At 72.9% G+C, this 55579-nt stretch carries 52 protein-coding genes and 2 pseudogenes (2 of these 54 only partly in view); 19 read left to right on the top strand and 35 right to left on the bottom strand.

Translation table 11 applies throughout. The features are described 5' to 3' along the window. From ACIBG6_RS33280 to ACIBG6_RS33260, 5 genes are all read right to left on the bottom strand, one after another. On the bottom strand, positions 1-609 hold the 5' portion of the coding sequence (locus tag ACIBG6_RS33280) for a methyltransferase (protein ID WP_399226445.1). Its footprint begins 573 nt before the window's first position; 609 of the gene's 1182 nt are visible here — the first part of the coding sequence; it begins with the start codon at positions 607-609; the stop codon falls past the left edge of the window. 12 nt (positions 610-621) lie between these two features. Beyond that, positions 622-795, bottom strand: coding sequence for a hypothetical protein (locus ACIBG6_RS33275; RefSeq protein ID WP_399226444.1), 174 nt, complete (start codon positions 793-795; stop codon positions 622-624). A 74-nt stretch (positions 796-869) separates the two neighbouring features. After that, a complete protein-coding gene (locus tag ACIBG6_RS33270) occupies positions 870-1445 on the bottom strand; it encodes a histidine phosphatase family protein (protein ID WP_399226443.1) in 576 nt (191 codons plus the stop codon). A 69-nt stretch (positions 1446-1514) separates the two neighbouring features. Then, a complete protein-coding gene (locus ACIBG6_RS33265) occupies positions 1515-1976 on the bottom strand; it encodes a GNAT family N-acetyltransferase (protein WP_399226442.1) in 462 nt (153 codons plus the stop codon). Between the two features lie 104 nt (positions 1977-2080). Continuing rightward, the gene (locus ACIBG6_RS33260; protein ID WP_399226441.1) at positions 2081-3514 is read right to left on the bottom strand and encodes a PLP-dependent aminotransferase family protein; all 1434 of its coding nucleotides are present in this window, start codon (positions 3512-3514) and stop codon (positions 2081-2083) included. On the opposite strand from ACIBG6_RS33260, the gene ACIBG6_RS33255 reads away from it, so the two are divergent. After that, on the top strand, positions 3513-4502 hold the full coding sequence (locus ACIBG6_RS33255; RefSeq protein WP_399226440.1) for a DMT family transporter: 990 nt from the start codon (positions 3513-3515) through the stop codon (positions 4500-4502). The genes ACIBG6_RS33260 and ACIBG6_RS33255 overlap by 2 nt on opposite strands. Before the next feature lie 82 nt (positions 4503-4584). Continuing rightward, entirely contained in the window at positions 4585-4788 is a 204-nt protein-coding gene (locus ACIBG6_RS33250) for a DUF1918 domain-containing protein (protein ID WP_399226439.1), read from the top strand. On the opposite strand, the gene ACIBG6_RS33245 is transcribed toward ACIBG6_RS33250, so the two are convergent. Then, on the bottom strand, positions 4785-6035 hold the full coding sequence (locus ACIBG6_RS33245; protein WP_399226438.1) for a glycoside hydrolase family 10 protein: 1251 nt from the start codon (positions 6033-6035) through the stop codon (positions 4785-4787). The two genes, ACIBG6_RS33250 and ACIBG6_RS33245, sit on opposite strands and share 4 nt — an antisense overlap. Before the next feature lie 197 nt (positions 6036-6232). Between ACIBG6_RS33245 and ACIBG6_RS33240 the strand changes: the two genes are divergently transcribed. Further along, complete coding sequence (locus tag ACIBG6_RS33240; RefSeq protein WP_399226437.1) at positions 6233-7093, top strand: 3-hydroxybutyryl-CoA dehydrogenase; 861 nt, start codon at positions 6233-6235, stop codon at positions 7091-7093. Positions 7094-7160: 67 nt separating this feature from the next. Here ACIBG6_RS33240 and ACIBG6_RS33235 read toward each other — a convergent pair whose 3' ends face one another. The 3 genes from ACIBG6_RS33235 to ACIBG6_RS33225 form a co-directional block, all read right to left on the bottom strand. Continuing rightward, entirely contained in the window at positions 7161-7691 is a 531-nt protein-coding gene (locus ACIBG6_RS33235; RefSeq protein ID WP_399226436.1) for an NUDIX hydrolase, read from the bottom strand. 70 nt (positions 7692-7761) lie between these two features. Continuing rightward, positions 7762-9105 (bottom strand): transcriptional regulator, encoded by a 1344-nt coding sequence (locus tag ACIBG6_RS33230; protein WP_399226435.1) that lies wholly within the window; start codon positions 9103-9105, stop codon positions 7762-7764. 290 nt (positions 9106-9395) lie between these two features. Next, positions 9396-10463 (bottom strand): PP2C family protein-serine/threonine phosphatase, encoded by a 1068-nt coding sequence (locus ACIBG6_RS33225; protein WP_399226434.1) that lies wholly within the window; start codon positions 10461-10463, stop codon positions 9396-9398. Between the two features lie 339 nt (positions 10464-10802). On the opposite strand from ACIBG6_RS33225, the gene ACIBG6_RS33220 reads away from it, so the two are divergent. Both ACIBG6_RS33220 and ACIBG6_RS33215 read left to right on the top strand, forming a co-directional pair. After that, entirely contained in the window at positions 10803-11357 is a 555-nt protein-coding gene (locus ACIBG6_RS33220) for a hypothetical protein (protein ID WP_399226433.1), read from the top strand. Between the two features lie 41 nt (positions 11358-11398). Continuing rightward, entirely contained in the window at positions 11399-12151 is a 753-nt protein-coding gene (locus tag ACIBG6_RS33215) for a hypothetical protein (protein ID WP_399226432.1), read from the top strand. Between the two features lie 115 nt (positions 12152-12266). Here the strand turns inward: ACIBG6_RS33215 and ACIBG6_RS33210 are convergent, their stop codons facing one another. Beyond that, positions 12267-12599: a type II toxin-antitoxin system PemK/MazF family toxin gene (locus ACIBG6_RS33210; RefSeq protein WP_399226431.1), complete on the bottom strand. Its 333-nt coding sequence runs from the start codon at positions 12597-12599 to the stop codon at positions 12267-12269. A 250-nt stretch (positions 12600-12849) separates the two neighbouring features. Here ACIBG6_RS33210 and ACIBG6_RS33205 point away from each other — a divergent pair. After that, positions 12850-13065: pseudogene (locus ACIBG6_RS33205) on the top strand (IS701 family transposase); the annotation flags it as partial. A gap of 226 nt (positions 13066-13291) precedes the next feature. On the opposite strand, the gene pheT reads toward ACIBG6_RS33205, so the two are convergent. The 7 genes from pheT to infC form a co-directional block, all read right to left on the bottom strand. After that, positions 13292-15820, bottom strand: a complete 2529-nt coding sequence (pheT, locus tag ACIBG6_RS33200; RefSeq protein ID WP_399226430.1) for a phenylalanine--tRNA ligase subunit beta — start codon at positions 15818-15820, stop codon at positions 13292-13294. Then, the gene (pheS, locus tag ACIBG6_RS33195; protein ID WP_317593859.1) at positions 15820-16947 is read right to left on the bottom strand and encodes a phenylalanine--tRNA ligase subunit alpha; all 1128 of its coding nucleotides are present in this window, start codon (positions 16945-16947) and stop codon (positions 15820-15822) included. The genes pheT and pheS overlap by 1 nt, the downstream gene beginning before the upstream one ends. 169 nt (positions 16948-17116) lie before the next feature. Next, complete coding sequence (locus ACIBG6_RS33190; RefSeq protein WP_399226429.1) at positions 17117-18295, bottom strand: ATP-binding protein; 1179 nt, start codon at positions 18293-18295, stop codon at positions 17117-17119. Between the two features lie 81 nt (positions 18296-18376). Beyond that, positions 18377-19216 carry a TrmH family RNA methyltransferase gene (locus ACIBG6_RS33185; protein WP_399226428.1) on the bottom strand — a complete coding sequence of 280 codons (840 nt, stop codon included), beginning with the start codon at positions 19214-19216 and terminating at the stop codon, positions 18377-18379. Positions 19217-19328: 112 nt separating this feature from the next. After that, positions 19329-19715: a 50S ribosomal protein L20 gene (rplT, locus tag ACIBG6_RS33180; protein ID WP_024760684.1), complete on the bottom strand. Its 387-nt coding sequence runs from the start codon at positions 19713-19715 to the stop codon at positions 19329-19331. A 106-nt stretch (positions 19716-19821) separates the two neighbouring features. After that, complete coding sequence (gene rpmI / locus ACIBG6_RS33175) at positions 19822-20016, bottom strand: 50S ribosomal protein L35 (protein WP_024760685.1); 195 nt, start codon at positions 20014-20016, stop codon at positions 19822-19824. A gap of 122 nt (positions 20017-20138) precedes the next feature. Further along, positions 20139-20834: a translation initiation factor IF-3 gene (gene infC, locus ACIBG6_RS33170; RefSeq protein WP_399226609.1), complete on the bottom strand. Its 696-nt coding sequence runs from the start codon at positions 20832-20834 to the stop codon at positions 20139-20141. A gap of 354 nt (positions 20835-21188) precedes the next feature. On the opposite strand from infC, the gene ACIBG6_RS33165 reads away from it, so the two are divergent. Beyond that, entirely contained in the window at positions 21189-21566 is a 378-nt protein-coding gene (locus ACIBG6_RS33165) for a DUF1844 domain-containing protein (RefSeq protein ID WP_055644482.1), read from the top strand. 15 nt (positions 21567-21581) lie between these two features. Here ACIBG6_RS33165 and ACIBG6_RS33160 read toward each other — a convergent pair whose 3' ends face one another. From ACIBG6_RS33160 to ACIBG6_RS33150, 3 genes are read right to left on the bottom strand one after another with little or no spacing between them, the layout of a single operon-like run. Continuing rightward, complete coding sequence (locus ACIBG6_RS33160) at positions 21582-22313, bottom strand: SseB family protein (protein WP_399226427.1); 732 nt, start codon at positions 22311-22313, stop codon at positions 21582-21584. A gap of 46 nt (positions 22314-22359) precedes the next feature. Continuing rightward, positions 22360-23607 (bottom strand): type VII secretion-associated serine protease mycosin, encoded by a 1248-nt coding sequence (gene mycP, locus ACIBG6_RS33155; RefSeq protein WP_399226426.1) that lies wholly within the window; start codon positions 23605-23607, stop codon positions 22360-22362. Beyond that, entirely contained in the window at positions 23604-25496 is a 1893-nt protein-coding gene (locus ACIBG6_RS33150) for a hypothetical protein (protein WP_399226425.1), read from the bottom strand. Before ACIBG6_RS33150 ends, mycP begins: the two co-directional genes overlap by 4 nt. A 123-nt stretch (positions 25497-25619) precedes the next feature. On the opposite strand from ACIBG6_RS33150, the gene ACIBG6_RS33145 reads away from it, so the two are divergent. Continuing rightward, positions 25620-26822: an amino acid deaminase/aldolase gene (locus ACIBG6_RS33145; RefSeq protein ID WP_399226424.1), complete on the top strand. Its 1203-nt coding sequence runs from the start codon at positions 25620-25622 to the stop codon at positions 26820-26822. Positions 26823-26828: 6 nt separating this feature from the next. Here the strand turns inward: ACIBG6_RS33145 and ACIBG6_RS33140 are convergent, their stop codons facing one another. From ACIBG6_RS33140 to ACIBG6_RS33125, 4 genes are all read right to left on the bottom strand, one after another. Further along, positions 26829-28082 carry an HAD family hydrolase gene (locus ACIBG6_RS33140; RefSeq protein ID WP_399226423.1) on the bottom strand — a complete coding sequence of 418 codons (1254 nt, stop codon included), beginning with the start codon at positions 28080-28082 and terminating at the stop codon, positions 26829-26831. 119 nt (positions 28083-28201) lie between these two features. Continuing rightward, a complete protein-coding gene (locus ACIBG6_RS33135) occupies positions 28202-29023 on the bottom strand; it encodes a 3-oxoacyl-ACP reductase (protein WP_399226422.1) in 822 nt (273 codons plus the stop codon). 6 nt (positions 29024-29029) lie between these two features. Continuing rightward, entirely contained in the window at positions 29030-30385 is a 1356-nt protein-coding gene (locus tag ACIBG6_RS33130) for an aldehyde dehydrogenase family protein (RefSeq protein WP_399226421.1), read from the bottom strand. Positions 30386-30431: 46 nt separating this feature from the next. After that, positions 30432-31802, bottom strand: a complete 1371-nt coding sequence (locus ACIBG6_RS33125) for a glutamine synthetase family protein (protein ID WP_399226420.1) — start codon at positions 31800-31802, stop codon at positions 30432-30434. A 90-nt stretch (positions 31803-31892) separates the two neighbouring features. Here ACIBG6_RS33125 and ACIBG6_RS33120 point away from each other — a divergent pair, with 90 nt between their 5' ends. The 3 genes from ACIBG6_RS33120 to ACIBG6_RS33110 all read left to right on the top strand — a co-directional run bounded on the left by ACIBG6_RS33120 (position 31893) and on the right by ACIBG6_RS33110 (position 34958). After that, positions 31893-32621, top strand: a complete 729-nt coding sequence (locus ACIBG6_RS33120; RefSeq protein ID WP_399226419.1) for a FadR/GntR family transcriptional regulator — start codon at positions 31893-31895, stop codon at positions 32619-32621. Between the two features lie 111 nt (positions 32622-32732). Then, entirely contained in the window at positions 32733-34190 is a 1458-nt protein-coding gene (gene eat / locus ACIBG6_RS33115; protein ID WP_399226418.1) for an ethanolamine permease, read from the top strand. A 60-nt stretch (positions 34191-34250) separates the two neighbouring features. Then, a complete protein-coding gene (locus tag ACIBG6_RS33110; protein ID WP_399226417.1) occupies positions 34251-34958 on the top strand; it encodes a gamma-glutamyl-gamma-aminobutyrate hydrolase family protein in 708 nt (235 codons plus the stop codon). A gap of 13 nt (positions 34959-34971) precedes the next feature. Here the strand turns inward: ACIBG6_RS33110 and ACIBG6_RS33105 are convergent, their stop codons facing one another. Beyond that, entirely contained in the window at positions 34972-36096 is a 1125-nt protein-coding gene (locus ACIBG6_RS33105; RefSeq protein ID WP_399226416.1) for a C45 family autoproteolytic acyltransferase/hydolase, read from the bottom strand. Beyond that, positions 36093-37550, bottom strand: a complete 1458-nt coding sequence (locus tag ACIBG6_RS33100) for a purine-cytosine permease family protein (RefSeq protein WP_399226414.1) — start codon at positions 37548-37550, stop codon at positions 36093-36095. Before ACIBG6_RS33100 ends, ACIBG6_RS33105 begins: the two co-directional genes overlap by 4 nt. 101 nt (positions 37551-37651) lie before the next feature. Here ACIBG6_RS33100 and ACIBG6_RS33095 point away from each other — a divergent pair. Continuing rightward, positions 37652-38272, top strand: a pseudogene (locus ACIBG6_RS33095) (TetR/AcrR family transcriptional regulator); the annotation flags it as partial. 289 nt (positions 38273-38561) lie between these two features. Beyond that, positions 38562-40193, top strand: a complete 1632-nt coding sequence (locus tag ACIBG6_RS33090; protein WP_399226413.1) for an amidohydrolase — start codon at positions 38562-38564, stop codon at positions 40191-40193. A gap of 17 nt (positions 40194-40210) precedes the next feature. On the opposite strand, the gene ACIBG6_RS33085 is transcribed toward ACIBG6_RS33090, so the two are convergent. Next, positions 40211-41176 carry a LysR family transcriptional regulator gene (locus ACIBG6_RS33085; protein WP_399226412.1) on the bottom strand — a complete coding sequence of 322 codons (966 nt, stop codon included), beginning with the start codon at positions 41174-41176 and terminating at the stop codon, positions 40211-40213. A 70-nt stretch (positions 41177-41246) separates the two neighbouring features. Here ACIBG6_RS33085 and ACIBG6_RS33080 point away from each other — a divergent pair, with 70 nt between their 5' ends. Continuing rightward, the gene (locus ACIBG6_RS33080; protein WP_399226411.1) at positions 41247-42524 is read left to right on the top strand and encodes a TDT family transporter; all 1278 of its coding nucleotides are present in this window, start codon (positions 41247-41249) and stop codon (positions 42522-42524) included. On the opposite strand, the gene ACIBG6_RS33075 is transcribed toward ACIBG6_RS33080, so the two are convergent. The 4 genes from ACIBG6_RS33075 to ACIBG6_RS33060 all read right to left on the bottom strand — a co-directional run bounded on the left by ACIBG6_RS33075 (position 42439) and on the right by ACIBG6_RS33060 (position 46796). Further along, positions 42439-43212 carry a helical backbone metal receptor gene (locus ACIBG6_RS33075; RefSeq protein ID WP_399226410.1) on the bottom strand — a complete coding sequence of 258 codons (774 nt, stop codon included), beginning with the start codon at positions 43210-43212 and terminating at the stop codon, positions 42439-42441. The genes ACIBG6_RS33080 and ACIBG6_RS33075 overlap by 86 nt on opposite strands. After that, positions 43209-43760: an XRE family transcriptional regulator gene (locus ACIBG6_RS33070; RefSeq protein WP_329624418.1), complete on the bottom strand. Its 552-nt coding sequence runs from the start codon at positions 43758-43760 to the stop codon at positions 43209-43211. The genes ACIBG6_RS33075 and ACIBG6_RS33070 overlap by 4 nt, the downstream gene beginning before the upstream one ends. 164 nt (positions 43761-43924) lie before the next feature. Then, complete coding sequence (locus tag ACIBG6_RS33065) at positions 43925-45736, bottom strand: ABC transporter permease/substrate binding protein (protein WP_399226409.1); 1812 nt, start codon at positions 45734-45736, stop codon at positions 43925-43927. Continuing rightward, positions 45729-46796 (bottom strand): glycine betaine/L-proline ABC transporter ATP-binding protein, encoded by a 1068-nt coding sequence (locus ACIBG6_RS33060; protein WP_399226408.1) that lies wholly within the window; start codon positions 46794-46796, stop codon positions 45729-45731. Before ACIBG6_RS33060 ends, ACIBG6_RS33065 begins: the two co-directional genes overlap by 8 nt. A gap of 448 nt (positions 46797-47244) precedes the next feature. Between ACIBG6_RS33060 and ACIBG6_RS33055 the strand changes: the two genes are divergently transcribed. Then, a complete protein-coding gene (locus tag ACIBG6_RS33055) occupies positions 47245-48150 on the top strand; it encodes a 5'-3' exonuclease H3TH domain-containing protein (protein WP_399226608.1) in 906 nt (301 codons plus the stop codon). A gap of 82 nt (positions 48151-48232) precedes the next feature. Then, the gene (locus ACIBG6_RS33050; protein ID WP_399226407.1) at positions 48233-49069 is read left to right on the top strand and encodes a siderophore-interacting protein; all 837 of its coding nucleotides are present in this window, start codon (positions 48233-48235) and stop codon (positions 49067-49069) included. Positions 49070-49123: 54 nt separating this feature from the next. Here ACIBG6_RS33050 and ACIBG6_RS33045 read toward each other — a convergent pair whose 3' ends face one another. After that, positions 49124-49756, bottom strand: coding sequence for a MerR family transcriptional regulator (locus ACIBG6_RS33045; RefSeq protein ID WP_399226406.1), 633 nt, complete (start codon positions 49754-49756; stop codon positions 49124-49126). 209 nt (positions 49757-49965) lie between these two features. On the opposite strand from ACIBG6_RS33045, the gene ACIBG6_RS33040 reads away from it, so the two are divergent. From ACIBG6_RS33040 to ACIBG6_RS33030, 3 genes are read left to right on the top strand one after another with little or no spacing between them, the layout of a single operon-like run. Continuing rightward, on the top strand, positions 49966-50904 hold the full coding sequence (locus ACIBG6_RS33040) for a hypothetical protein (protein ID WP_399226607.1): 939 nt from the start codon (positions 49966-49968) through the stop codon (positions 50902-50904). Beyond that, complete coding sequence (locus ACIBG6_RS33035; RefSeq protein WP_399226405.1) at positions 50901-51326, top strand: ABA4-like family protein; 426 nt, start codon at positions 50901-50903, stop codon at positions 51324-51326. The genes ACIBG6_RS33040 and ACIBG6_RS33035 overlap by 4 nt, the downstream gene beginning before the upstream one ends. 9 nt (positions 51327-51335) lie before the next feature. Next, positions 51336-52301, top strand: a complete 966-nt coding sequence (locus ACIBG6_RS33030; protein ID WP_399226404.1) for an ADP-ribosylglycohydrolase family protein — start codon at positions 51336-51338, stop codon at positions 52299-52301. 39 nt (positions 52302-52340) lie between these two features. On the opposite strand, the gene ACIBG6_RS33025 is transcribed toward ACIBG6_RS33030, so the two are convergent. From ACIBG6_RS33025 to ACIBG6_RS33015, 3 genes are all read right to left on the bottom strand, one after another. Beyond that, positions 52341-53141 carry a class I SAM-dependent methyltransferase gene (locus tag ACIBG6_RS33025; protein WP_399226403.1) on the bottom strand — a complete coding sequence of 267 codons (801 nt, stop codon included), beginning with the start codon at positions 53139-53141 and terminating at the stop codon, positions 52341-52343. Between the two features lie 22 nt (positions 53142-53163). After that, positions 53164-54573 (bottom strand): cytochrome P450, encoded by a 1410-nt coding sequence (locus tag ACIBG6_RS33020; protein WP_399226402.1) that lies wholly within the window; start codon positions 54571-54573, stop codon positions 53164-53166. Positions 54574-54748: 175 nt separating this feature from the next. Continuing rightward, a protein-coding gene (locus ACIBG6_RS33015; RefSeq protein WP_399226401.1) for a DEAD/DEAH box helicase crosses the window boundary here: on the bottom strand, positions 54749-55579 show its final stretch. It continues 1995 nt past the right edge of the window; the window shows 831 of its 2826 coding nt (coding positions 1996-2826); the start codon falls outside the window, past its right edge; it ends in the stop codon at positions 54749-54751.

The raw sequence follows: 55579 nt of genomic DNA, 5'->3' as shown, positions 1-55579 counted from the left end.
GGTGTCCGCCGGGAGGGCGTACCGGTGCGGCCAGGGGTTCGGGCGCGGGACGATGCCGGGCTCGGGCGTGGTGTGGATCAGCCGGGCCTTCTTCACCGCGAGCGAGGTGCGGGTGGTCCCCAGGATCCGCTCGAAGAGGCGGAGTGTGGAGGTGTGGATGTCCTTGACCATGCCGGTGCCGACGATCACGGTGCCCTCGTGCACGGCGGGTGCCAGCCGGTGCAGCTGGTCCTCCAGGAGCGCGAGGCTCTTGGGGACGCGGACGAGGAGGACGTCGATCCGCTCGGGCGGCGGGTCCTGCGTGGTCAGCAGCCGGACGGCGTCCGGAGCGGCCCCGGCGCGCGCGAGGTTGGCCCGCGTGGCCTGCCGGCCGAGGTAGGAGTCGGAGATCTGGACGAGCTCGCCGGGCCCGGCAGCCTGGAGTGCGGTGACGAGTGCTCCCCAGCGGTCGCCGAGGACGGCGACGGCGCCGGACAGATCGGTACCGCTCTCGGCCAGGTGGCCCAGGAGGTACTCGTCGGACGCGTCCCAGGCCCGCAGCGGATCGCGCGGGTCCTCGGGGTGGCGGGTCAGCGTGAAGGCGCCCCATGACGTGGTCAAACGGTTCATCGTGCTCTCAGGCTAGCCGGTCGCGGCCTTCCGCTCTCCCTCCGCGTGCTCGCCGGCGGCGGCGAGGAGCCTTTCCCAGAGCGTGGCGAAGAGGCTCCGGGCGTCCGGGGCCCCGGGAAACGCGGGCCCGGTGGCGAGGGCGGCCGTCACCGGGGTGCGCTCGACCGCACTGCGTACCGTCGGCATGTCCGTACCCCCGGCCTCACCCTCGGCCTCACCCCCGGCCTCGACGACGCTCCGCAGGGCGCACGACGCGTCGTTCAGCGCAGGGCGGCGTCGAGGTGGAGGTGCCAGAGGCCGGGGCGGCCGGTGAGCGTGACGGTGGAGAGCGGGCGGACGTCGACGTTCCAGTACGTGGAGGGCGGCGCCTTCAGGGCGTACACGAGGGCCGCCCGGACGACGGAGGGTTCGGCGACGGCGACGATGGAGCAGTCCTCGGCCGGGCGGGTGTCGAGCCAGTTCCCTATCCGGGTGATGAAGGCGAGGAGCGGTTCACCGCCGTGCGGGGCGGTGCGGGCGTCGGTGAGCCAGGCGTCGACGGCGGCCGGTTCGAGGGCGGCGACCTCGGCGAGGGTGAGGCCGCGCCAGCGGCCCATGTCGCACTCGCGCAGCGCGGGCTGGGCGAGGGGCGCGTAGCCGAGGGCGGTGCCGGTGGCGCGGCTGCGCGGGGTCGGGGAGCAGTAGCGCAGCTCGGCCGCGCCGAGCGGGATGAGCGCGGGCGCGGCGACCTGCACCTCGTACCAGCCGGCCTCGTCGAGCGGCCGGTCGTCGTCGAAGCGTTCGGCGAGCAGGGAGGAGCTGCGTGCCGCCGCGACGAGCGTGACCCGAAGACTCATGGCCGCGATCGTGAGGCCGGTGGCCTCCCAGGTCAAGGGGTCATTTCCCGGGACCGGAGGGGCGTCGGGTCACTGCTGCCCGAGAGTCATCCACTTGTCCGGAATTTGCAGTGGCGCGAAACCGACCTTCTCGTACACGCCGTGCGCGTCGGCGGTGGCGAGCAGGATGCGGCGCAGTCCGTACGGTTCGAGGTGGTCGCGGACGGCGGTGACGAGCGCGGTGCCGAGGCCGGTGCCGCGGACCTGCGGGTCGACGTAGACGTCGCAGAGCCAGGCGAAGGTGGCGTAGTCGGTGACGATGCGCGCGTACGCGGCCATCTCGCCGGTCTCGCCGTGGTAGGCGCCGAAGTTGAGCGAGCCCGAGATGGCCGCGTCCTGCTTCTCCCGAGGTCGGCCGAGGGCCCAGTAGGCGTCTGTGGAGAGCCAGTGGTGGACGCGGGCCGCGTCGATCCGTGCGGGATCGGCTGAGATCTCGTACGCCCCGTGCATGACGGCGGTGCCGGAGGGGGCGGCGGTGGTGCTGGAGTCCATGGGCGCAGGGTTCCAGGGGCGCGGGCTCTTGTCAGGTGAATTTGCCACGCCCGGGAACCGCCGTGCGGTCCGGTCCGGGCCCCTCGCCCGGACCGGACCGCCGCTCAGACGGCGATCTCGTCGACCGCCGCCCGCAGGCGGCGCACCCCTTCCGCGATCTCGGTGGGGCCCGCCACACCCGCGAAACTCAGCCGGATGTGCCCGGCAGGGGGTTCGGCGCAGAAGTAGGGGCGGCCCGGAGCGACGGCGACGCCGGTGCGCAGGGCCGTGGCGAGGAGCGAGGCCTCGGGCAGCGAGTCGGGGAGGCGGAGCCAGAGGTGGTAGCCGCCGGAGGGGACGCGCGGCAGGGCGAGCTCGGGGAGGTGGAGGGCGACGGCCGCGGTCATGGCCTGCCGGCGGCTCCTGAGCTCCTGGGAGACGGCCCGGAGGTGTCGGTGCCAGGCCGGGGCGCCGACGAGTTCGAGGGCGGCCTCCTGGAGGGGCCGGGGGACGAAGAAGCTGTCGACGACCTGGATGGCGCGCAGGCGTTCCAGGACGGGGCCGCGGGCGGCGAGGGCGCCGACGCGAAGACTGGGCGAGGTGGGCTTGGTGAGCGAGCAGACGTGGACGACGACGCCGTCGGGGTCGTCGGCGGCGAGCGTCGCGGGGAGCGGCCCCGCGTCCTCGTGGACGAGGCGGCGGGCGAAGTCGTCCTCGACGACGAAGGCGCCGGCGGCGCGGGCGATGCGAACGATCTCCCGGCGCCGTTCCGGGGTGAGTGCGGTGCCTGTGGGGTTCTGGAAGAGCGGCTGGCAGACGAAGACGCGCGCCCCGGTGGCCCGGAAGGCGGCTTCGAGGAGCTCGGGGCGGACCCCGTCGGCGTCGCCCGGTACGGGGACGGGCCGGAGTCCGGCGGCGCGGGCGACGGCGAGCATGCCCGGGTAGGTGGGCGACTCGACGAGCACGGGGGTGCCGGGCGGGGCGAGGGCGCGCAGGGCGGTGGAGATGGCGGACTGGCCGCCCGCGGTGATCAGCACCTCGGCGGCGGTGACGCTGCCGCCGATCTCGCGGGCGAACCACTCGCGCAGTTCGGGCAGGCCGTCCGTGGGCGGTCGTCCCCAGGCGCCGGGGCGGCGTCCGGCGCGGGCCAGGGCGGCGGCGAGGGCCCGCTCGGGCTGGAGGGAGTGGTGGAGGTAGCCGCCGTTGAACTCGATCACTCCCGGCGGCGGCACGGAGAGGGTGACGAGGACACCGGAGGCGTCGACGGCCCGGGGGACGAGCTCGGTGGCGGTGTCCGCGCTGAGCGCGAGTTCCTGCCAGGAGGTGTCCCCGGCGACGGGGGTGGCACGCGGCTCGGCGCGGAAGACGCCGGCGCCGGGACGGGTGACGACGAGGCCTTCGGCGGCGAGCTGGGCGAGGGCTCGGGTCACGGTGACCGGGGAGACGCGGTAGCGCTCGACGAGTGCGCGACTCGACGGCAGTTTTCCACCTGGAGAGTAGCGGTTGAGCTCCGCTCTCAGGGATCCCGCCAGTTCCGCGACACTGCTACGCTCATGCATGAGACCAGAGGATAGCGCTACTGCCACCACGACGATAGCGGTCGCCGCCGCCGAGGGAAGCACTCCGTCCGCCTCCGCGGGGACGGGCTCGCGCCGGGCCGGCAGGCCCTCCGGAGCTGAGGCGCCCGCCCCCCTGACGCGCGGCACCCTGCTCGCCCTCCTCGGCGTGGTCTCCTTCTCGCTGACCTTCCCGTCGACGGTGTGGGGCCTGGAGAGCTTCGGGCCCTGGTCCCTGGTGGCCGTTCGCTCCACGCTCGCCGCGCTCATCGCGGGCGCCTTCCTCCTCGCCGGCCGGGTGCCGCTGCCGGAGCGCCGCCACTGGGCCGGCCTCGCCGTCGTCGCCGGCGGTGTCGTCATCGGCTTCCCGCTCCTGACGACGCTGGCCCTGCAGACCTCCACCACCTCGCACGCCGCCGTCGTCGTGGGCCTGCTGCCGCTCACCACGGCGACGCTCGCCGCGATCCGGACCGGGCGGCGGCCGTCCCGGACCTTCTGGTTCGCCGCCGTCGCCGGAGCCGTCGTGGTGCTCGGCTTCACGGTCCAGCAGAGCGGCGGCGCGGTGTCCACGGGCGACGTGTACCTCTTCGGGGCGCTGCTCGTGTGCGCCGCCGGCTACACGGAGGGCGGCCGGCTCGCGGCGCTCATGCCGGGCTGGCAGGTCATCGGCTGGGCCCTGGTCCTCTGCCTGCCGCTGATGGCGGTCGCCTCGGCGGTCGCGCTGTCGATCGAGCCGGTCCACCTCACCGCCCACGGCGTCATCGGCCTGGCGTGGGTGGCCGCCGGTTCCACCTTCTTCGGCCTGTACGTCTGGTACCGGGGCATGGCCGAGATCGGCATCCCCAAGGCCAGCCAGCTCCAGCTCTCGCAGCCGCTCCTCACCCTGATCTGGTCGGTGTTCCTGCTCGGCGAGTCGCTGCCTCTCGCCGCCCCGCTCGCCGCCGTGGGGGTCCTCGTCTGCATCGCGGTCACCCAGCGGGCGAAGAGCTGACGCGACGAATCGGGGTGGCGCGGGTCACAATGGCAGACAGAGACTCCGAGTAGGACTGGCGCGTCGCGAGGAGGTCACCCCGATGCACGCGAGCGTGGGCGACAAGCTGCTGGTGCACGGCCGAACCGTCGGTCACCACGACCGTACGGCCGAGGTTCTGCAGGTACTGGGGGAGAACGGCACTCCCCCGTACCGCGTGAAATTCGACGACGACGGCCACGAGGCCCTGATGTCACCCGGCCCCGACACCGTCGTACGCCATCGCCCGGAGGCGGAGGCCCGCTAGGGCCTGTCCTTCGGCGGACGGACCCTGGTCGGGTAGTGATCGGCCACCACGGTGGCCATCGCCCCGGCCCGGTCCGCGGCGACCTCTTTCGCCGCGAAGAAGCAGTGCCCGCCGACCGACCGGTACGTGGCGGCGAGCTCCAGATGGCGTGACAGCTCCTTCGGGTCCTGCCAGGCCGCCGGCTGGGCGGGATCGCCCGCCTTGTAGAGGGCCTCGCCGATGTACAGGCCGACGCCGGTCCCCCGGACGACCGCGTCCCACCAGGGCAGCAGCTTCGCGTAGTCCGCGGCGGGCAGGCCGATGTTCCAGTACAGCTGCGGGACGACGTGGTCGATCCAGCCCTCCCGGATCCACTTGCGCGTGTCGGCGTACAGGTCGTCGTACGTCTGGACTCCGGCGCGGGTGTCCGAGCCCTCGGGGTCGGTGGCGATGTTCCGCCACACACCGAAGGGGCTTATCCCGAATGCCACCTGCTTCTTCGTGTCCTTGATGCGGGCGGCCATCTCGGAGACCAGCAGGTCGGTGTTGTTCCGCCGCCAGGACGCCTTGTCGGGGAAGTCCGCCCCGTACCGCGCGTACGCCTCGTCGTCGGCGAAGACCTGCCCGGCCACCGGATACGGATAGAAGTAGTCGTCCCAGTGCACGGCGTCGATGTCGTAGCGGCGCAGCGCGTCCAGCATCGCGTCCTGGACGAAGCCGCGGACCTCGGGCAGGCCGGGGTTGTAGTACAGCTTTCCGCCGTAGGGCAGGACCCACTCGGGATGGAGCCGGGCCGGGTGGTCGGCGACGAGCCGGGTCGGATCCGTGTGATTCGCCACTCGGTACGGGTTGAACCAGGCGTGCAGTTCGAGCCCGCGCGCGTGGGCCTCCTCGACGGCCGTGCCCAGCGGGTCCCAGCCCGGGTCGCGGCCCTGCGTACCGGTCAGGCACTGGGCCCACGGCTCGTACGGCGAGGGCCACAGGGCGTCGGCGGTCGGCCGGACCTGGAGGACCACCGCGTTGAGGTTGCGCTCGACGGCCGTGTCGAGATGCGCGAGGAGTTCGGCGCGCTGCTCCTCGGCGGTCAGGCCGGACCGGGAGGGCCAGTCGCGGTTGGCGACCGTGGCCACCCACATGCCCCGGAACTCGCGCTTGCGGTGTGGCCCTTTCCCCCGGTCCGGGGACGCGGTGACGGCGGCCGGCGTCCCCCCTGCCGGTCCCGTTGTCGCTCCCGTCACCATGAGCGCCGCCCCGGTGGCGCCGGCCACGAACCCTCTTCTGCCGATAGGCCGCACTTGTACCCCTCTTCTGTCGGATACGTCACACCCACCCGGACAGCATGCCCGCCCCGGACGATCGATCATCGGTTAATGAGCGGTAACGTCGTGGGGGTCGAGGCGGACGCACCGGAATCACACGGGGCCCGCCGCCAGAGAAGAGCGAAAGGCACGAGGTGACGGACTCCATGGCCGACATTGAGCGCGTCGGAGTGGTGGGTTGCGGCCAGATGGGCGCGGGCATCGCGGAGGTGTGTGCCCGGAGCGGCCTTGAGGTGAAGGTCGCCGAGACCACCGGCGAGGCGCTGGAATTCGGCCGCACGCGGCTCTACAACTCGCTGGCGAAGGCCGCCGAACGCGGCAAGATCAGCGAGGAGGAGCGGGACGCGACGCTCGCCCGCCTCAGCTTCACCACGGACCTGGGCGAGTTCGCCGACCGCGACCTCGTGATCGAGGCGGTCGTGGAGAACGAGCAGGTCAAGACCGAGATCTTCCAGGTGCTCGACCAGGTGATGACCCGGCCCGACGCCATCCTGGCCTCGAACACCTCCTCCATCCCGCTCGTCAAGCTGGCCGTGGCGACCTCCCGCCCCGACCAGGTCATCGGCATCCACTTCTTCAACCCGGCCCCGGTGCAGAAGCTCGTCGAGCTGATCCCGGCCCTCACCACCTCCGAGGGCACGATCAGCCGGGCCCAGGCCTTCGCGGAGAAGACCCTCGGCAAGCACGCGATCCGCGCGCAGGACCGCTCCGGCTTCGTCGTCAACGCGCTGCTCGTGCCGTACCTGCTCTCCGCGATCCGGATGTTCGAGTCGGGCATCGCGAGCCGCGACGACATCGACAACGGCATGGAGTACGGCTGCGCCCACCCGATGGGCCCGCTGAAGCTCTCCGACCTCATCGGTCTGGACACGATCGCCTCGATCGCCGACTCGATGTACGCCGAGTTCAAGGAGCCGCTGTACGCCGCTCCCCCGCTGCTCCAGCGCATGGTGGACGCGGGCCGGCTCGGCCGGAAGACGGGCTCGGGCTTCTACCCGTACTCCTGACCTCCCCTGAACACCGGACGGCCCGTACTCACGCACAGGTACGGGCCGTCCGGCATATCCCCGTGTCTCAGCCGAGACGCAGGTGGTGGAGCATGAGCAGCCCGGCGGCCATGTTGGCGGCCGGGATCTCACCGCGGGCGATCATGTCGGGGACCTGTTTGAGCGGGATCCAGGCCCGCCGTGAGGACTCGAACGCGTCCTCGGGCGGACCGGTGTACGTGGCCTGTTCCGCCCAGTAGAGGTGATGGCGGGCGTCGGTGAGACCGTTCGACGGCTCGACGGTGAGGAGATGGCGCAGCGGCCCCGGCCGCCAGCCGGTCTCCTCCTCCATCTCGCGCGCGGCGGCGGTCTCGACGTCCTCCCCGTCCTCGACGACACCGGCAGCCAGTTCCCAGCCCCAGCTGTCGGTGATGAAGCGGTGGCGCCAGAGCATCAGGACTTCGTCGGCCTCGTTGACGGCGGTCGCGACGGCGACCGGGCGGAGCCGGATCAGATAGTGGTCGAGGTGGCGGCCGTCCGGGAGTTCGACGTCCGCGAGGTTCACCTGGAACCAGCGATTCTCATAGACAGAGCGTTCGCTCAGTTTCGTCCACTGCACGTTCTTGCCACCTTCCGACTGGTCGGTGCTTGTTTGGTGGCAATATCGCAGCAGTTGGAGGCCTACGGGGCTACAGGGGAACGCGCAGAGCCCCGTCGATGAGATCCGCCGCCTCCCGGGCGTCCACTCCACCGCTCGCGAGGAGATGCTCCCGCACCTGCCGCAGGCGGTCCCGCAGCCGCCGCGACTCCATCCCCCGGGCCCGCTCGGTCATCTCCATCGCCGTGCGCGCCGCCCCGTCGACCTCGCCCCGCCGCAGCTCGATCTGGCACAGCATGGCCAGCCGGTGCACCCGCCCCCGGTCGTGCGAGGGAGTCCGGACCGCCGCCGAGGCGTGCTCGTGGGCCGCGGGGAGATCACCCAGACTGAGCAGGGCCTCCGCCACCTGCACGTTGACGAACCCCGGCTGGACGTACCCCGTCTCCGCCGGTTCCGCGCCCGGACTGATCCGCTCCGCCTCCGCCTCCGCCCGCCGGATGCAGGCCAGCGCGGCCGCCCCGTCGCCCAGATGCGCGTACGCCTTCGCCTGCATCGCCGTCAGATCGGCGGCGAGCGCCGGGGTGATCTGGCGCCCGGCGGCCCGCAGCGCCGCCTCCGCGAACGCCACCGCCTGCCGGTACTCCCCCATGAACAGCGACTGGTTGACCAGGAGCGCGATGACATAGGCGCCGAGGCCCCGGTCGCCACTGGCCTTCGCGAGCCGCAGCGCCTGATGGAAGTAGCGCTGGGCGAGACCGTGCGCGTCCGCGTCGTAGGCGCAGATTCCGGCCACCGCCACCAGGCCGCCGGTGGCCCGGTGCAGCCTCCTGCCGAGCGCGTCGCTGTACGCGCCGCGGAGCAGCGGCGCGGTCTCGGTGGTGAGGAAGCCGACGATGCGGGCGCGGGTCGCGATGCCCCCCGCCTTGCGGTACATCTGCTCGTAGTGGGACCGGGCGGCGCTCAGTACGGCGATGTCGGCCGCGGACACCGTCGTCCCCCGGCCGTCACGGGAGACGTCCACGTCCTCCGGCGGGTTCTCCCACTCCCACACCGGCATCACCGCGGGGGTGCCCGTCACGGCCTGCGCACCGACTATGTGCGGGCGCTGCTGCTCGTCGGAGCGCCACAGGGCCGCCGCGCGCTCGACGAAGCCGGAGAGCGGCGTGCCGAAGGCGGGCGGCGGTCCGCCCGGCACGCCGAGGCCGATGTCGTCCAGGGTCACCTGCCGGTGCAGCCGGGCGGCGAGCACCTCGCAGATCAGGTCGGGCACCTGGCCGCGCGGCCGCTGGCCCTTCAACCAGCGGGCCACGGCGGTGTGTTCGTAGCGCAGGGGAATCCCCCTGGCCCGGCCGGCCCGGTTCACGCGGGCGGCGAGCCCGGCGTGGGAGACGCCCGCTTCGTCGAGCAGGGCGTCGAGCAGGGTGTTGGGCTGCATGCCCCCTCCGGTCGCTCGGTGAACTCAGCCTAGGGGTGTCGGACGCGGCCCGTGGCCGAATCCCGACGGGTGATTTCGCACGGGGTGTGAACGAAGTACCCGTTCTTCCGGTCCGCGTACTCTGCCCGGCCCGGCCCCGCACCGCTTGACTGTGCTTCTCGCCGCAAGGCGACGACCGGGCCGCCGGCTCCCCCCTCTTACAGTGCGGCCGCCCGGTCCGCGTCGCCCGCCCCGCTGATCTGCCCGACACTCCGTGGCGGGGCGGGCGACGCCGGCGCCGGCCCCTCCGCTCAACAGTGGGAGGAGGGGGCGGGCCGGGGGCGGCGCAGCCCGGGTTCGGCGGGCTGCGCCGGCACCCGGACACGGTCGTTGCGGACGACGAGGAGCGCGATGTCGTCGGCGAGCCGGCCGCCCGTGTGGTCGAGGACTGCCGCGTGGACCCGGCGGACCAGCATCGCGGGCGCCTCACCGGCCATCCTGGCCAGGGCGTCGTCGAGGGCGAAGAACCGGCCGCGGTGATCACGGGCCTCCTCCGCCCCGTCGGTGTACAGGACCAGCGTCTCGCCGGGAAGCAGCCGGGAGCCGGCGTACGGCGCGAGCACGGCGGGCAGCGGAAGGACGCCGAGCGGCGGAAGCGGATCGCCGAGCGGCAGCCGCTCCACCCTCCGTCCGATGCGGTACGGGCCGGGGTGACCGCAGTTGAGCACCGAAAGCCGCCCGTCGGCCGCGACCTCCAGAAGCAGCAGGGTCACGAACTCCTCGGCCGCCGGATGCCCCGGCTCCACCCCGCTCCGCGCCGGGTGCTCGTCGCGCGCCCGCTCCCGCAGATGCCGTTCGAGGGCCCGCTCCAACCGCCGCAGGACCCCGCCCAGTTCGGCCTCGTCATGGGCGGCCTCGCGAAAACTCCCCAGCACGGCCACCACGGCGCCGAGCGCGGCGAGCCCGTGCCCCCGCACGTCCCCGACGACGATCCGCACGCCGTACGGGGTGGCCACCGCCTCGTACAGGTCCCCGCCGACGGAGGCGCCCCACGAGGCCGACAACTGCCCCGCGGCGAGCGCCAGTCCGTCGAGCCGGGCGGGCGGCGGCCGCAACAGCACCTGCTGCGTGGCGTCGGCGACGGCCCGGACCCGGGCCAGCTCGCGGGCGAGCCCCCTTCGCACACCGAGAACGAGCCCGGTGCCGACCGTCAGGAAGACGACGCTGGTGGCGATCCGCATGGGCAGCCCCGGCTGCCGGGCCAGCGGACAGCCGAACTTCCACACCACGGCCACCGCGCCCCAGGCGGTGGGAAGAGCGAGCGGGGCCAGCCGGCGGAGCCGGGAGCCAGCGGAGAGCAACGACCTGGAACGGATCATGCACGGCCCTTCCCGAGCCCCGACAGCGCCCGAAGGCCCTGCGGCCCACAGGTCCGCCCCTGCGGCCGCGTCGATTCTGCCGACCGTACGGGCCACGGGGGAACACCCCTCGGCGATCTCACCCGAAGGAGTGAGCACCCCCGGCGCGCTGCCTTTCGCCAGGCCTCCGCCACGCGCACGCGCGGCCGAATAGCGCTCCGGCGTACGACCCGAGGGTCGCTGAACTGCCGAGCGAGCGAGATGAGGAGCGCGGGCATAACCTGAAGGAAGAAGTCTTGAAGAGGCCCCGTGATCGTCACATGTGAGGCCACTCAGATGAAGTTCCTCAACTCCCCCCGTGTGCTGGCCACCTCGGTCGCGCTCACCGCCGCGTTCGTGTTCGGATCGCTGGGCACCGCGGCTCCGGCCTCGGCCTATGCCCCCGGTGCGACGACCGGGCAACCCGGTCAGGTGGTACTGCCCCAGGTCCAGGTGTCCGACGTCGGCACCACCGCGCAGGATCAGCGACTCACGTTCCACGCCGGCACCGTGCCCCGGGTGTTCCGCTCTGCCGCCGTTCCGGCCGCGGACGCGCAGAACGTCGTGGCCGCCTATGACCTCCAGCGGTGGAACGGCTCTCAATGGGTCAATGTCGCCCACGAGATGTTCGAAGCTCAGATCCTCCCCGGCGAGCACGAGATCCCCCTGCCCATGGTCTGGATCCAACCGCCCACGAGCGAGGGCACGTACCGCATCACGTTCAGTTTCGCCTGGAGCCCGACGAGCACACCCGGTCGTGTTCTGGGAGAGCAGCGTTGGACGTCCAGCACGGCGGACGACCTCACGTGCGGCGGAATTCTCCGGGCGTGCGAGTCCCGCTCCGGACACACCGTGGTCGGTCCGCTCACCCCCTAGAGCGAACCGGTGCGCGTGGGGGCCGTTCTGAGGGAGGCCTCGTGTTCCGCTCACTCCGCATCATCGCCGCTCTCGTGGCAGCTCTTCTCTGCGCGCTCACCCTGGGCGCCGCCGCCGTTCCCCCGCCCCCGCCGAACCCTGTGTGGCTCAGGAGTTTCGAGAGGGTCCTCAGCCGGGGCACGCAACTCGCGGACACGTACCGCCCCGGGCAGACGGCCACGCTGAGCGAGCTGGCCGAGCAGAAGTCGAGACTGGACGAACTCCTGTCGGCAGTCCCCGCCGACCCACCGGAACAGGTCGCGGCCGCCATCGCCCGAGGGCAGCGGCTGGCGGAGCGACTGGCCGCGATCGACGTGTGGTGGACACTGGACGACGACGCCGCCGCGGTGGCCGACGCCGCCCTCGTCCCGCTCAGGGACACCACTCTCGAGACGCAGACCGCGCTGCGGAGCGACATGAGGAAGGTGGCGAGAGGGGTCATCGAGGACGTGGCGTGCGGCGAGGTGTGGACCCGGCTCACGAACGACCAGAAGGAGCGGCTCAACGTACCCCTCGAGAGCCACGACCACCTGAAGAACACACAGGAGGCGATCGAGGGACAGGCCCGGTCGGTCCTGACCGAGAAGTGGTACCCCCAATTCCTGAACCGGGCCATCAGCTGGTACACGTACGCCGCCGGCATCCATAAGAAGGCCTTCGAGGTGGCGGAATTCCTGGAGGGCGGCCAGTTCACCTCGACGGACGGGCGGGCCTTCTACTACTACTTCCACTACTGCGCGAAGCCGCCGCGCTAGTACTCCAGCCGTAGTTCGTGATCTCGATCGTGAGGGGCGCCGAGGAGGCAGCTGGCAGCGTCGATCATTTGGACGAGACCGACCGCGCTGTCGCGGGCGTCCGTTGCTTCTCCGCCTACCCGAGTCCACCGAGACGGAGGGCGTTCTCAATCTCGCTGAGTTTCGCGGAGGACAGAACGCCCGCTCGCTCGATCAGGTCGTCCCGGAACACGGTGGTCAGCCACGTGCAAGGGGTAAAGCCCGGACGCGGCAACGCGAACCGAAGCACGCCTTCAAAGGGCAGTCCTTCCCCGGCGCCTACTGCCACTTCGACGCCCAGACCGGTGATGTCGACACCCGCCCGAGCGACGACCTGCATCACCCGGATCCCGGACGCGTCGTCTCCCGACAGCAGCACGACCGGCCGCCGTTCGTCGAACTCCACCCACCAGACTTCGCCACGTTGCACATGTCCTCCTGACACAGGAACGGCGGGCGGACGCTGCGCGACCCCGACGCGCTGTGGAGACGGGTGCGGCCACCCGTTGATCACCGGTGTGTGAAGACAAACGATCACGCGGTGGCCGCAGGTCACAGCGTAGACCCTGCCCGCTGGCAGGAGGCGTTCGAGGGCCTGATGAGCCGGATAGCGGGACGGTTCCCACGGGTCGAACCCCGGTTCCGGGGTCCGGAAGTCAGTGCTCGGACTGCTGTCGGACCAGGCCGCATGGGGCGCCGGCGACGAGGTCTACGGCAGCAACGCCAAGCTGCGAACCGCACTGGAGGAACGCGGCGCCGGCTACGTCCTCGCGGTGGCCTGCTCACACGAAGTCGCCACCGGGGCGGGGAGGTTCCGTGCGGACACCCTGACCAAGAAGGTGCCCAAGCGGGCCTGGCAGAAGCTCTCCGCAGGGGCCGGGGCCACGGGCCACCGTCGTCCGACCCGTCCGCGATGCCGCCCACCGGCTCGGTCGGTCCGACTGGCGGCGCCGCCACCAGGCCCGATCCCAGGCCGGCCACTACCGTCGACAAGCCACTCAGGCATGAAGATCACGATCTACGGCTGGAGTGCTAGGTGCCCCCGGCGGTCGGACAACGGCGGAGGGCCGCCCCCGGGAATCCCCGGGGGCGGCCCTCCTCTTCCGTGCTCCGCTACGGCGCTCAGGCGCCGCGTAGGGCGGCGCCCGTGCGCTCGGACGCCAAGGCGACCGCCGCGTCGCGGGCAGCGGTGGCCTCGTCGACCGTGAGGGTGCGGTCCGTGGCGCGGAACTTCAGTGCGTACGCCAGGGACTTGGTGCCCTCGTCCAGCTGGTCGCCGGTGTAGACGTCGAAGAGGCGGATGGACTCGAGGAGCTCACCCGCGCCCTCGCGGAGCGCGGTCTCGACCTCGGCGGCCGGGACCTCGGTGGCGACGACCAGGGCGACGTCCTGGGTGGCGACCGGGAAGGAGGAGATCCGGGGGGCCTTGAGCGGGCCCTCGTTCGCCTTCTCCAGGAGGTCCAGGTCGATCTCCATCGCGCAGCTGCGGGCCGGAAGGCCGAAGGCCTTGACGACGCGCGGGTGGAGCTCGCCGGCGTGGCCGACGAGGACCTTCTCGCCGTCGATCTCGGCGTGGAACGCGGCGCAGCGGCCCGGGTGCCACGGGGCGTGCTGGTCGGCGCTGATGATCAGCTCGGCCCCGGCCTCGGCGGCCACGGTCCGGCCGGCCTCGATCGCGTCCGCCCAGTCGGACGGACGGCCCTTGCCCCACCAGCCGGCCTGCTCGCGCGCACCGGCGAGGACGACGGCGGCGCGACGCGGCTGCGCGGGCAGCGCGGCGTTGACGACGGCGACCTCCTCGTCGGTGGGACGGCGGTCGACGGGCAGCCGGACGGCGACGCCGGGCTGTCCCTCGGGCCGGAAGACGAGGCCGGTCTCGAAGAGCGCCAGGTCGTGGCTGCCGCGGCTGTCGTTGCGACGGAGCGCGCCGAGCAGGCCCGGGAGCAGCGTCGTACGGAGCGCGGGCTCCTCGTCCGAGAGCGGGTTGACCAGGGTCACGAGCCGGCGACGGGCGTCGTCCGCGTCGAGACCGAGGTTGTCGAGGGCCTGCTCGCCGATGAACGGGTAGTTGAGCGCCTCGACGTAGCCGGCGCCGGCCAGGGCGCGGCCCACACGGCGGTGGGTGCGCTGGCGCTCGGTGAGCCCGCGGCCGGCCGGGGGCTTCGGCAGCGTGGAGGGCAGGTTCTCGTAGCCCTCCAGACGGATGACCTCTTCGGCGAGGTCGTTCGGCTCGCTGAGGTCGGGGCGCCACGACGGCACGGTGACGACGATCTCGTCCTGGCCGTAGACGTCGCAGCCGACCTCCTGGAGGCGGCGGACGACGGTCTCGCGGCCGTAGTCGACGCCCGCGACCTTGTCCGGGTGGTTCGCCGGCATGGTGATCGTGCGCGGCGCGGACGGGGCGCTGATCTCGGTGACGCCGGCCTCGGCCGTGCCGCCCGCGAGCAGCACGAGCAGGTCGACGGTGCGCTGCGCGGCAGCGGCGGCGGCCTGCGGGTCGACGCCACGCTCGAAGCGCTTGGACGCCTCGGAGGACAGCTTGTGGCGGCGGGCGGTGCGCGCGATCGAGATCGCGTCGAAGTGCGCGGCCTCGATGACGACCTCGGAGGTGCCGGTGACGAAGCCGGTCTCCGGGTCGGTCACCGGGTCGGCGATCTCCGTGTTCGCGCCGCCCATGACGCCGGCGATGCCGATCGGACCGCGGTTGTCGGTGATGACCAGGTCCGCCGCGTCCAGGACGCGGACGGTGCCGTCGAGGGTGGTGATCTTCTCGCCGGCCTCGGCGCGGCGCACCCCGATGGGGCCGTCGAGACGGCTCCGGTCGTAGGCGTGCAGCGGCTGGCCGAGTTCCAGCATCACGTAGTTCGTGACGTCCACGGCCAGCGAGATCGGGCGCATGCCGGCCTTCTGCAGACGGCGCTGCAGCCAGATCGGGGAGCGCGCCTCGGGCGCGAGACCGACGACGGTGCGCGCGGTGAAGCGGTCGCAGCCGATCGGGTCGGAGACCTGGACCGGGTAGCCGTACGCGTTCGGCGCGGGCACGTCGAGGAGTGCCGGGTCGCGCAGCGGCAGGCCGTACGCGATGGCGAGCTCGCGGGCGATGCCGCGCAGGGAGAGGCAGTAGCCGCGGTCGGGGGTGACGGCGATGTCGAGGACCTCGTCGTACAGCTCCAGGAGGACCGTGGCGTCGATGCCGATCTCGTACTCCGGCGGGAGCACGATGATGCCGTGCGTACCGTCGTCGCCCATGCCCAGCTCGTCGCCGGAGCAGATCATGCCGCGGGACACCCGGCCGTACGTCTTGCGCTCGGCGATCCGGAAGTCACCGGGGAGGACGGCGCCGGGCAGGGCCACGACGACCTTGTCGCCGACGGCGAAGTTCCGGGCGCCGCAGATGATCTCCTGGGGCTCGCCCGTTCCGTTCGCCTGGCCGACGTCGACGGTGCAGAAGCGGATGGGCTTCTTGAACTCCGTCAGCTCCTCGATGGTGAGGACCTTGGCGACCACCAGCGGGCCGGTCAGGCCGGTGCCGAGCTGCTCGACGGTCTCGACCTCGAGGCCTGCCGAAATGAGTTTGGCCTGGACGTCTCGGCCGGTCTCCGTCGCCGGCAGGTCGACGTACTCCCGCAGCCAAGAAAGCGGGACCCGCATCAGATCTCCATCCCGAACGGTCGGGTGAACCGGACGTCACCCTCGACCATGTCTCGCATGTCGTCGACGTTGTGGCGGAACATCAGCATCCGCTCGATGCCGAACCCGAAGGCGAATCCGCTGTACTTCTCGGGGTCCACACCGCAGGCGACGAGCACCTTCGGGTTGACCATGCCGCAGCCGCCGAGCTCGATCCAGCCCTCGCTGCCGCAGGTGCGGCAGGGACGGTCCGGGTTGCCGACGGACTCACCGCGGCAGACGTAGCAGAGCATGTCCATCTCGGCGGACGGCTCGGTGAAGGGGAAGAAGTTCGGGCGGAGCCGGGTCTTCATGTCCGGGCCGAAGAGCGCCTGGACCATGTGGTCCAGGGTGCCCTTGAGGTCGGCCATGGTCAGGCCCTCGTCGACGGCGAGCAGCTCGATCTGGTGGAAGACCGGGGTGTGCGTGGCGTCGAGCTCGTCGGTGCGGTAGACGCGGCCGGGGCACACCACGTAGACCGGGGGCTCCCGGTCGAGGAGCGTGCGGGCCTGGACCGGCGAGGTGTGCGTGCGCAGCACGACGCCGGACTCGTCACCCGTGGTCCCCTCGGGGCCCTGGATGAAGAACGTGTCCTGCATCTGGCGCGCCGGGTGGTCCGGGACGAAGTTGAGGGCGTCGAAGTTGAACCACTCCGCCTCGACCTCGGGGCCCTCGGCGACCTCGTACCCCATGGAGACGAAGACGTCCGCGACGCGCTCCATGAGCGTCGTCAGCGGGTGCCGGGCGCCGGCCGGGACACGGTCGTACGGCAGGGTGACGTCGACGGCCTCCTCGACGAGGACGCGGGCGTCCCGCTCGGCCTCCAGCTCGGTCTGGCGGGCGGCGAGCGCCTTGGAGACCGCGCCGCGGGCCTGGCCCACGACCTTTCCGGCGGCGGCCTTGGCCTGCGGGGGCAGGGCGCCGATCTCGCGATTGGCGAGCGCCAGCGGCGAGGTGCCGCCGGTGTGCGCGGTCTTCGCGTGCGCGAGCGCGTCGAGGTCGCCGGCGGCCGCGAAGGCGGCGAGCGCCTCGTCCCGCATGCGCTCGATCTCTTCCGGTTTCAAGGCCTCGACCTCGACCGGGTCGTACGACTTATTCGGTGCCGACATCTCTTCCCGTGCTTCCGTTTGGCTGGCTGGGCGCGGCCCCGCTCGACGACAAGGGCGCAAACGTGCCAAAGGTCGAGTCTAACGGGGCGCTCGGACGGTGATGAGCCCGTGGGCAGGCCGGGCGGCCTCTGATCTCGTCTGGATCTTGTCCGAAACTGGTCGGATCTCGTCAGATGAGATGGGCCGGGGTGCCGACGGGCAGGGTAAATCGGAACTCGGCCCCGCCGCGGGGGCCCCGTCCGACGGTGATGGTGCCGCCGTGGGCCTCGACGATGCCCTTGACGATGTAGAGGCCGAGGCCGGTGCCGCCGCGTTTGCTGCCCCGCCAGAAGCGGGTGAAGACGCGGCTCATCGACGCTTCGGGGATGCCGGGGCCCTCGTCGCTCACGGTGACCTCCGTCCCCTCTTCTCCGTCGTCGCCCGCCGTACCGGGTGCCACCTCGATGGTGACGGTTCCGTCGCCGTGGCGCACCGCGTTTTCCAGGAGGTTGCCGAGGATCTGGTCGATCTTGTCGGGGTCGGCCCAGAGCGGGGGCAGCTGCGGTCTGATCCGTACGAAGAAGCGGTCCGGGGACTGGCCGCCGGTGGTGTGGACCTGGATGTGGCGGCCGATGGCGGCGGCGAGGTCGACGGGCTGGCGGCGTACCTCAAGGCGGCCGGAGTCGATCCGGGAGATGTCGAGGAGCTCGGCGATGAGGCGCTTGATGCGGCCCGCGTCGGCGTCGACGGTCTCCAGCATCAGCCGCTTCTGCTCGTCGGTGAACCGCTCCCACTTGTCGAGGAGGGTCGCGGTGAAGCCCTTGACGGAGGTGAGCGGGGAGCGCAGCTCGTGGGCGACGGTGGCGATGAGCTCGGCGTGGCTGCGCTCGGTGCGGCGGCGGGCGTCGGTGCCGCGCAGGGACACCACGACGCGGCGGACGGGGCCTGTGGGGTACTCGCGGACGTACCGGGCGGAGACGAGGACCTCGCGGCCGCCGGGGAGCAGCAGATTGCGCTCGGGCTGGCCGCGGCGGGTGGCGAGTCCGCCGTACGGGTCGGTCAGGGTCCACCAGCGGCGCCCCTTGAGGTCCTCCAGGGGGAGGGCCTGGTCGAGGGGGAGGCCGAGGGCCCGGTCGGCGGGTACGGCGGTGATGCGGCCGGCGGCGGCGTTGAAGCAGACGACCCGGCCGCTCTCGTCGGCGATGACGAGACCGTCGGGCAGGTCGTCGGGGTCGACCCCCGCGAAGGCGGTGGTGGTGTCGGCGGTGGAGACCGTCGCGTCCGCGGGTGTCCCGGGGCCTCCCGGCTCTTCCGGGGCGTGCGGTGCGGCGCTCCGTGCCTGTGCGGGACTGTCCGTGCCGACCGTCATCCCCGTATCCCACCCCTCCGTGTAGCGCAGTGGGCCCCCGAAAGGGTCACTCTACTGGGCGGGGGCGCCGGAATGGACCCTTCAGGCGGAGGTTCGGGGGCGCTGGGCGCGGGCGGAGGCGTACAGGCAGACGGCGGCCGCCGTGGCGAGGTTGAGGCTCTCGGCCTTGCCGTGGATGGGGACGCGGACGACGGCGTCGGCGAGGGCCCTGGTCTCCTCGGGCAGGCCCCAGGCCTCGTTGCCGAAGATCCAGGCGGTGGGCCCGCCCATGGTGCCGGCGTCGAGTTCGGCGTCGAGGTCGTCCTGGCCCGCTCCGTCGGCGGCGAGGATCCGTACGCCGGCGCTCTTGAGCCCGGCGACGGCCTGCTCCACGGGGACGCCGACGGCGACCGGCAGGTGGAAGAGGGAGCCGACGGAGGCGCGGACGGACTTGGGGTTGTACAGGTCGACGGAGGCGTCGGTGAGGACGACGGCGTCGGCTCCCGCGGCGTCGGCGCAGCGCAGTACGGTGCCGGCGTTCCCGGGGTCGCGGACGTGCGCGAGGACGGCGACCAGCTTGGGCCGGGCGGCGACGATCTCCTCGAAGGGCGAGTCCAGGAAGCGGCAGACGCCGACGATCCCCTGCGGGGTGACGGTCTGGGACACCTCGGCGAGGACGGCGTCGGAGGCGTGGTGGACGCGGGCTCCGGAAGCGAGCGCGGCCTCGATGATCGGGGCGTACCGCTCGGCGGCCTCGACGGTGGTGAAGAGCTCGACGAGGGTGGGCTCCCCGCTCGCCCCGCGGTGGTCGACGGCCTCACGGACGGCCTGCGGGCCCTCGGCGATGAAGAGGCGGTCCTTGCCCCGGAAGGTGCGCTTGGCGAGCCGCCGGGCGGCGACGACGCGCGGGGAACGCGGGGAGATCAGCTCGGGGGTGACCATGAGGTGCGGCGGTTCTCTCTTCGAGGGGGACGGCGACTTCGGGGGCCGACGCACCCGGACCCGCAGGCGCACGCGCCTGCGGGTCCGGGCAGAGGTACTGCGGCCTGGCAGATCAGGCGGCGGCCTTCGGGGCGTTGACGTCGGCCGGCAGAGCCTTCTGCGCGACCTCGACCAGCGCGGCGAACGCGTTGATGTCGTTGACGGCCAGCTCGGCGAGGATCTTGCGGTCCACCTCGATGTTGGCGGCGTTCAGACCCTGGATGAGGCGGTTGTACGTCATGCCGTTCTGACGGGCAGCGGCGTTGATGCGCTGGATCCACAGACGGCGGAAGTCGCCCTTGCGCTTCTTGCGGTCGTTGTAGTTGTAGACCAGCGAGTGGGTGACCTGCTCCTTGGCCTTGCGGTACAGGCGCGAACGCTGACCGCGGTAGCCGGAGGCCGCCTCGAGGATTGCCCGGCGCTTCTTGTGGGCGTTGACTGCCCGCTTGACGCGTGCCACTTGTTAACTCCTTGTAGCGGGGTCGTGGTGGTCCTCACACGACCCGAAAAACGAATGGATCCCGGTCTGAGCCGGATGCCCCCGTCGCCGAGGGCGGGAGATCAGATCAGATGCCCAGCATCTTCTTGATCTTGGCGGCGTCACCCGGGGCCATCTCGGCGTTGCCGGTGAGGCGACGCGTCAGCTTGGACGACTTGTGCTCGAGCAGGTGGCGCTTGCCGGCGCGCTCGCGCATGATCTTGCCGGTGCCGGTGACCTTGAAGCGCTTCTTGGCACCGGAGTGCGTCTTGTTCTTCGGCATCGCGCCGTATCTCCTCGTCAGTGGCGCTCCCCCGGTGTGGAGACCGGACTGCCGGGAGCGTCAATTCTTAGTTTGGTGGTTCCGGGCGGAGCCCGGGGCTGCCTGGATGGCAGCCCGTCGGGTCACGCCTCGGGGTTCTCGACCGGAGCGTCGGCCTCGGCCTCGGCGACCGGAGCCTCGGTGGCCTCGGTCTCCTCGACCTGAGCCTCCTCGACCGGAGCGTCGGACGCCTCGTCGGCGGCGACGCCCTGGCGCTCGGCCTTGCGTGCGGCCTGGGCCTCACGCGCCTCGGCCATGGCCTCGGTCTTCTTCTTGTGCGGGCCGAGAACCATGATCATGTTCCGGCCGTCCTGCTTCGGGTTGGACTCGATGAAGCCAAGCTCCTCGACGTCCGACGCCAGCCGCTGAAGCAGCCGGAAACCAAGCTCGGGGCGGGACTGCTCACGACCACGGAACATGATCGTGATCTTGACCTTGTCGCCCTGCTTGAGGAACCGGACGACGTGACCCTTCTTGGTGTCGTAGTCGTGCGGGTCGATCTTCGGCCGGAGCTTCATCTCCTTGATGACCGTGTGCGCCTGGTTCTTGCGCGCCTCACGGGCCTTCATGGCCGACTCGTACTTGAACTTCCCGTAGTCCATGAGCTTGCACACGGGCGGACGGGCGGTCGCCGCGACCTCGACCAGATCGAGGTCGTACTCCTGTGCGAGCTCCAGGGCCTTGGCAAGCGGAACAATCCCGACCTGCTCGCCGCTGGGTCCGACAAGTCGCACCTCGGGAACGCGAATCCTGTCGTTGATGCGGGGCTCGGCGCTGATGGATCCTCCTCGGTAGCACCACGCGACCGCCTGGCGGACGGACGCGCAACGTCTGTTCTGAGACCAACCGAGCCGGCGCACAAAAAACGCCCCGGACGGGACACAGGCGGGGCTCCACGGAAATACCGGAGCACCGCCGCGGTCAACCGCGGGGCGCAAAATCGGGCGGTTCCATCGTCCGTACGGAACGATGGGGACCACCTGACCGGTGACCCGCCACCCGCGAGGGTGGTCAGGTGGGAGTACGGAGCCTCCACTTGTGGGCCGGGCACATAGGTGTCCGGCCGGTCGTTACACAAGGTTAGCAGGACCCGGCGGTCTCCGCTAACCGAGGACCGGCCTATCGTATGAGGCATGAGCGAGACCCCCCAGAACGAGTCCGCGGACTCCCCCGAAAACCCCGACTTCGACGCCATGACCCGCGACATCGCGGAGGTCCCGGCCGTCGAGGTGATCGTGACGGTCGCCGTCAACCTGATGAGCGCCGCCGCGGTGAAGCTCGGGCTCACCGAGGAGGGCGACAAGTACAAGGACCTCGACGAGGCCCGCAAGCTGGTGCACGCGCTCGCGGGCCTGCTGGACGCCGGCGCGACGGAGGTCTCCTCCTTCCACGCCGCTCCCCTGCGGGACGGCCTGAAGTCCCTTCAGCTCGCCTTCCGCGAGGCGTCCCTGATCCCGGACGAGCCGGGCCAGGGTCCCGGCGAGAAGTACACCGGTCCGGTGTACGGCTAGGACGTCTCTCCGTTACTACCGCTTGACGTAGAAGGGCTCGCCGGGAGGCGTGGCCGAGGCCGGCAGCAGTGCCAGGTCGAGGCCCCGCACCAGGCGGGCCCTCAGTGTTTCGTCGGCCGCGAGGGCGCGGGCGACGCGCTGGGCGGCCTCCGCCGGAGAGGCGTCCTCGGCGAGGACCAGGGCCAGGGTGCCGTCGGCGCTGCCGGGGCCCAGGTGGGCGCGGAGGACCGCGGGCTCGGCGGCGACGGCGGCCCGTACGGCCTCCCGTACGGCCGGGTCGGCGAGCGGGTCGGCGCTGGAGCGGCCCTCGGCGAGGGCGAGCAGCGCCGGTCCCGTGAGCTGGTACGGGACGGGGCCCGCGAGGTCCAGGACGACGGTGTCGGCCTTCTCGTGCGCGGCCGCTTGGAGCGCCTGGTGGAGCGGGACGGCCACGGGCCGGGCCTCCGGGTCCCACAGGGCGAGCGAGGCGATCGAGGTGAAGGCGGGCAGGGCCCGGCGGTCGCCCGCGGTGAGGGTGGGGACCGCCATGTCGCTGGTCTTCTCGCGGCGCAGGCCGTTCTCGTCGGTCTCGACCTCGCCGAGGAGAGCGACCACGGGGACGAGCAGCCGGGCGCCCTTGAGCGCTTCGAGGACGGGGCCGTGGGCGGTCCTGTCCTCCGCCCAGGCCGCGAGGGCCGCGGCGAGCCGCGGGTCGGCGGTGCCGTCGTCGTCGGAGAAACCGGGGTCCGGAATGTTCTTGAGCGCCACGCACCGAGCCTAACGGGCTATCGGCGCGGTTCTGTCCGCCGGGTCGTCAGCGGGTGCGCCTCGTGCGCCCGAGGGCGACGGCGGTCAGGAGCAGCAGGGCACCGAGTCCGCCGGCGGCGGGGGCGAGCAGGCCGACGGGGCGGCTCTCCTCGACGGCGGGGGTCGGGCCGGGGCCGAAGTACTGCCGCCGGTAGCCGGTGGTGGCGTTCTTGGGGTCGCCGCCCTTGCGCGCGGCCCCTGCCTTGATGGCGGCGGCCGGGTCGACCGTCCCGTACCCCTTGGCGTCGCTGCGGCCGCCCTTGGGGCGGTTGCGGGCGGTGTCGATGAGCAGTTGTTTGATCTGGGCCGGGGTGAGGTCGGGGTGGGCGGACCTGACGAGGGCGACGGCGCCGGAGACGAACGCGGCGGCGGCGCTGGTGCCCCAGCCCTCGTAGTAGCGGCGGTCGGGGTCGGCGATGACGATCTCGAGGCCGGGGGCGCTGACCGTGGCGTACCAGCGGCGGGTGGAGAACGAGGCGTGGGTGCCGTAGCGGTCGACGGCGGTGACGGCGATGACGCCGGGGTAGGCGGCGGGGTACGAGATGTGGTCGCCCTTCTCGCCGCCGTTGCCGGCGGAGGCGACGACGGAGACGCCCTTGGCGAGGGCGTACTGGACGGCGGCGTCCTCGCCCGCGTCGGGGTGGGCGGACTTGGAGTCGTCGCCGAGGGAGAGGTTGATGACGTCGGCGCCGTGGTCGGCGGCCCAGCGGATGCCCTCGGCGAGGGCGGTGCCGCGGGTCTTGCGGGCCTTGTCGCGGGCCTTGTCGCCGCTTTCCAGGATGACCCGGACGGGAAGGATCTCGACATCGGGGGCGACGCCGAGGACGCCGCTCTCGTCGCCGGGGCCGTGGCCGTGCCCGGCGATGATGCCGGCCATGGCGGTGCCGTGCCGGGCCCAGGCGCGGTCGCCCTTGGAGGCGCCGAATCCGATGAGGTCGCGGCCGGGGAGGACGGAGCCCGCCAGGTCCGGGTGGTCGGCGTCGACGCCCGTGTCGAGGACGGCGACCTTGACGCCCTTGCCCTTGGTGGTGCGCCAGGCCTCGGTGGTGCGCATGGCCTCCAGGCCCCACTGGCGGGTCCGGATGGTGTCGGCGTGGGCGGGGGCGGTGGTCGCGGGCAGCACGGAGAAGGCGGCGGCGAGGAGGACGACGGCGGTCGCCCGGGTGGACGTGGCCGCCCGGGTGGACGTGGCCGCCCGGGTGGAAGCGATCGCCCTGGCGGAGGGCATCGCCCGGGGGCGGGTCGGGCGGGTCACCGGGCGGTCTCCTTCTCCTTGGCGGTCGCGGCGACGGCCTTGCGCAGCAGCGCTTCGAAGCGGGCGGTGATGCCCTTGGCCTCGTGGCCGAGGCCGGACTGGGCGGTGGCGTCGGTACGGCCCCGGGCCATGGCCTGGTCGGCGGGCTGCGGGCGGTCGACGGCCCGGCCGTCGGCGAAGCCGGAGACTGCGGTGACGACGACGGGGAGGTCGGCGGGGGCACTCAGCCACCAGCTCGCGCGCTGCCGGGCGCCGAAGCGGGCCGCGACGGTGGAGGGGCCGGAGAGGGCCGGGGGGACGTCCGCGCCGAGGCGGGCGGTGAGGCCGCCCTGGCCGAGGGTGCGCTGGGCGTCGGCCTCCGCGCGGGTGAAGACCAGGCCGACGGTGATCACGCTGCTGGCGGTGGCGTCGGTGTACGTGGCGCGCAGGACGCGCTCGCAGCCGAGCGGGGTGAGGGTGGCGAGCAGGCCCTTGGCCAGGACGGCGGGTGAGCAGGGCGTGTCCGGGGCGACGACGATCCGGGTCCACGTGCGGGCGGCGGCACCGGGGCCCGCGCCGGGGCCCGCGAGGGTGCGGGGGAAGAGGGTGTCCACGGGGGCGTTGTGCCAGAGGTCCTTCGCCTCGGTGTACCCGGCGGGTTCGGCGGGGTGCGCGGGGTCGGCGGAGGCCAGCCATATCCCGGCGAGGGCCCCGCCGATGAGCCCGACCCCGAGGACGACGCAGGCCGTGACCGCGAGCACGCGCCCGGTGCGGCGCTCGCGTACGGGGCGCAGCCGGGTCGTGGTCTCGGCGGGGGCCTCGGGCGGCAGGGCGCCGGCGAGCCCGTATCCGTACGCGGTCACGGGCGCGGGCGCGGGTCGCGTCGCGTGAGCCGTGCGCGGCGTGTCACGGATCGGCCGCAGCCGGGTGGTGGTCTCCACCTCCGGCAGGCCGCCCGCCCCGTCCGACGACGCCCAGGCGCGGGCGGGCGCGGGCGCCTGGCGGGACGTCAGCGGCGCGGAGCCGGCGGAGGGGCGCGGGGACGCGGCGCCACGCCGTGCCTCGGACGTGTCCGGAGCGGCGTGCGGGACGGTGGTCCGGGCGGACGGCCCGGATGCCGGGACGGCCGGAGGGGCCACCGGGCGGGCGGCGGCGGGCGGGGACTCGGGGCGGGCGGGGGCGGACGACATCGGCGGGCCCGCCGGGCGCGGCTGCCGCAGGGCGCCGTCGGCGGTGCCCGATCGGGGCGCCTCGGGGGCGGCCAGGCGCTGAGGAGGCGCGGCCGGGGTGCCGGTGGCCGTGGGTGCCTTGGGAGCAGCCGGGTGCTGAGGAGCGGTCGGCTGGGGACCCGCGGGCGCGGGCGCCTTGAGGGCCGCGGCCGGCGCGGGGTGGGGCGGGGCGGGCGGGTACGCGGGCACCGGGGTGCCCGTGGCCGCGGGCGGCTCGGGGGCCGCTGACGCGGGGTGAGGCGGGGCCACCGGGGGCAGGGGCGGTGGGATGACCGGCGCCGCGGTGGCGCGCTCGGCGCCGCCCTGGACGGCCGGCGGCGCGAGGGGCGCGGAGGCCGGGGCCGTTCTCGGCGTGGAGCGCGCCGGGGACGGCGGGTTACCGGCCTCCGTCGGGCGCTCGGAGGCGGGCCGGACGGTGGCCGGCGCGAGGGGCGCGGACGCCGGGGCCGTTCTCGGCGTGGAGCGCACCGGGGGCTCCGGAGCGGCCGAGCGCGGCGGGTTGGCGGGCGTCTTCGGGTGCTCGGAGGCGGGTCGGGCAGTCGGCGGTGCCAGGGGCGCGGGGGCCTCGGGGGGCCTCGGTGTGGAGCGCTCCGGGGGCGGCGCGGGTGCCGGGGGTGCGGGTGGGGTGGGGAGGAGGGCGTCGGTGATCCGGGACGTGGGACGTGGGTGTTCGGCAGTCATCCCCGTCCCCCTGCTCGTGTCGACAATGCCCGTCACTCTACGGGCTGTTCCCCGCCGCGGAGGAACCGGGCGGACCGGGGTCGGGGGCTACCCACCCGTATACCTGTCTGGCAAGCTCGGGCCATGACTCCCCGCGCCGCCGACCGGGCCCGTTACGACCGTGCCACCGCTCATCTCGACGCGCCCGTGGCGATCGTCGACCTGGAGGCCTTCGACGACAACGCGGCGGATCTCGTCCGCCGGGCCGCCGGCAAGCCGATCCGCGTCGCGAGCAAGTCCGTGCGCTGCCGCGCGCTCCTGGAGCGGGTGCTCGCGCGGGACGGGTTCGCCGGGATCATGTCGTTCACGCTCGACGAGTCGCTGTGGCTGGCGCGTGCCGGGTTCGACGACGTGCTGCTCGCGTACCCGTCGGCGGACCGCGCCGGCTTCGCCGAGCTCGCGCGGGATCCGAAGCTCGCGGCCGCCGTGACGGTGATGGTCGACGACGTGGCCCAGCTCGATCTGATCGACGCCGCCCGCGCGGGCGGGGCGGAGGAGGTCCGGGTCTGTCTGGAGCTGGACACGGCGCTCCAGCTCTTCGGCGGGCGGGTACGGATCGGGGCGCGGCGCTCGCCGCTGCGCACCCCCGCCGAGCTGGCCGAGGTGGCCCGTTCCGTGGTGCGGCGCCCGGGCTTCCGGCTGGTCGGGATCATGGCGTACGAGGGGCACGTCGCCGGCGTCGGCGACTCGGTCGCGGGGCGGCCGCTGCGCTCGCGGGCGATCCGGCTGATGCAGTCCGCGGCCCGCCGGGAGCTGGCGGAGCGCCGGGCGGCCGTCGTCCGTGCGGTACGGGCGGTGGCGCCGGACCTGGAGTTCGTGAACGGCGGCGGCACCGGGAGCGTGCAGCACACGGCCGCCGAGGACGCGGTGACGGAGATCGCCGCCGGTTCGGGGCTCTTCGTGCCGCGCCTCTTCGACAACTACACGTCCTTCAGCGGGCGTCCGGCCGCGCTGTTCGCGCAGCCCGTCGTCCGCCGCCCCGGTGTGGGCGTGGTGACGGTGCTGGGCGGCGGCTATCCGGCGTCCGGGGTGGCGGGCCCTGACCGGCTGCCCGTGCCGTATCTGCCGGAGGGCCTGCGGTACGACCCGCAGGAGGGTCCGGGCGAGGTCCAGACCCCGCTGCTCGGCTCGCCGGCCGACGACCTGCGGATCGGCGACAAGGTGTGGTTCCGGCACGCGAAGGCCGGCGAGCTGTGCGAGCGGTTCGAGAGCCTCCGGCTGGTCGAGGGTGACCGGATCACGGCCACCGTGCCGACCTACCGGGGGGAAGGGCGGACCTTCCTCTAGAGGCCGCTAGAAGACCGTGTCCCGCTGGTCCGGGATCACGGTGCCGTCCGGGCGGCGGACCGGTTCCGGCGTGCCGTCGCCCGCCGTGTAGCCCGTCGTGGCGCAGGGGTAGGGGCCGGCCTTCTGTCGCTTCGGCTCGATGAACATGGGGTTGACGAGCCAGCGGCCGTCGCCGTTCTCGTACGCCCGGCACATGACTTCGTTCTTGTTGCGGTTGAGGACCAGCCGCAGGCCGGTGGCGTCCCGCAGGAACGAGATGTCCGTGTCGGAGTCCCCGGCGGCGAACACCTGCCGCCGTGAGGCCGGCTGGACGCGCTCGGCGGCGGGGCCGCGCACACCGAGGATCTCCTGGTTGATCCAGCAGCGTTTGCCGTCGATGTAGGTGATCATCTCGTCCTTGCCGTCCCGGACGGTGCCGCAGCCCTTGAGGTGGGCGGTGAGCCGGCCGTGCTCGGTGGTGTTGCGGATGCCGAGGGTGTGGGAGGGGTCGACCCCTACGCCCTTCGCCCAGACGTCGACGACCGGTTCGGGCGAGGCGGAGACGACCCAGACGTCGAAGCCCGCGGCCTTGAGCGTACGGATGAGGTCGCGCTGCTGGTCGTAGTAGCGAACCCAGCCGGTGACCTGGGCCGTGCCGACCCGCTGGGTGGCGCCCTGCGGCGCGGCGAGGTTCTCGGTGCGGGCCGCGGCGGCGAAGGACTCGACCTGGCGGGTGGTCCAGCCGCGCAGGAGCTGGGCCAGCCAGGCGTACTGGGGTTCCATGCGGCGGTGGTCGTAGCCCGCGAAAGCCCCCTCGCCCCCTGTGGTGGTGCCTTCGCCGTACACGGCGAGGAGCTCGTCGGCGCAGCGGGTGTCGGTGGCCGTGGGGAGGGTGCGTACGCCGGTGGGACACGCCTCGCCGAGGGCGGCGGCGGCCTCGGGGGTGAGGTGGCGGCTGGTGGTGGACCAGTCGCCGTTCCGGGGCGGGCGTATGCGGTCGTTGCGCAGGAGCCAGTAGAAGGTGGCGTCGCCGACGTCGTTCTTGATGACGGTGTTGTCCCAGTCGAAGACCGCGACGGGCTTCTTCCCCTTGTCTCGGCAGTGGTCGGCGATCAGCGCGTCGATGCGCGCCTTGTTGTCGCCGTACCAGCCTTCGGAGACCTTCAGGGTCGGGCATCCGGCGGGCTTCGCCTCGGCCTGGGTGGCGGAGGCGAGGCCGGTCGCCGCGAGGGCGAGCGCGGCGGCGGCCGCGGACGTGCGGAGACGGAGTCGGTGGTTCATGATCGCTCTCCTGTCGGGACTGTGGTCGGGACTGAGGTCGGGACTGTTCCGGACGCGGAACAGCCGGGCGCCTTGCGACGCCCGGCTGCCGGGTGGGGGGTGTGGGGGATGCGTGGGGCCTAGAGCGGGGTCACGTACGCGCCCGAGATTCCGCCGTCGACGAGGAAGTCGCTGGCGTTGACGAAGGAGGAGTCGTCGCTCGCGAGGAACGCGACGGCGGCGGCGATCTCCTCCGCCTCGGCGAAGCGCCCGACCGGGATGTGCACGAGGCGGCGCGCGGCCCGCTCCGGGTCCTTGGCGAACAGCTCCCGGAGAAGGGGGGTGTTGACCGGTCCGGGGCAGAGGGCGTTGACCCGGATGCCCTCGCGGGCGAACTGGACGCCCAGCTCGCGGGACATCGCGAGGACACCGCCCTTGGACGCCGTGTACGAGATCTGGCTGGTGGCCGCGCCCATGATCGCGACGAAGGAGGCGGTGTTGATGATGGAGCCCCTGCCCTGACGGCGCATGTAGGGGAGGGCGGCCTTGCAGCACAGGAAGACGGAGGTGAGGTTGACGTCCTGGACGCGCTTCCAGGCCTCCAGGCCGGTCTCCAGGATGGAGTCGTCGTCGGGCGGCGAGATACCGGCGTTGTTGAAGGCGATGTCGACGGAGCCGTAGGTCTCGAAGGCGGTGCGGAACAGCGCCTCGACCTCCTCCGGGTCGGTGACGTCGACCTTCACGAAGGTGCCGCCGACGGCCTCGGCCGCGGCCTTGCCGGCCACCTCGTCGATGTCGCCGCAGACGACGTTCGCGCCCTCGGAGGCGAGCCGGCGGGCGGTGGCGAGTCCGATGCCGCTGCCGGCTCCGGTGATGACGGCGGTACGGCCGACCAGGCGGCGGCAGATGGCGGGGGCCTGGGGGGAACCCCCAGAGGATGTCACGGTTTCGGTGCTGGTCATGGGTGCTCAGGCCTCCGTGCTGATGAAGACGTTCTTGGTTTCGGTGAAGGCGGTCAGGGCGTCGGGGCCCAGTTCACGGCCGAGGCCGGACTGCCGGTAGCCGCCGAACGGGGTCCAGTAGCGGACGCTGGAGTGGGAGTTGACGGAGAGGTTGCCGGCCCGGACGGCGCGGGAGGCGCGCAGGGCGCGGCCGACGTCCCGGGTCCAGATCGAGCCGGAGAGGCCGTACTCGGTGGCGTTGGCGAGCCGGATCGCGTCGGCCTCGTCGTCGAAGGGCAGGACGACGGCGACCGGGCCGAAGATCTCCTCGACGGCGCAGGGCGCGTCCTCGGGTACGCCGGTGAGGACGGTCGGCGGGAACCAGAAGCCGGGGCCTTCGGGGGCCTTGCCGCGGATCCCCTGGAGGTCCTCGGTGACGTACGAGCGGACGCGGTCGAGCTGGGCGCGGGAGATGAGCGGGCCCATCTGCGTGCGCTCGTCGAGCGGGTCGCCGACGACGATCTCCTCGATCGCGGGGGTGAGGAGCTCCAGGAAGCGGTCGTACGCGCTCCGCTGCACGAGGATGCGGGTGCGGGCGCAGCAGTCCTGGCCGCTGTTGTCGAGGAAGGCCATCGGCGCCGCGGCGGCCGCCGCCTCGATGTCCGCGTCGGCGAAGACGATGTTGGGGCTCTTGCCGCCGAGTTCGAGGGTGAGTCGCTTCACCTGGTCGGCGCACTTGGCCATGATCGATTTTCCGACCCTGGTGGAGCCGGTGAAGACGATCTTCGCGATGCCGGGGTGCTCGACGAGGGCGTTACCCGCGACGGGTCCCGTGCCGGGGAGGACCTGGAAGAGGCCTTCGGGCAGGCCGGCCTCCAGGGCGAGCTCGGCGAGGCGGAGCGCGGTGAGGGGGGTGGTCTCGGCGGGCTTGAGGAGGACGGCGTTGCCGGCGGCGAGGGCGGGTGCGGTGGCCCAGGCGGCGATCGGCATGGGGAAGTTCCAGGGCGCGATGACGCCGACGACCCCGAGGGGTTCGAGGAGGGTGACGTCGAGGCCGCCGGCCACCGGGATCTGGCGTCCGTTGAGGCGCTCCACTCCCCCGGCGGCGAAGTCGAGCAGGTCGCGGACGTTACCGGCCTCCCAGCGGGCGTTGCCGAGGGTGTGCCCGGCCTCGGTGACCTCCAGCCGGGCGAGTTCCTCGGTGTGCGCGTCGACGACGGCGGCGAAGCGTCGGAGGAGCCGGGCGCGGTCGGCGGGCGCGGCGGCGGCCCAGCCGCGCTGGGCGGCGGTGGCTCGTGCGACGGCGGCGTCGACGTCGGCCGGGGTGGCGGCGGGGACGGTGGCGACCAGCTCCTCCGTCGCCGGGTTCAGTACCTGGAGCAACTCGTTCCTCTCTCTTGTCACAAGTGCCGGTCAGCCGGCCGGCCGGTCACAGACGTTCGAAGGAGCGGCGCAGCTCCCAGTCGGTCACCGCGGCGTCGAAGGCGTCGAGTTCGACGCGGGCCATGTTGCGGTAGTGGGCGACGACCTCGGCGCCGAAGGCGGCCTTGGCGATCTCGCTGGTGTCCCAGAGTTCGGCGGCCTCGCGCAGCGTGGTGGGGACGTGCGCGTACTCGCCGGTGTAGGCGTTCCCGGTGCAGGGCTCCGGGAGTTCGAGCTTCTGCTCGATCCCGTACAGGCCGGCGGCGACCAGGCCCGCGACGGCGAGGTAGGGGTTGACGTCGCCGCCGGGGAGGCGGTTCTCGAAGCGGGTGGAGCGGCCGTGGCCGACGACCCGGAGCGAGCAGGTGCGGTTGTCGTGGCCCCAGGCGACGGCGGTGGGGGCGAAGGAGCCGGGCTGGAACCGCTTGTAGGAGTTGATGTTGGGGGCGTAGAGGAGGGAGAAGTCGCGGAGGGCGGCGAGCTGTCCGGCGAGGAAGTGCCGCATGGTCGCGGACATGCCGTGCGGGTCGTCCCCCGCCATCACGTTCGTGCCCGCGTCGTCGATGGACTGGAGGGACAGATGGATGTGGCAGGAGTTGCCCTCGCGCTCGTTGTACTTCGCCATGAAGGTGAGCGAGTAGCCCTCCTGGGAGGCGATCTCCTTGGCGCCCGTCTTGTAGACGGCGTGCCGGTCGCAGGTGACGAGGGCCTCGTCGTACTTGAAGGCGATCTCGTGCTGGCCGGGGTTGCACTCGCCCTTGGCGGACTCGACGGTGAGTCCGGCGGCGGTCATCTCGTTGCGGATGCGGCGCAGGAGGGGTTCGATGCGACCGGTACCGAGGACGGAGTAGTCGATGTTGTACTGGTTGGCGGGGGTGAGGCCGCGGTAGTTCGCGTCCCAGGCCTGCTCGTAGCTGTCGTTGAAGACGATGAACTCGAGCTCGGTGCCGACGTGGGCGGTGAAGCCGTGCTCGGCGAGGCGCTCCAGCTGGCGGCGGAGGATCTGGCGGGGGGCCGCGACGACCGGGCTGCCGTCGGCCCAGGCGAGGTCGGCCGTCACCATGGCGGTGGCCTCGTTCCAGGGGACGCGGCGGAGGGTGGCGAGGTCGGGGTGCATCGCGAAGTCGCCGTAGCCGCGGTCCCAGGAGGACATCTCGTAGCCCTCGACGGTGTTCATCTCGGTGTCGACGGCCAGAAGATAGTTGCAGCCCTCGGTGCCGTGGCCGAGGACGTCGTCCAGGAAGAACTGTGCGGCGAACCGCTTGCCCTGGAGCCGTCCCTGCATGTCGGGGAAGGCCAGGACGACGGTGTCGATCTCGCCGCTCGCGACGAGGGCGCGCAGCTCCTCGACGGTGAGCGGGGGTGTGCGGTCTGCCACGGGATTGCTCCTCCTTCGGCCTGCCGGGAGCCATAAGGTATTGCCGAAGACCATTGCTTGGGAAGTCCTGGAGAAAGGGAAACGAGGAACGTGGCCAGTACGAGTGAACCGGCGGACCGGCTGACGCCCGTGCTGCGGCCGGTGCGGGCGGGCAACGGCTTCGAGGAGGCGCTGCAGCAGATCCTCCAGGTGGTACGGCTCGGTCTCGTGCCGGGCGGGGAGCGGCTGCCCGCCGAGCGGGAGCTGGCCGAGCGGATGGGGATCAGCCGGGTGACCCTGCGCGAGGTCCTCAAGGTCCTCCAGGAGCAGGGCCTCGTCGAGAGCCGGCGCGGCCGGTACGGCGGGACGTTCGTGCTGCCCCGCGTCCAGACCGCCGACGAGGACGAGCTGCGCCGCCGGATCGCCTCGGTCGACATGGAGGACATCCTGCGCTTCCGTGAGGTCCTGGAGGTGGGGGCCGCCGGGCTCTGCGCGGCCCACGGGCTCGACGCGGCGGGCGCCGAGCGGCTGCGGGCCGCCGTGGCGGCGACCCATGACGCCCCCCTGGCCGAATACCGCCGCCAGGACACCCTGCTCCACCTCACGCTCGCCGAGCTCTCCGGCTCGCCGACGCTGACCGCCCAGTACGCCGCCGTCCGGGCGACGGTGAACGACCTCCTCGACTGCATCCCCCTGCTCGTACGCAATCTGGAGCACTCCCAGCACCAGCACACCGCACTGGTGGAGGCGGTCCTCGACGGGGACGCGGACGCGGCGCGCGAGGTGATGCGCGAGCACTGCGCGGGCACGGCGGCGCTGCTGCGGGGTTTCCTGACGTAGGGAAAGGGCACGCGTAACCCGAAAGTAACGCACGGGGGTTGCGCATCCCGCACGGCGCCGCAAAGGTATGGCTCCAATCCATTGGGCCCGTTGCGGGGAGCTGACGCTGCCATGACGCTCGAAGAAACGACCGGGAACACCTCCGGCGGCACCACCCCACCGAAGGACGACTACCTGGAGCGCCGCGCGCTGCGCCGCGGCAGCGCCGGCTGGCTGCTGCTCACCGGCCTCGGCGTCGCCTACGTGGTCTCCGGGGACTTCTCCGGCTGGAACATCGGCCTGTCGAAGGGCGGCTTCGGCGGACTCGCCATCGCCACCGTCCTCATGGGCGCGATGTACGCCTGTCTGGTCTTCGCGCTCGCCGAGCTCTCCGCCATCCTGCCCACGGCGGGCGGCGGCTACGGCTTCGCCCGGCGGGCGCTCGGCACCTGGGGCGGGTTCCTCACCGGCACCGCGATCCTCATCGAGTACGTCCTCGCCCCCGCCGCGATCTCCATCTTCATCGGCGACTACGTCGAGTCCCTCGGCCTCTTCGGCCTGGAGTCCGGCTGGCCGGTCTACCTCGTCTGCTTCGCGCTCTTCATCGGCATCCACCTGTGGGGCGTGGGCGAGGCGCTGCGGTTCAGCCTGATCGTGACGGCCATCGCGGTCGCGGCGCTCGTCGTCTTCGCGCTCGGCGCGTTCACCGACTTCCACGTCGACGGCCTGAACGACATCCCGGTCGACGGCGAGGCCTTCGGGTCGAACTCCTGGCTCCCCTTCGGACTGCTCGGGATCTGGGCCGCGTTCCCCTTCGGCATGTGGTTCTTCCTCGGAGTGGAGGGCGTGCCGCTCGCCGCCGAGGAGGCGAAGGACCCGGTGCGGTCGATGCCGAGGGCGCTCGCGATCTCGATGGGGATCCTGGTGCTCCTCGCCGTCATGACCTTCCTCGCCGCCACCGGCGCGCGCGGCTCGGCCGCCGTGCAGGAGGCGGGGAACCCGCTCGTCGTGGCGCTCCAGGGCGACGGGGAGCCGACGGCGCTCAGCCGCTTCGTGAACTACGCGGGCCTCGCGGGCCTGGTCGCCTCCTTCTTCTCCCTCATCTACGCCGGATCACGCCAGCTGTTCGCCCTCTCCCGGGCCGGCTACCTGCCCCGCTTCCTCTCCCTCACCAGCCGCCGCAAGTCGCCGTACCTGGGGCTGCTCATCCCGGGCGCGATCGGCTTCGCCCTCGCCGCCGGCACCGGCAACGGGGCGCGGATGCTGAACATCGCGGTCTTCGGCGCCACCATCTCGTACGCCCTCATGGCGCTCTCGCACATCGTGCTGCGGCGCCGCGAGCCCGGCCTCCACCGGCCGTACCGGACGCCCGGCGGAATCGTGACCTCGTCCATCGCCTTCGTCCTGGCCCTCTCGGCGCTCGTCGCGACCTTCCTGGTGGACCGGACGGCGGCGTTCATGGCGCTCGGGGTGTACGTGATCGCTCTCGCCTACTTCGCGTTCTACAGTCGGCACCATCTGGTGGCCGGCGCGCCGGAGGAGGAGTTCGCGGCGCTCGCCGCGGCCGAGGCCGAGCTCGCACGCGACTGATTCACCTGATGCACCTGATGCACCTGATGCACTGACACTCGGCAGCTCTGGAGGAAGTACGTGCCCAAGCCGCTCATCGGCGTGACCACCTATCTGGACCAGGCCCGCTGGGGGGTGTGGGACATGCAGGCCGCGCTGCTCCCCGCGCCGTACCCGCGGCTCGTCCGCGAGAGCGGGGGGCTCGCCGTGATGCTGCCGCCGGACGAGCCGGCCGCCGCGGCGGAGGTCGTGGCCCGGCTCGACGGGCTGGTCGTCGCGGGCGGGGCGGACGTCGAGCCCGTACGGTACGGGGCCGAGCCCGACCCCCGTACCGGCCCACCGGCCCGCGCCCGGGACTCCTGGGAACTGGCCCTGATCGACGCGGCCCTGGCCTCCGGCACCCCGCTCCTCGGGATCTGCCGTGGGATGCAGCTGCTGAACGTGGCCCTCGGCGGGACGCTGGTCCAGCACCTGGACGGGCATGTGGAGGCGGTCGGGGTGATCGGCCGGCACGCGGTCAAGCCGGTCCCGCACACCAGGTACGCCTCCCTGGTGCCCGAGCTGACCGAGGTCCCGACCTATCACCACCAGGCCGTGGACCGGCTGGGTGCGGGCCTCACGGCCTCGGCCCACGCCGAGGACGGCACGGTGGAGGCGGTGGAACTGGCCGCCCCCGTCTGGGCCCTCGGCGTGCAGTGGCATCCCGAGATGGGCGAGGACCTGCGCGTGATGCGAGGCCTCGTCGAGGCGGCGGGGGCGGGGGCGGGGGCGGGGGCGGACCGGCGGTAACCGGGAGGCTCGTTCAGCGGGTGGGCGCCGTGAGCGGTGTCCAGCTCGCGGGGCCCGCCGTGCACGGCCCGCCGTCATGCACCAGGAGGCGCCGCTCGGCCGGGTCGACCGCGACCGTGGCCAGCGTCGCCCACCTGCCGCCCAGGGTCCCCTCGGCGGGGGCGTGGCAGCAGACCTCGGCGCCGTCCTCCCGGTGTGCGGTGAGCAGGTCCACGAGGGTGTCGGTGCCGAGCGGGCCGGTGCCGAGCAGGCCGGTGTCGAGCAGGCCGGTGTGTTCGCGGACGCGGGTGGTGAGCAGGCGGTGGCGGTCGTACGTCTCCGGCTCCCGGCGCCCGCGCAGTTCGCCGGCGGCGAGGCCCGGGTCGAGGAAGTGGTTCGTGCGGACCAGCCAGCCCCGGTCGTCCGGGGCGACGACCGCCGAACCGCCGGGGGCGAGTTCGACGGAGGCGGCTCGGTCCGCCGTCACCACGGTGATGACCGTGGAGGCGGATACCGGCGCGGAGGTGAGGATGTCGACCGCCTCCTCGAACGACCCGGCCGCGCCGAGCACCTGACGGGCCACGAGGTGGACGGGGACGCCGGTGGCGGCGTCGCCGGTGTGGCCGAGGATGTTGAAGAGCACGCCCACACCGGCGTCGTTGACGCCGATCTTCGCGAGGATTCCGTGCTCGGTGATCCCCGCGAAGCCGCGGACGTCGCCGGTCACGGTCTGGAGGTGCCAGGCGTCGGCCAGCTCCTCGTGCCAGTCCCAGCACTGGCCGCCGGCGGTCCCGGCGCCGTCGGTACGGACGAGGGTGGAGCACTCCCCCGCCCTCGGCGCACCGGCCTCGGCGAGGATCTCGGTGCGCGCGTTGAGCGCGGCGATCGTCTGGAACGGCATCCCGGCGCCCTCGGCGACTCCCTCCATCTCCTCGACGAGCTCGGGCGCCCAGGCCCGGGTCGCGTCGACGGTACGGAGGGCGAGGGCGGCGACGTCCGGCATCCGTGCGCCGCTCGACGCGCCCGCGGCGACGGTCGCGAAGAGTTCCCCGTAGACCTGCCACGCGCGTCGGATGCCCTCGCGGGCCTGTCGGCCCCGGTCCTCGCCCCGGCGTCTCGGCGAGTCCCCGCTGATCCGGAGGACCGTACGGGCGTTCACGCGCGCGCCCGGGCGGCGCGCACGGTGGAGTCGTTCCGCATCAGGAGGGCGTAGACGGCCGCGGCGACCGTCATGCCGACGGGGAGGGAGAGGTCCAGGCCGCCCAGGGCCGCGGCGACGGGGCCGGTGTAGAGGGTGTCGACGCAGAGGGCCGCCGAGGTGGTGCCCGCCGTGAGGGCGATCGCGCCCGCGAGGTTGACGCCGCCAGTGTACCAGAAGGGGCCGCGCGGGGTCTCGTCGGAGAGCGCGGGGCCGTCGTACCGGCACCGGCGCAGCACGATGTCGGTCGCGTAGACGGCCATCAGGGGGCCGCTCAGGACCACGATCAGCTGGAGGGCGTTGCTGACGGTGTCGAGGAAGTCGGAGACGAGCAGCCCGTAGAGGGTCAGGGCCACGGCGACGGCGCCGTCGAAGAGGACGCTGACGGTACGGCGGATGCGGAGGCCGACGGCCTGGAGGGCGAGGCCGGCGCTGTAGGCGGTCAGGGCGTTGATGGAGATCGTGCCGAGGACGAGGGCGAGCAGGAAGACGGGGGTGAACCAGCCGGGCAGGATCGTCTGGAGGGCGTTCTGCGGGTCGCCCATGTCGACGGCGGTCGCGGCGAACGCGCCGAGGGAACAGACGACGACGCTGGGCAGGAAGGCGCCGAGGGCGGTCCAGCCGACGATCGCCTTCTTCGAGGCCGTGCGGGGCAGGTAGCGGGAGAAGTCGGCGCTCGTGGTGTACGAGAGCGGGCCCGAGGCGATCATCGTGGTGCCCGCGATGAGGAGGGCCCAGAGCGAGGTGCCGCCGAGCGGCTCGGCGGGGGCGTACGAGAAGTCGGCGTGGCGCAGGACGGCGAACGCGACGACGGCGAAGGCCGCGACGAGGGCGAGGGTGATCGGCACGTACAGCTTGATGATCAGGGCGTGGCCGTAGACGCTGATGGCCAGGGTGAGCGCGGCGATGACCACGATCACGGCCACCTTGACGGGGGTGTTCGCCGTGATGCCGGTCTTCTCGACGAGCGCGAAGGCGGCGGTCGCCGCGGCGGCGAGGTTGAGGGCGAAGTAGCAGACGGAGACGAGCCAGCCGCCGACCGCGTTGTTCACGCGGTTGCCGAGGACGCCGTAGACGGCCCGGGTGATCACCTCGCTGGGCGCGCCGGCGGCCGGGCCCGAGGTGGCGAGGAGTCCGGTGAGCAGCCAGAAGAGGTTGCCGACGACGATCACGGCGACGGCCTGCCAGAGCGTCAGGCCCATGAGCACGAGGGCTCCGCCGATGACGAGGCTGAGGTAGTTGACGTTGGCCGCGGCCCACACGGAGAAGAGCTCGCGGGGGTGTCCGTGGCGTTCGCCGTCGGGGATGTGATCGATGCCGTGGGCCTCGATGCGGCCGGGCCTGTCGGCGGCGGCCGACGGGGTGACCTCGACGCCCTGGGAGCGGGGGATCGGGTCGGGGATCGTGGAAGCCATGCGGCCCTCCGGGTGCGGGTGGTGCCCACCAGGCGACCGTTCGGTGTCCACCTGGTTGCCCCTGGTTGCTTATTGGTCGCACACTCAATAGCATCCCGGGTATGTCGTCAAGCGTTCAGCGCAAGCGCGTTCGGAAATCCCCGGAAGCCCGGCGGGCGGAGATCGTGGAGACCGCGGCCCGGGTCGCCCTGACCGAGGGCCTGGAGTGCGTCACCCTGCGGCGGATCGCCGAGGAGCTCGCCGTACGGCCCGGTCTGATCAGCCACTACTTCCCCTCGGCGGAGGATCTGGTGGGCGAGGCCTTCAGCGTCGCCTCCACCGGCGAGCTCGACGCGCTGCTGCCCGCGGACCGGCCGCACGGGACGCCCACGCAGTACCTCGCGCGCTACTTCGCCCTCTCGGCGGGAGAGGCGTACGACGACATCAGCCGTCTCTGGATCAACGCCCGCCACCTGAGCCGCTACCGGCCCGTCCTGCGCGACCGGGTCGCCGAGCAGGAGCTCGCCTCCGACGACCGGCTGGAAACGCTCATCCGCGAGGGCGTCGCGCGGGGCGAGTTCCGTACGGACGACCCGCGGACGGCGGCCATCCAGATCCTGGTGGTGCTCGACGGCCTGGGCGCCCACGCCAACACCGACCGGAGCAACCGGCCCGCGGCCGTGACGCGGATGGCCGTCACGACGGCGGAGCGGGAACTCGGCCTGGCGCACGGCGCCCTGACCGACCTACCACCGCTCGCGGAGCCGTCGGTCGAACCGGCCTCGCCCGTCACGCCCGTCACGACGGTCGAACCGGATGAGCCCGTCACGCCCGTCACGACGGTCGAACCGGATGAGCCGCGTGAACCGGTCGAAGCGGATGAGCCGGATGAGCCGGTTCAGCCCAACGTGCTCGACGAGCCCGCTGCCCCAGCCGCTCCCCACTGACCCCTCGCCCCACCGGCCTTACCCGGCCCCACAGCTAACCCTCCCCGCCTCCCCCGTACCGCCCCCTCCTCCCCTGGAGCCACCCGTGCGCGCCACCCGACTCGTCCTGCTCTCCGCCCGACTGCTCGACCCCGGCACGGGGGCGTTCCTGCCGCAGACCGCGCTCGCCGTCTCCGGCGACGGCCGGATCTCCGCCCTGGGCGACGACCGTGAGATCCGCGCCCTCGCCGGTCCCGGCACCACCGTCGTCGACGTCAAGGGCGCCGTCGTCACGCCCGGGCTCGTGGACGGCCACGTCCACCCGGTCACCGGCGCCGAGCTGACCGGGGGCCTCGACCTCTCGCACTGCGCCGGTCTCGACGACGTACGGGAGGCGCTCGCCCGGGAGGTCCGCCGCCTCGCCCGCGGGGAGTGGCTGTTCGCCTGGGGGCTCGACCCGAACGTCTTCGGCGACCGGCCCGTCGGGATCGCCCCCTTCGACTCCGTCCTCGACGGGGTGCCCGCCTTCCTGCTGCTCTTCGATGCCCACTCGGCGCTGGCCAGCCGCCGGGCGCTCGAACTCGCCGGCGTCGACGGGCCGCGTACCTTCGCGCAGGCCTCAGCCGAGGTCGTCTGCGACGCGGCCGGGCGCCCGACCGGTCTGCTCCAGGAGGACGCGGCCTGCGGGCTGGTCGAGCGGGTCGCCCCGCAGCCGACCCGCGAGGAGCGCCGGGAGGGGCTCGCCGCCGCCCTGCGGTCGATGGCGGCGGCCGGTCTGACCGGCGGCCACGTCATGGACGCCAACGGCGAGAGCCTCGCGCTGTACGGGGAGCTCGACGCCGCCGGCGAGCTGCCGCTGCGGCTGCGCGTCGCGCCCTGGTGCCAGCCCGGCACCGACGCGGACGGGGTCCGCGCCCTGATCGAGCAGCAGGGCACGGGCGGCGCCCTGTGGCGGGTGGCGGGCGTGAAGCTCTTCATGGACGGGACCATCGACAACGGCACCGCGTGGCTGGAGCGGCCCGACCGCCACGGCGAGTCCACGGCCGCGTTCTGGCCGGATCCCGCCGCGTACACGCACATCGTCGGGGAACTGCACCGGGCGGGCGTGGCCACCGCGACGCACGCGATCGGGGACGCGGCCGTACGGCACGTGCTCGACTCCGTCGAAAAGGCCCAGGCCTCGGACGCGGTCCGGGTACGCCACCGGGTGGAGCACATCGAGACGGTGCCGGACGACACGCTGCGCCGCTTCGCCGAGCTCGGGGTCGTCGCGTCCATGCAGCCCACGCACTGCTGCGACTTCACCCGCGCCGACCACACCGACAACTGGTCGCGCCGCCTCGGCGAGGAGCGGGCCTCGCGCGCCTGGCGCTGCCGCGACCTGGTGGACTCCGGGGCGCCCTTCGTCCTCGGCTCCGACTGGCCGATCGCGCCGTTCCCGCCGCTCGGCGTGCTGGCCGGCGCCCGGCACCGTCGCCCGAGCCGCGACCTCGGCCAGGCGCCGCACGGGCCCGAGCAGGCGCTGACGGCGCTGGAGGCGCTGCGGGGCATGACGACGGGACCGGCGTACGCGGCGGGCGAGGAGCACGAGGCGGGCCGGCTCGCGCTCGGCCACCGCGCCGACCTCACGGTCTTCGCGGACAGCCCGGTCACCACGGCGGCGACCGATCTCCCGGACCTGCCGGTCCTCCTCACGGTCCTGGACGGCCGGATCACCCACCGCGCGGCAGGCGTCTGACGCTTTTCCGGCCCGTCTCAGCCCGTCGGGCGGGCGCGGGTCAGGGACAGCAGGTCGCGGGCCGGGCCCGTCGGGCGGTGTCCGGCGGGCCAGACCGCGCGCAGGTCGCGGCGGAGCAGGACGCCCTCGACGGGGATGGCGACCAGGCGGCGGGAGGCCAGCTCCTCGGTGATGGCGAGTTCGCTGAGGACGGCCGGGCCCGCCCCGCTGACGACGGCGGCCTTCACGGCCGTCGTGGAGGCGAGTTCGAGGAGCGGCTCGGCGAGCCCGCCGTGCCCGGCCAGCGCCGCGTCCAGGACCTGCCGGGTGCCCGAGCCGCGCTCCCGCAGGATCAGCGGGGTCGCGGCCAGTTCCGCCGGGTCCAGGGGGCGCCCGCGGCGCCGGGCCCAGGGATGCGAGGGGGCGGCGACGAGCGCGAGCCGGTCGTGCGCGACGACGACCCCGTCGAGGCCGTCCGGCACGGCGAGCCCCTCCACGAAGCCGACGTCCGCGTCGCCCGCGAAGAGCCGTTGCGCGACCGCCGCGGAGTTCCCCGCCTGGAGCGACACGGCCGTGTCGGGGCGCTCGGCGCGCAGCGCGATCAGCCAGCCCGGCAGCAGGTACTCGGCGATGGTCATGGACGCGGCCACCCGCAGGCGCGAGTCGCGTCGCCCACGCAGGGCCTGGGCGCCCGCGTCGAAGGCCTCCGCGGCCTCGACGATCCGCCGCGCCCAGTCCGTCACGAGCGCGCCCGCGTCGGTGAGCCGCGAGCCGCGCGGCGAGCGGTCGACGAGCGCCACTCCGAGCTGCCGCTCCATCGAGCGGATCCGGCTGCTCGCGGCGGGCTGGGTGATCCCGACCTCGCGGGCGGCCGCGCCGAGGCTGCCGTGCCGGGCGACGGCGATGAGGAGTTCGAGCGCGCCGAGATCCGGCACCCGGTGGGACAGGTGCGGCCTCGGCTCGTCGCCCTGTGTCCCGTGCCGGCCCGCCATCTCACTGCTCATAAACCCAGCTTATGACGTCATAGTCATAAGATCCCTGGTGGGTGCGGTGAAAGGGAGCGACGGTGGGGTCATGGCAAGCCTCGCAACACCCCGCTCGGCCCCTCGTCCGGCCTCCCGCGCCACCACCCCCGGCGCGCACCCCGCCACTACGGGCACCACAGCCGCCCCGGGCACCACGGCCACCACCGCCACCGCCACCGCCACGACAGCCACGACAGCCACCGGTGCCTCCCCGGCCCGTTCCGTCCGTCACCTCGGACCCAACTGGTACGCCTCCGTCATGGGCACGGCCATCGTCGCCAACGCGGGCGCGGCCCTCCCGGTGGACGTTCCCGGCCTCCGTACCGTCTGCGCGGCGGTCTGGGCGTTGTCGCTCGCCATGCTGCTCACCCTCGTCTCCGCCCGCGCGCTGCACTGGATCCACCACCGCGACCAGGCCCGCGCCCATCTTCTGGACCCCGCGATGGCGCCGTTCTACGGCTGCCTCTCGATGGCGCTGCTCGCCGTGGGCGGCGGCGCGATGATCGTGGGCAAGGACTGGATCGGGCTCCCCGCGGCCCTGGCGCTCGACACCGTGCTGTTCACCGCGGGCACGGTGATCGGTCTTGCGGCGGCCGTGGCCGTCCCGTACCTCATGGTGGTGCACCACCGGATCGAGAGCGCGTCCCCGGTGTGGCTGCTGCCGGTCGTCGCCCCCATGGTCTCCGCCGCGCTCGGCCCGCTGCTCGTGCCGCACCTGCCCGCCGGGCAGGCCCAGCAGACGCTCCTCATCGCCTGCTACGCGATGTTCGGGATCAGCCTGCTCGCCACCCTGGTCATGCTGCCCCTGGTCTTCGGCCGGCTCGTGACCGGCGGCCCGCTGCCCCTCGCGCTCACCCCCACGCTCTTCCTCGTCCTCGGCCCGCTGGGCCAGTCGACGACCGCCGCGAACAAGTTCGCCGACGTGGCCCCGAGCGTGCTGCCCGACCCGTACGCGCACGGCTTCGCCGCCTTCGCCGTCCTCTACGGGGTGCCTGTGATGGGCTTCGCGCTGCTGTGGCTGGCGCTCGCCGGGGCGATGGTGCTGCGGGCGCGGCGGCGGGGCATGGGCTTCGCCATGACGTTCTGGGCGTTCACCTTCCCGGTCGGGACCTGCGTGACCGGCGCCGAGGGACTCGCCCAGCACACCGGTCTCGACGTCTTCCGGTGGCTCGCCGTCGCGCTGTACGTGTTCCTCGTGGCCGCCTGGCTGGTGGCCGGCGTCCACACCGTGCGCGGGCTGCTCAGCGGCGCGCTGCTCGCAGGGCCCGGGACAGCGCCTGCGACAGGGCCTGCGGCGCCTCTGCCAGTGACGGCCCGTACCAGGTGAGCAGGCGCCCGTCGACGAGGGCGGCGGCGGTCCCGGGGAACGCCTCGGGACCGTCGTCCGGCGTGAAGCGGTAGGGCTCGTCGGGCAGGACGACCAGGTCGGGGGCGGTGGCGCGGAGCTCGTCGATCGGGATGCGCGGATAGCGCTCCGGGTGACCTTCGTACGCGTTCCGGACGCCGAGGCGGGCGAGCAGGTCGCCCGCGAAGGTGTCGCTGCCGAGGACCATCCAGGGGCGGCGCCAGATCGGTACGACGGCGGTGAGCGGACTTCCGTCCGGCGCGGGCTCCAGGGGCGTCACGGACTCCCAGGCCGCCTCGGCCTCCTCCAGCCAGCGCGGCCGGCGCGGCGCGCCGCAGGCGGCGAGGACCCGCTCCAGTTCGCGCAGGCCCTGGTCGAGGGTGCGGATCTCGGTGACGAGGACGTTGAGCCCGGCGGCCTTCAGGGCTGCGAGGTCCGGGGCCCGGTTCTCCTCCTCGTTGGCGAGGACGACGTCGGGCCGGAGCGCGGTGATCGCGGCGACGTCGGGGTTCTTGGTGCCGCCGATCCGTACGACGTCGAGGTCGGCGGGGTGGCTGCACCACTCCGTCGCGCCGACGAGGACGCCGGGCGCGGAGACGGCGACGGCCTCCGTCAGGGAGGGGACGAGGGAGACGACCCGCGGGACGGACCCGGCGCCTGCGGCCCTCACTCCTCCTCGACCTCGACGTGGTCGGCGACGGCGACGACGAGGAGGCGGGTGCCGGGCTCGGTGGCGCGCCAGCGGTGCCGTACGCCTCCGGAGAGGTAGAGCGTGTCGCCGCGGCCGAGGCGGTGGGCGCGGCCCTCGGCCTCGACCTCGGCGGCGCCGTCGGCGACGTACAGCAACTCGTCGTTCCGATGCTGGAATTCGCGGCCCGCGTCCTGCTCGCCGGTGAACTCCAGGGCGTGCAGCTGGTGGCGGCCCCGGACGAGCCGGCGGACTCCGTCGGGGAGCGTCGCGGACCGCTCGTCCGCCCGGACGACGTCGACGGTGCGGGAGGCCTCGGCGACGGCGAGGAGCTCGCCCGCGGTGGTCTCCAGGGCCTCGGCGACGAGTTCGAGGGAGCGGCGGCTGGGCCGGGCGCGCTCGTTCTCGACCTGGCTGAGGAAGGGGACGGAGAGGCCGCTGCGGGAGGCGACGACGGCCAGGGTGAGCTGGAGCGCTCTGCGGCGCCTCTTGACGGCCGCGCCCACGCGGGGTGATTCCTTCTCGTCCATGTCGGCTCCCTCCCTCTGCCTCGTGCGTATCCGTACCGGGCGGTTACCTGAACCTTACGCAGCTTTGGGGCGGGGTTTCGCGTCGTGACGAAAAAGGGGTGGTCGCCGAACACGTTCGGCGACCACCCCTTTTCGGACAGGAACGAATCCCGGTCCGCCGGGCGCTACTGCGGGGCGAGCTTCTCCGCGAGGCCGGGGTTGCGGTCCAGCCAGACGCGGACGGCCTGCTGCTCCTTGCCCTTGCCGGTCTCCTGGATGACGGCTTCGAGGTCCGTGAGCTGCTTCTCGGTGAGCTCGAAGTCCTTCAGCCAGGCGCCGACCTCGGGGTTCTCGGCGGCGAAGCCCTTGCGGGCGAGGGTGTGGACGCCGTCGCCCTTGCCCCAGGTGCCCTTGGGGTCGGTGAGCTTCTTCAGGTCGTGGGCGGAGTAGGCCCAGTGCGGGGACCAGAGGGTGACGACGACGGGCTCCTTGCGCTCGTACGCGCGCTTCAGCTCGGCCAGCATGCCGGGCGTGGAGCCGTCGACGACCTGGTACTCGCCCTCCAGGCCGTACTCCTTGAGGACCTTGTCCTTGAGGATGCCCATCATTCCGGCGCTGGGCTCGATGCCGACGATGCGGCCCTTGAACTGTCCCGCCTTGCCCTTGAGGTCGGCGAGCGAGTCGACGCCCTTCACGTACGAGGGGACGGCGAGCTCCAGGGAGGTGGGGCCGTACCAGGAGCCGAGGTCTTCGAGCTTGTTCTTGTACTTCTCCCAGTACTGGGCGTGGGTGACGGGGAGCCAGGAGTCGGTCTGGAAGTCGAGCTGCCCGCCGGCCAGGCCGGTGTAGAGCGCGCCGGCCTCCAGCTGCTTGGTGTCGACCTCGTAGCCGCGGCGCTCCAGGAGCTCCTTCCAGAGGTACGTGGAGGCGATGCCCTCGTCCCAGGGGATGTAGCCGATGCTGATCTTCTTGCCGTGGCCGCTGTTCGGGCCGGAGGCGGTGGTCGAGGTCGACCCGCCGGAACCGCCGAGGAAGCCCGTACCGCCGGCGACGAGCGCGAGCACGACGACGCCGACGAGGGCGGTGACGGGCTGGGGGCGGTGGGCCCACAGCTTCGCGCCGGGCCGCTTGGCGCTCGCGGCGCGCGCCTTGGCGGCGGCGCGGCGGCCCAGCGGGGAGACCTGGCGGCCGAGGGCGCCGGTCATCCGGTCCAGGTACATGGCGAGGACGACGATGGAGACGCCGGCCTCGAAGCCGAGGCCGATGTCGACATTGCCGATGGCGCGGTAGACCGCGCCGCCGAGGCCGCCGCCGCCGACCATGCCGGCGATGACGACCATGGAGAGGCCGAGCATGATGACCTGGTTGACGCCCGCCATGATCGTCGGGAGGGCGAGCGGGAGCTGCACGCGCAGGAGGGTGTCGCGCGGGGTGGTGCCGAAGGCCTCGGCGGCCTCGACGAGTTCGCCGTCGACCTGGCGGATGCCGAGCTCGGTCATCCGGACGCCCGGGGGCAGCGCGAAGACGATGGTGGCGATGATGCCGGGGACGACTCCGACGCCGAAGAAGATGATGCCGGGGATGAGGTAGACCATCGCCGGCATGGTCTGCATGAAGTCGAGGACGGGGCGCAGCACGGCGCTGACCGTCTTGGAGCGGGCCGCCCAGATGCCGAGCGGGACGGCGATCACCAGGGTGACGAGGGTGGCGACGAGGACGAGGGAGAGCGTCGCCATGGCCTCGTCCCACAGCTGCACCGAGTCGACGAGCGCGAAGCCCGCGAAGGCGAGGACACCGGCGGCGAGGCCGCGCAGCCACCAGGCGACGACGGCGAGGATGCCGGCGAAGAGCAGCGGCTGCGGTGCGGACAGGACGGCGTCGATGCCGTCGTAGAGACCGGTGACGCCGGTGCTGACGGCGTCGAAGAGCCAGGAGAACTGGGACTGGAGCCAGTCGACGGAGCTGTCGACCCACTCGCCGAGGGGGAGCCTAGGCACGGGCGGTCACCTCCTGCTCCTCGATGTCCTTCGCGGCGAGGCCGCCCATGACGCCGAGGAGGCGTTCGGTCGGTACGACGCCGAGGACGGTGCCGTCGGGGTCCTGGACGGTCACGGGGTGCGGGGCCAGGGCGGCGACGGCGCACAGGTCGGCGACGAGGGTGTCGGGTCCGACGGCCCGGCAGGAGCACTCCTCGGGACAGTCGGCGGGGACGGCGCCCTCGGCCATGACAGCGGCGGCGGTGAGCACGCGGGAGCGGTCGACGTCCTGGATGAAGGAGGCGACGTAGTCGTCGGCCGGGCGGACGAGGATGTCCTCGGCGGTGCCGAGCTGCACGATCCGGCCGTCGCGCATGACGGCGATCCGGTCGCCGATGCGCATGGCCTCGTTGAGGTCGTGGGTGATGAAGACGATCGTCTTGTTCAGCCGCTGCTGGAGCACGAGGAGCTGGTCCTGCATGTCGCGGCGGATGAGCGGGTCGAGCGCGCTGAAGGACTCGTCCATGAGGAGCAGGTCGGCGTCGGTGGCGAGGGCGCGGGCGAGGCCGACGCGCTGCTGCATGCCACCGGAGAGCTCGTCGGGCCAGGACTTCTCCCAGCCGGCGAGCCCGCACAGTTCGAGGGCCTCGGCGGCGCGGGTCTCGCGCTCGGCGCGCGGGACGCCCTGGACCTCCAGGCCGTAGGCGGCGTTCTCCAGGACGTTTCGGTGCGGGAAGAGCGCGAAGTGCTGGAAGACCATGCTGATCTTGGTGGCCCGGACGGCGCGCAGCTCGCGGGGGGAGAGTGCGGTGAGGTCGCGGCCGTCGAAGAGGACCCGGCCCGCGGTGGGTTCGAGCAGGCCGTTGAGCATGCGGAGGAGGGTGGACTTCCCGGAGCCGGACAGGCCCATCACGACGAAGATCTGACCGGGTTCGACGACGAAGCCGGCGTCGACGACGGCGGCCGTCGTCCCTTCGGCGCGCAGTTCGTCGCGGTCGGCGCCGTCGGCGAGGCGCCGGACGGCTTCGTCGGGTCGTCTGCCGAACACCTTGTACAGATGATCGGCCTGGAGCCTGGACACATAAACCTCACGGGTAGCAATGAGAACGGCCCTGCCACCCCCGCGCGGCCGGGCCGTGGAGCGGTGCGGGATCCGCCCGCGACCCGTCGCGTATGGGGATTCCGTTGTTGAATCCCGTACCGGGTTCCGCTCCGGGCTCGCGCCTGCCCGGCTTCACAGGGTGCAAACGCAAAGGTGACGGGGGTCACGTGCGGGGCGCGGGCATGGGGTCCCGGGAACGCTTGCGCACGGGCTCCGGTGCGCTCGCGCGGAGACTCGGGAACGTTCGCCTCCGGGACGTTCGCCTCCGGGACCGGCGAGTGAGCCGAAGGGGCGCGGCCGGGGGAACGGTCCCGAGCGCGCGGAGGCCCCGACGGAGGAGGGGTCGAGCACGGTCGGGGCCGTGAGCCCGGCTGGAGCGCCCCGGAGGTGAACCGAGCCTAAGATCGGCCGGGTGACGCGACGCCTGATGCTCCTCGACACCGCAAGCCTCTACTTCCGCGCCTACTTCGGTGTGCCGGACTCGGTCCGGGCCCCCGACGGCACGCCCGTGAACGCCGTCCGCGGCCTTCTCGACTTCATCACCCGACTCGTCCAGGACCACCACCCCGACGACCTGGTGGCCTGTTGGGACGAGGACTGGCGGCCGCAGTGGCGGGTGGACCTGATCCCCTCGTACAAGGCGCACCGGGTGGCGGCCGAGACGGAGACCGGCCCGGACGAGGAGGAGATCCCGGACACGCTCTCCCCGCAGGTGCCGGTGATCGAGGACGTCCTCGCGGCGCTCGGCATCGCCCGGATCGGGTCCGCGGGGTACGAGGCGGACGACGTCATCGGGACGCTGGCGGGGCGCGCCGCCGGGCCGGTGGACATCGTCACGGGGGACCGGGACCTGTTCCAGTTGGTGGACGACGAGCGCGCGGTGCGCGTGCTGTACCCGCGCAAGGGCGTCGGCGACTGCGACCTGGTGGACGACGAGCTGATCCGTACGAAGTACGGCGTGCGCCCCGACCAGTACGCGGACTTCGCGGCGCTGCGCGGCGACGCGAGCGACGGGCTGCCCGGGGTGAAGGGCATCGGCGAGAAGACGGCCGCGCAGCTGATCACGGAGTACGGGGATCTGGCCGGGGTGCGGGCGGCGGCCGAGGACCGGACGTCGAAGCTGACGCCGGCCAAGCGGCGCGGCATCGTGGAGGCGGCCGCGTATCTGGACGTGGCGCCGACGGTGGTGCGGGTCGCCGGGGACGTACCGCTGCCGGAGTTCGACGCGGCCCTGCCGTCGGAGCCCCGCGACCCGGCGGCGCTGGACGCGCTGGTGAAGCGCTGGGGTCTGGGCGGGGCGGTGGGACGCCTGCTGCCGGTGCTCACCCGCTGATCGCCGTGATCCGCCCTGGGCGACAGCACACCGGGGTGCTAGCTTAGGCATACCTAAGTTCGTCGAGTCAGGAGAGCCCCTCGTGGCAGAGCAGCCGGCCCGCAAGGCACCGAAGGCCACCGAAGCGCGCGTGGTGCGCACCGAGCGGATCACCCCGCACATGGTGCGGGTCGTGCTGGGAGGTCCCGGTCTCGACGCCTTCGAGGTCGGCGAGTACACCGACCACTACGTGAAGCTGCTGTTCGCGCCCGAGGGGGTCGCCTACCCCGAGCCGTTCGACATGGAGCGGATCCGGGAGGAGTTCCCCCGGGAGCAGTGGCCGACGACGCGGACATACACGGTACGGGCCTGGGACCCGGTCCACCGCGAGCTGACCGTCGACTTCGTGGTCCACGGCGACGAGGGCCTCGCGGGCCCCTGGGCGGCGCGGGCCCAGGCGGGCGAGACCGTGCGCTTCCTCGGCCCGGGCGGCGGCTACACGCCGGACCCGGCGGCGGACTGGCACCTGCTCGCGGGCGACGAGAGCGCGCTGCCGGCGATCGCGGTGGCGCTGGAGCGGCTGCCTGCGGGGGCGCGGGTGCACGCCTTCGTGGAGATCTCGGACGCAGCGGAGGAGCAGAAGTTCGCGACGGCCGCGGGCGTCGACGTCACCTGGCTGCACCGGGGCGACCGTCCGGCGGGCGAGGCCGTCGTCGAGGCCGTGCGGGCCCTTGAATTCCCGGCGGGCGACGTCCACGCGTTCGTCCACGGCGAGGCGGGCTTCGTGAAGGACCTCCGCCGGCACCTGCGGATGGAGCGCGGGGTGGCGCGCGAGCGGCTGTCGATCTCGGGGTACTGGCGCCTGGGGAAGACGGACGAGGCGTGGCGCGCGATCAAGCGCGACTGGAACGACCAGGTGGAGCGCGAGCAGGAGAAGTGAGCCGCTGAGCGCATGAGAGGGGGGTGGGGGCCGAGGCCCCCACCCCCCTCCGCGTTACGTCGCGCGGCCGAAGACGCGGTTCGAGGCGTCCACGTGGGCCAGCCGCCGCATGGCCGCGAAGATCGCGTCGCCGAGGACCGTGCCGACGACGACGCTCTCCACGAGCTCCTCGCGCGCCACATGGTGCGCCACGTACTCCAGGTCCGCCTTCGCCACACGCTCCGCCGCGTCCGCGTAGGTGTCCAGGACCTCGGCGAAGCCGCCGTGGCCGACGTCCTCCAGTGCCGCGAGGGCCGTCGCCAGCGCCTCCCCCGCCGGGTCGTCCGGATGGGCGCTCCAGCCGCGCGCGGCGATCAGCTCCGCGACGCGCTTCCGCGCCTCCTCGATCCCGGCGTCCTGCTCACGGCCGTAGCGCGGCACGATCCGGTTCGCCGCGGCGCCCAGCACCTTGTGCACCGGCCGCTCGGGGTCGTCGACCGCCACGATCACGTCGCGGACCCCGGCGACCGACAGGCCGCCCACGTCGAGGAGCGCCCGGATCAGGCGCAGGCGCTGGACATGCGTCTCCCCGTACGAGGCTTGATTCGGGCTCGTCAGCTCACCGGCCGGCAGCAGCCCTTCCCGTACGTAGAACTTGATCGTCGGCACGGACACCCCGGTCCTGCGACTCAATTCTCCGATGCGCACCGCGTGTTCACCCTTCCCGTCCTCCAACGGCCTTGCCGACCGACACTCCCATCATAGATAGTGGCGCTATCAGATAGTGGCGAGTGCCACTATCCATACTTTCCCACGGGGGGATCCATATGTCCCTACTCAGCAGGCCTTCGCTCAGCACCTCCTCGCTCCGGTCACTCGCCCGACTGCACCGACCGCTGGTCTGGTTCGCCGGCTCGATGGTCGTCCTCGCGCTCGTCTCCGCCGTCGGCCTGGCCGTCGACGACCGGATGCTGGTCGGCGTGCCGATCTGGTCCAAGCCGTTCAAGTTCTCGGTCGCGTTGTTCGCCTACACGCTCTCGCTCGCCTGGATGCTCTCCCTGCTCGCTCCGTCCCAGCGCGCCCACCGCGTCGGCTGGTGGGCCGGAACCGTCGTCGCCGTCGCCTTGCTGGCCGAGATGGCGCTCATCACCCTCCAGGTGGTCCGCGGCACCCAGAGCCACTTCAACCAGGCGACTCCCTTCGACAACGCCGTCTTCCAGATCATGGGAGGCACCATCGCCGTCCTGTGGCTGAGCGCCCTGGTCATCGCGGTGCTCCTGCTGCGCGCCCGGATCCTCGACCGCGCCACCGCCTGGGCCGTCCGCCTCTCCTCACTCATCGCCCTCGCGGGCGCCGCCGTGGGCTTCCTCATGTCGGGTCCGACCCCGGAACAGCTGGCGGTCGACGACTCCCCCATCGTCGGCGCCCACAGCGTCGGCGTGCCGGACGGCGGCCCCACGATGGCGCTGACCGGCTGGTCGACCACCGGCGGCGACCTGCGCATCCCTCACTTCTTCGGCATGCACGCGCTCCAGCTGCTCCCGCTGCTCCTGATCGTCCTGACCGCTCTCGCACCGCGCTTCGCCCGGCTCGCCGACGAACGGTTCCGCCTCCGGCTCACCCTCATAGCCGCGGGAATGTACGCGGCGACCTTCGCCCTGCTGACCTGGCAGGCGCTACGCGGCCAGGCCCTGTTCTCACCGGACGGCACGACACTCGCCGCCGCGGGAGCGATAGCCCTGCTCGGCGCCGCCGCCACCGCACTCCCCCTCCGCACCCCCGCCCCCTCACCCACCCCCACCCCTGCCCCTGCCCCTGCCCCTGCCCCTGCCCCCTCCGAGGAGGTCCCGGCATGACCGGCTTCCTCTTCGAGCTGACGTTCTTCCTCGCGGCACCCGTCTGGCTCCTGATGATCGTCGCGCCGAACTGGCGGGTCACCGAACGCGTCGCCGCCTCACCGCTGACCGTCCTCCCGCTTCTCACGGTCTGGGCCGTCCTGGCCGCCCCCGTCTTCCCGGAACTGTGGACGGCGGTCAGCAGCCCCGACATCGACACCTTCCGCGATCTGGCGGCCCTCGCGAACGGCGCCGGCGCGATCTGGGCCCAGATCCTCGCCTGGGACCTGCTCCTCGGCCAATGGATGTACCGCGAAGCCCGCCGCCTCGCTCTCTCCCCCTACCTGATGGCCCCTCTCCTCCTCCTGACGATCCTCCTCTCCCCCCTCGCCCTCCCGATCTTCCTGGCGGCCCGAGCCTGGAAGACCCGGGCCGCGGACTAATCTCCCCCCATGCGAAACACCGACCGCGCCGTGGGAGCCGTCCTGGGCTCCGCGGTGGGCGACGCGCTGGGCGCACCCTTCGAGTTCGGGCTTGCCGGCGTCTTCCGCGAACGCTTCCCGGACGGCGTCGGAGAGCTGTGCGGAGGCGGCGGCTGGGATCCGGGCGAGGCCACCGACGACACGCAGATGGCCGTTCTCGTCGGGGAGTCGCTCCTCGAACACGGTGGTCTCGATCTACCGGACGTCTTCCACCGGTTCCGCCGCTGGGCAGCGGCCGACCCGAAGGACATCGGCCTCCAGACAGAGCAGGTCCTGCTCGGCGGCGACCCGTGGGACAGCGCGGCGGCGATGCACTTCCAGATCAACGGGCGTGCCGCGGGGAACGGTTCGCTGATGCGGGCGTCGACCTCCGCCGTCTACTTCGCCGCGCGCGGCCGGGCGGAGACGATGGACGCCGGTCGGCGGATCGCGGCGCTGACGCACGGGGACGGCGCGGCCTGGGAGGGGACGGCCATCCTCCACGAGCTGGTCCGGGTCGCTCTCCTCGGGGAGGACCCCGTCGCCGCGCTCCCCTCCACCCTTGCCGAAGTCGCCCCCGAGCACCGGGAGCGCTGGGCGACGGTCCTCGCTCCCGCCTGGCACCCGGACGACGCCACCGAGTTCAACGGCGCGGTCTGGCCCTGCCTGGGCTCGGCGGTGTGGGCGCTGCGCACCACGGGCTCTTTCGAGCAGGCCCTCGCCGCAGCGGTGGACCTGGGAGGCGACACCGACACGGTGGCGGCCGTGACCGGCATGCTCGCAGGCGCGGTGTACGGCCCCGACGCCGTCCCCTCCCGCTGGACCTCCACGCTGCACGTTCCCCTCCCCGGATCAGGCGGCCGGATCCTGCGCGCCGACGATCTGCGGGATCTGGCGAAGGCGCTGACGGAGCAGAGCGGAAGCGGGGACCGGCGACCGGGATCTCCGCGTCGGTGAGGTGGAGGACCCGGCCCTGACGGACAGCCGGCGCCCGGGTCAGGCCGTCCGCTTTCGGGCTGTCAGTTGGAAGAGGCGGGCCGTGTGTGGGTAGGGGTGTCGTGCCGTGGTGGCCAGTTCCAGGCGCTCCAGGTCGGCGTAGTACTCCTCGTCGTACTTGCGTGCGTCGTCGGTGATGTAGTCGCAGAAGGCGCGGATGCCGTAGTGCTGTACGTCCCCGCATCCGAGGTTCCGGAGGACCGGGATGACCTCTTCCGCCGTGTGGAGCGTCAGCTGCGCGTCGAACATCCTGGTCAGGAGCCGGTCGTTGTCGAGTGCGGCCAGGGCAGCCGTCGGGTCCATCTCCCGGACGGCGATGTTCAGGGGCGCCGAGTGCCGGTTGATCGCCATCAGGGAGAACAGTCCTCCGTCCTTCAGGGGAGCGAGCGCCCCGGCCAAGGTGGCCGGGACGTCGTCCATGTACTGCAGGAGGTTGTGGCACAGCACCACGTCGAACTCCCCGGCCGCGAGGTCGGCCGACAGGGCGGTCACGTCGGCGCGGACGCAGGTCATCCGTTCCGACAGGCCGCCCGCCGCCGCGCGTTCGGCCGCGGCGGCGAGCATGGCCGGTGCGTAGTCGACCACCGTGACGTGGTGTCCGCGGGCGGCGAGGCGCAGCGCGTCCCCTCCGTCCCCGCCCGCGAGGTCGAGCACCCGCAGGGGGCGCCCACCGTCCGGGCCGTCGAGGTGCCGCATCAGGTTCGCCTCGGCGACCGCGTAGCGGAGGCGGCCCCAGGGGGCCTCCTGCCACTCCTGCCAGGTGGTCATCGCGGTGTCGAACTTCTCGGAGTCTTCAGGCATCCGGTGACGATACGTCGGGACGTCAGCTCCGGGCGCGGACCGTGGCGAGGACCTCTCGGTCCGGCTGGAGGGTGAGACTCGGGACCGGGCGTATGTCGTCGGTGGTGAGGTCCAGGTGGTAGCGGCGGGCGAGAACCGCCAGCACCAGGACCGCCTCGACGAGCGCGAAGCGGGTGCCGAGGCAGACGCGGGGTCCGCCGCCGAAGGGGAACCAGGCGTACTCGGGTATCTCCTCGGCGGGTTCGCCGTCCTCGGTGGTGAGCCACCGCTCGGGGCGGAACGCGTCGGCGTCGCCGTACCAGCGGGGATCGCGCTGCGTGGCCCACTGGCTGGACCAGACGCGGGTGCCGACGGGGACCGGCTCGCCGCCGAGGGTGGCGCCTTCCTTGGCGATGCCGGTGATGAGCCAGATCGTCGGGTAGAGACGCAGGGTCTCCTTGACGACGGCCTGGGTGTACGGGAGGGAGGCGTAGTCGTCGTAGCCGGGCTCGTGGTCGGCGAGGACCCGGTCGACCTCCTCGGCGAGGGCGTCGCGGACGCGCGGGTTGCGGGAGAGCAGGTGCCAGGCCCAGACGAGCGTCGAACTGGTCGTCTCGTGGCCCCCGATGTACAGGGTGACGGTCTCGTCCCGGATCTCCTGGTCGGAGAGACGGGCACCGGTCTCGTCCCGGGCGGCGAGGAGGCGGCTGAGGAGATCGGGGCGCTCCGTGTCGCCGTCGCGGTGCCGGGAGACGACCCGGGAGACCTCGGCGTCGATGACGGCCGTGGCGCGCTTGATGCGGGCGCGCCCGGGTGTGGGAACCCAGTCGGGCAGGAGCGCTCCGATGCCGCTGAACTCGGCGCCGATCTCCTGCTGGGCGATGTCCATGGCCCGGCCGATGGCCTCGGCATCGGCGGCGGTGTCGACGCCGAAGATGGTGCGGACGGCGATGAGTTGGGTGAGGGCGGCCATCTCCTTCTTGATGTCGATGTGCTGTCCGTCGGTCCACCGGTCGGCGAGCGCGACGGCGCATTCCGTCATCGTCGCCGCGTAGGAGCGGACCTGCTTGGGGCGGACGGAGGGCTGGACGAGGGAGCGCTTGCGCCGCCAGTCGGCGCCCTTGGCGACCACGACCCCGTTGCCGAGGAGCGTGCGGAAGGCGATGCCGAGGTCGGGCTGGTCGAAGGTGCGCTCGACCTCGGTGAGGAGCTCGCCGACGGTGTCGGGGTGGGCGATGAAGAGGGCGGGGCCGCGTCCGAAGCGCCAGCGGACGAAGTCGCCGCGCTCCCGCAGCTGTTCGAAGAAGGCGAGGGGGTCCTTGCCGAAGGCGGGCAGGTTCCCGAGGAGGGGCAGACCCCGGGGGCCTTCGACGATGGCCGGGCGGCGGTTACCCGGTGTCGGCTGTGCCGGGTCGCCGTGTGTCCCGGCGTCCTGACCGGCTTGCGTGGTCATGTGCGTCCCCTCCCCAACTGGCCTTCCCCGTGTGCGAGTCCATGCAAGCGGAAGGGCCGACCCGGGCGCCACCCCTGTGGACAACGCCCTGTGGACAACCATGCTCACAGGGGACGGAACGCCCAGTGCCCGTGGCGTGATCGCCACGGGCACTGGCCTGAAGGAACCGGAGCCGTCAGCCCACCGAGCTGTAGGCGACGACACCCCGCAGCAGCGACTCGACGGCCTTGCGGGCGTTCTTGGAGACCGTGCTGTTCTCCTTGGGCGCCGCGGCGGCGATCTGTCCGAGGACGTCGATGACCTGCTTGCACCAGCGGACGAAGTCACCGGCGGGCATCTCCGCCTCGCGGAGCACCTCGTCGAGGCTCTTGTCGGAGGCCCACTGGTGGGCGGCCCAGGCGAAGCCGAGGTCCGGCTCGCGCTGCCCGACCCCCTCCGCCTGGTTGATCTTGAACTCCTCCTCAAGGGCGTCGAGACGGCCCCAGATCCGGACCATCTCACCGAGCGCCGCCTTGGCGTTGCCCGTGGGCAGCTTCGGTGCGACGGCGTCGTCGGCCTGGCGCGACTCGAACACCAACGCCGAGACACAGGCCGCAAGTTCGGGCGGGGTGAGACCCTCCCAGACACCGTCCCGGAGGCATTCGCTCGCCAGGAGGTCCAGCTCGCCGTAGAGCCGGGCCAGCCGCTTGCCGTTGTCCGTGACCTCGTCGGCCCGCAGGTAGTCCAGCTCGGTGAGGAGCGCGACGATCCGGTCGAAGGTCCGGGCGATCGTGTTGGTACGGCCCTCGATGCGCCGCTCCAGCTGGTGCGTGTCGCGCTGGAGGCGGTGGTAGCGCTCGGCCCAGCGGGCGTGGTCCTCGCGCTCGTCGCAGCCGTGGCAGGGATGGGCGCGGAGCGCGGTGCGCAGCCGGGCGATCTCGCGGTCGTCGGCGGCGGCCGCGCGCTGCTTGTGGTGACGCTCGGGATGGACGTGCCCGGCCTTGGTCCGCAGCGCGGACGCGAGATC

It is taken from the genome of Streptomyces sp. NPDC050842, assembly GCF_044456565.1.
Taxonomy (GTDB): domain Bacteria; phylum Actinomycetota; class Actinomycetes; order Streptomycetales; family Streptomycetaceae; genus Streptomyces.
The sequence above is the reverse complement of the archived record's forward strand: the minus strand, read 5'-3'. Positions and strand labels throughout refer to the sequence as shown.

Excerpts from the sequence above, each read along its gene's own strand:
- ACIBG6_RS33070 (WP_329624418.1), bottom strand. The coding sequence starts at position 43,760 with ATGGACGAGAAGGAATCACCCCGCGTGGGCGCGGCCGTCAAGAGGCGC.
- ACIBG6_RS33265 (WP_399226442.1), bottom strand. The coding sequence starts at position 1,976 with ATGGACTCCAGCACCACCGCCGCCCCCTCCGGCACCGCCGTCATGCAC.
- ACIBG6_RS33040 (WP_399226607.1), top strand. The coding sequence starts at position 49,966 with ATGGTCGTCCTCGCGCTCGTCTCCGCCGTCGGCCTGGCCGTCGACGAC.
- ACIBG6_RS33145 (WP_399226424.1), top strand. The coding sequence starts at position 25,620 with ATGACTCCCCGCGCCGCCGACCGGGCCCGTTACGACCGTGCCACCGCT.
- ACIBG6_RS33055 (WP_399226608.1), top strand. The coding sequence starts at position 47,245 with ATGCTCCTCGACACCGCAAGCCTCTACTTCCGCGCCTACTTCGGTGTG.
- ACIBG6_RS33255 (WP_399226440.1), top strand. The coding sequence starts at position 3,513 with ATGAGACCAGAGGATAGCGCTACTGCCACCACGACGATAGCGGTCGCC.
- ACIBG6_RS33270 (WP_399226443.1), bottom strand. The coding sequence starts at position 1,445 with ATGAGTCTTCGGGTCACGCTCGTCGCGGCGGCACGCAGCTCCTCCCTG.
- ACIBG6_RS33135 (WP_399226422.1), bottom strand. The coding sequence starts at position 29,023 with ATGACCAGCACCGAAACCGTGACATCCTCTGGGGGTTCCCCCCAGGCC.
- ACIBG6_RS33035 (WP_399226405.1), top strand. The coding sequence starts at position 50,901 with ATGACCGGCTTCCTCTTCGAGCTGACGTTCTTCCTCGCGGCACCCGTC.
- ACIBG6_RS33100 (WP_399226414.1), bottom strand. The coding sequence starts at position 37,550 with ATGGCTTCCACGATCCCCGACCCGATCCCCCGCTCCCAGGGCGTCGAG.
- ACIBG6_RS33020 (WP_399226402.1), bottom strand. The coding sequence starts at position 54,573 with ATGACCACGCAAGCCGGTCAGGACGCCGGGACACACGGCGACCCGGCA.
- ACIBG6_RS33080 (WP_399226411.1), top strand. The coding sequence starts at position 41,247 with ATGGCAAGCCTCGCAACACCCCGCTCGGCCCCTCGTCCGGCCTCCCGC.
- ACIBG6_RS33225 (WP_399226434.1), bottom strand. The coding sequence starts at position 10,463 with ATGATCCGTTCCAGGTCGTTGCTCTCCGCTGGCTCCCGGCTCCGCCGG.
- ACIBG6_RS33140 (WP_399226423.1), bottom strand. The coding sequence starts at position 28,082 with ATGAACCACCGACTCCGTCTCCGCACGTCCGCGGCCGCCGCCGCGCTC.
- ACIBG6_RS33275 (WP_399226444.1), bottom strand. The coding sequence starts at position 795 with ATGCCGACGGTACGCAGTGCGGTCGAGCGCACCCCGGTGACGGCCGCC.
- ACIBG6_RS33185 (WP_399226428.1), bottom strand. The coding sequence starts at position 19,216 with ATGGTCACCCCCGAGCTGATCTCCCCGCGTTCCCCGCGCGTCGTCGCC.
- pheT (WP_399226430.1), bottom strand. The coding sequence starts at position 15,820 with ATGCGGGTCCCGCTTTCTTGGCTGCGGGAGTACGTCGACCTGCCGGCG.
- ACIBG6_RS33240 (WP_399226437.1), top strand. The coding sequence starts at position 6,233 with ATGGCCGACATTGAGCGCGTCGGAGTGGTGGGTTGCGGCCAGATGGGC.
- ACIBG6_RS33190 (WP_399226429.1), bottom strand. The coding sequence starts at position 18,295 with ATGACGGTCGGCACGGACAGTCCCGCACAGGCACGGAGCGCCGCACCG.
- ACIBG6_RS33030 (WP_399226404.1), top strand. The coding sequence starts at position 51,336 with ATGCGAAACACCGACCGCGCCGTGGGAGCCGTCCTGGGCTCCGCGGTG.
- ACIBG6_RS33025 (WP_399226403.1), bottom strand. The coding sequence starts at position 53,141 with ATGCCTGAAGACTCCGAGAAGTTCGACACCGCGATGACCACCTGGCAG.
- rpmI (WP_024760685.1), bottom strand. The coding sequence starts at position 20,016 with ATGCCGAAGAACAAGACGCACTCCGGTGCCAAGAAGCGCTTCAAGGTC.
- ACIBG6_RS33165 (WP_055644482.1), top strand. The coding sequence starts at position 21,189 with ATGAGCGAGACCCCCCAGAACGAGTCCGCGGACTCCCCCGAAAACCCC.
- ACIBG6_RS33250 (WP_399226439.1), top strand. The coding sequence starts at position 4,585 with ATGCACGCGAGCGTGGGCGACAAGCTGCTGGTGCACGGCCGAACCGTC.
- ACIBG6_RS33085 (WP_399226412.1), bottom strand. The coding sequence starts at position 41,176 with ATGAGCAGTGAGATGGCGGGCCGGCACGGGACACAGGGCGACGAGCCG.
- eat (WP_399226418.1), top strand. The coding sequence starts at position 32,733 with ATGACGCTCGAAGAAACGACCGGGAACACCTCCGGCGGCACCACCCCA.
- pheS (WP_317593859.1), bottom strand. The coding sequence starts at position 16,947 with ATGTCGGCACCGAATAAGTCGTACGACCCGGTCGAGGTCGAGGCCTTG.
- ACIBG6_RS33150 (WP_399226425.1), bottom strand. The coding sequence starts at position 25,496 with ATGACTGCCGAACACCCACGTCCCACGTCCCGGATCACCGACGCCCTC.
- ACIBG6_RS33260 (WP_399226441.1), bottom strand. The coding sequence starts at position 3,514 with ATGCATGAGCGTAGCAGTGTCGCGGAACTGGCGGGATCCCTGAGAGCG.
- ACIBG6_RS33230 (WP_399226435.1), bottom strand. The coding sequence starts at position 9,105 with ATGCAGCCCAACACCCTGCTCGACGCCCTGCTCGACGAAGCGGGCGTC.